Below are 56,115 nucleotides of genomic sequence, written 5' to 3'. Positions count from 1 at the left end.
GTTTYTGATTAAGCTTTAATGCCTAACCTGAACAAGCGCCCACACGCATTACCTGATTAATTTGTTAAAGAGCGGCTTGAGCTGCCCGGTGTGTTGGGCTGTTGTCTCAAGCGAGGTGCGTATTCTACCTAATATCTGACAGGAGTCAACAGAGAATGACGAGATTTTTTAGTTTTAAATACATCAACCTAAGATGACTAAGCATTGAACAGATATTAACCGAGGCGATCTGGACTATCCGGCTTTAACAAGCTACTCAGCTTCGTCTTCAGCAACTGTTTTACTGGTAATAAAGCGCGACATAAACAGACCCAGTTCGAACAGCAACCACATAGGTACGGCCAGTAAACTCTGGGAAATGATGTCTGGTGGTGTGAGCAACATACCAAACACAAAGCAGATAACCACAACATAGGCTCGCTTCGCAGCCAAACTCTTTGCTGTAACGGCCCCAGACTTGATTAACAGCAGGGTTGCAACGGGGATCTCAAAGGTAATCCCGAAAGCAAAGAACAACTTCAGTACAAAATTGAGATAACTGCTGATATCAGTCATGACCGCTACATTTTCAGGACCCACACTGGTAAAGAAGCCAAAGATAAGCGGAAAAACAACAAAGTAAGCAAAGGCGATACCAGCATAAAACAGCATAATGCTTGATACCAACAACGGGATGGCAAATTGTTTTTCATTTGCATACAAACCCGGCGCAATAAATGACCAGATCTGATGCAAAATATACGGCATTGCCAGCACTACTGCCGCAACCAAAGTCAGTTTAAATGGCGCAAAAAAAGGTGACGTTACATCCGTTGCTATCATGCTGGTTCCCTCTGGCAAGAGGGCTGTCAAGGGTGCTGACATAAACAGGTACAGATCATTAGCAAAATAAAACAGACCTAGAAAGATCAGGAACACGGCTAGCACCGCTCTCATTAATCGTTGGCGGAGCTCTACCAGATGGGAAATTAAAGGCTGCTCTTGTTGGTCAGAGGTATCTGTCATGTGCTGCTTTTATCACTGTCCGTTTGAGGGGATTCGGCCTTAGGCTTAAGTGGTTCAGACTCGCTGCCGGGTGTCTTCTGCGCTTCGTTTACTGCATTTTCAACATCTTTGGCAGCCGCTTTGAAAGGCTTACGCATTTCACTGAGCTCTTTTTCCAGCTCTTCTTTACTGATAGCCGTAGTGCGTCGTAATTCTTCCACACGCAGCTCTTCACTGATCTCATGTTGAATAGACGTGATTGAGCGTTTAATGCGACCTATCCACATACCACAGGTTTTAACTGCGACAGGTAGCTTATCCGGCCCCAACACCAGCAACGCGACGACACTAACGATAAGTATTTCGGCAAAACCGATATCAAACATAGGATCAGAGCTTACTTATCTGAGCTAGCTTGAGATTTTTCTTTGTCTTTTTCGGCATCAGGCCCTTCACTCTGTGAAAACTGTGCGTCATCAGCCGTTAACTTTTTCTTTTCCTGCTCTTCCTGAGTTTCTTTTGAGTCATCTTCACTCATGGCTTTTTTAAACCCTTTAACAGCGCCACCTACATCACCACCCAGATTGCGCAATTTTTTTGTACCGAATATAAGTACCACTATTCCCAGTACAATAACTAATTGCCAAATGCTGATTCCACCAAAACCCATAGCTCTTCTCCAATTATATTTATCTGACCGAGTCATCTGACCGAGTCTGTTTTCAGACGCCTAATCTAATCGTTAATTGTTTTGTCGTGAAGCTTTTTCTTCAAGACCCGACATATCAAAACGCCGTGCAAGCTCTTGCAAGACAGCTTCATGCGTTTCTCCCAGGTGAGACAACATCACCAAAGAGTGAAACCACAAGTCGGCTGTCTCATAGACAACATCTGTACAATCACCGCTGACCTCGGCATCTTTAGCGGCAAGAATGGTCTCGGTAGCTTCTTCACCAACTTTTTCCAGGATTTTATTAAGACCTTTGGCATGCAGGCTTGCGACATAAGAGCTATCTTCTGCAGCCGCTTTACGAGCTTCAAGTATTACAGCCAGCTTATCCAGCACATCGCTCATACATCAACCCTTATCTTGATAAATAGATCCGGGCGATTTCAACACCTCATCGGTGATCTGCCACTGCCCTGATCATCCAGCTTTCTGAAAAAGCAGCTTTCTCTTCCTGTATGACAGGCTATTCCACCAATCTGTTCAATGACCAGTAGAACTACATCACCATCACAATCAAGACGCAACTCATGCAGACGCTGAACATGGCCGGATTCCTCTCCTTTACGCCACAGTTTTTGACGTGACCGAGACCAGTAGATGGCCCGTTGCTCCTTGATACTGAGCAATAGTGATTCACGATTCATCCAGGCAAACATCATGACACGGCCCGTTTCCAGATCCTGTGCAATGGCAGGCACCAGCCCGTTTTCATCCCACTTGACTTCATCAAGCCATGATTCATTAATCTTCACAGCGACCTTCCATCATCTAATTCAAAGCCCGTTAGCATAGCTTAACCACCGCCACTGAACCAGTGGCAATCAGGCCCGCCACAAGCTGACCCAGCCAACACCTGCCAGCAACCAGCCATACCAGGGGAGCTGTGACAGAGCTAGCTGCCAATCCGGACGCAGTAACATGACCACGGCCAGCAATGCGGTCGCTCCCATTAACAGGTGGCGTTGCGTACGCTGTCTGGAATCAGACTGCAATTTTTCCAGGCGCTGCTGAGATTCATTGTACTGCTCGGTGCGTAACGCACTTTGTTGCAACGCATCGAATACCAATTGCGGCATCTGAGGTAACTTTTCCAGCCACTCAGGAGCCTGCTTATGAATGTTAGCCATGGCCGCTTTCACACTCATGCGCTCTTTCATCCAGTTTTCCAGGAAAGGCTTGGCAGTTTTCCATAAATCCAGATCTGGATATAGCTGCCTACCCAGACCCTCTATATTCAGTAGCGTCTTCTGCAGCAAAACCAACTGCGGCTGCACTTCCATATTGAAACGACGCGCTGTCTGAAACAAGCCGAGCAACACCAATCCGAATGAAATTTCCTTTAGGGGCTTCTCAAAAATCGGCTCACACACACTGCGTATGGCAGTTTCAAAAGCATGTACATTGGTATCTCTTGGCACCCAGCCAGAGTCGATGTGTAATTGAGCCACTTGACGATAATCACGCTGAAAAAATGCCAATATATTGCGGGCTAGATAACTCTGATCTTCCTCACTGAGCGATCCGATAATGCCAAAATCTACAGCAATATACTGTGGATCATCCGGGTGGTCCCGAGACACAAAAATATTCCCTGGATGCATATCGGCATGAAAAAAGCTGTCCCTGAACACCTGAGTGAAGAAAATCTCCACACCGCGTTCGGCCAGCCTTTCCATATTGGTATGCTGAGCGTGCAACTGCTCCATATCGGCTACGGGAATACCATAGATACGTTCCATGACAAGTACATTACGGCGAGTATAGTCCCAGAAAATTTCCGGGACATAGAGAATCTTCGACCCTTCAAAATTACGTCTTAGCTGAGAACCGTTAGCCGCCTCCTTACGCAAATCCAGTTCATCAAAAATGGTTTGCTCGTACTCTTCCACCACTTCGACAGGGCGTAGTCGACGCCCCTCCGACCAAAGATGACAAACCATCCAGGCCAGCGTATAGAGCAGGGAAATATCCTGTCGGATCACTCTGTCTATACCCGGACGTATGACTTTAACCACTACAGCCCGACCATCTTTAAGTGTTGCACTGTGTACCTGTGCAACCGATGCTGATGCCATAGGTTCAGCGTCAAAGGTCTGAAAAAGTTCAGCTACAGGGTAACCCAGAGAGCTTTCAATAATCATCCGGGCTTGTACGCTGGGAAAGGGGGTACATTATCCTGCAAACGTGCCAACTCTACCGCAATATCATCCGGGAGCAGATCGCGCCGCGTCGAAAGCATCTGCCCGAATTTAATAAACACCGGACCAAGCGCCTCCAGCGCCAGGCGCAACCGTACCGCTCCAGACTCTCGTGCGGGAAAAATATAGCGCCACGGGAGCAGATACAGCATCATCCTCGCCAACCAAGGTAAAGAAGGATGCAAGAAAAATGTATCCAGACGGTAACGGGCGATGACCCAGCCAATTTTAATGGAACGAAACACCGGTCGCACTTAGAGGCATCCTGTATCGAGTAGCGGTTTATTGATGATTGTCAGCCCAACAGGGTTTTGTTACGCCCGGTATCTTTTGCCTGATAGAGCATTTTGTCTGCTCTTGAGAACATCGTTTCAGGAGTGTCACCCGGCTGTACTTCCGTGACGCCGAAAGACATGGTGATGCGCACTGGCTTACTCTGGAAATTAAATGGACTGTCTTGAATAACCTTTCTAACCTTTTCAATTGCTGTAATGGCGGAGGGTCCATCCGTTGAAGGCATAATGATAACAAACTCCTCTCCCCCGAAGCGGGTCACAAGATCAATATTGCGAAGATTTTGCTGCAGTATTCTGGCCATTAACCGCAACACCTTGTCACCAGCCAGATGGCCATACTCATCATTCACTTGCTTAAACAGATCCAGATCGGCCACACACAAGGTAAACACTGTTTGGTAACGCTCCCAGCGTTCCAGCTCGTTGAGTATGTGTCGGTCATAGGCATAACGGTTTGGCAAACCTGTTAAGGGGTCAGTACGCGCCTTTAGCTGCTCTTCTTCGATTCGATGCTTAACATGGTCGGCCTCTTTTTCCATTTGCGCGACTTTCTGCAGCAGGTCCTGATAGCGTGCAGTCAATTTAGCCTCACGCACCTCTTCAGATTTTTTATGTTCATCCATAGCACGGACAATGTTTGACAGCTGACGACTGACAACAGATTTTAGTTCATTTATATCCGTTGACTGTTTAACGGTGCGGTTGATTTGATGCACATCGTGACGTACGGTTTTATCCAACAGATTGTGGCGCTTGCTAGCCTTGACTTCATCATCATGGCTTTCATTAAGAAAGGTTTGTACATAGGCGAGCTGCTGATTCAAACTAAGCAGATAATCTTCAAAATCCTCCCCCATATTCATTCCTGACAAGCGTAATAGCTTGATCAGATTGTCCAGAATATCAGGTAACTTTTCGGAAGCAGGATTGGACTCCAACTCACCAATCAGCTGATGTACTTTCGGCGCATGTTCACAGGGAACCCGCAACAATTGCACCAGATCTAACAAACGCCCAGATATGGCGGTAACGATAAACTCACGGTTATCAGCCAGGTCATTAGTAATTTCAGCGCGTTCTTCAGGGCCTACAGTCAGCAATAGATGCTTCTGGTATTCAAACAGTTTTCGGAGCAGATTCGGGATTTCATACAGATGCTCAGCGCTGGACTCCAACTGATTATTATACTCAGGCAGGAGTTGATCGAACTCACCCTTCACGTCCTGTTTTTCAATCAATCCAGACCACTGCCGAAGGATATCAACCAACTGTCTTACGCTATTGGATCGGGTTGCGTCCAACACCCGAATACGCTTTTCGATCTCACGAGTGAGATTTCGCAGCGTCCGAACCTCTATCGTGTCCAATTTTGATAGCAGCGCCCGTAGTGACTCATCCAGCTCCGAATCCTGGCCTTGCAACCCGAGGCTCAACTGCGACAGGACATTTTTCAGTTGCTCAAGCAGGCGTCCAGAATACTCCTCTGACTGTTCAAGCTCCTTAGCCAGTATTTTATATTTTTTTCGCCAATCTTCTGACTCTGCCATTGCAGCCAGCTCCCGTTACCACAAATCGAATTTTGCTCTACTATAAACCAAAAAGCCGTCATAGTGACCCCTTTAGTAACAGAATCACCACAACGACTTCACGGGTTTACTTATCAGATCTAATTATTCGTTCAATTGCGCACGCTCTTTTTCGATCAGGTAGTTAACCACCTTAAGCATCTCACTATTACTACCCGCCATGCTCCGGTGATATGGTATTTACCATTCACTACCATCGCTGGTACCGCTGTAATCTGGTATGCCCGCAACCTCGCCTGCCCCTGCTTCAGGCGAGTGTCTACTGCGAACGAGTCATACAGTTTATTAAACTCATCTTCCTCTATGCCATAAGCAGTATAAAATTCAGCCAGGTCATCAACGCTACGAAAACGTGTATTTTGAACATGCACTGCATCAAACATAGCCTGGTGCGTCTCTTCCACCTTTCCGGTCAATTCAGCCACATAATAGGCTCTGGCCAGTGGCTCCCAATTGCGGGAAAACACCACTGGCAGATGCTTGTAATCCAAATTATCAGCACTTTGTTGCTGCGACCAACTGGCCAGCATCGGCTCCAGGTTGGCACAGTGCGGACATGAGTAACCGAAAACAGCAACTACCTCTATTTTTTCCGGATCACTGGTTGTAACAGTTGCCGGTAACTCCTGATAATGAACCCCCGCCTGATAATCAGGATTCGTTTCTGCAATAGCGCTGGCAAAGGGGATCAGGGTGAAGGCAGTCGTCAGCAATTAATTTTTTCAGCATAGTTATTCTCAACTCTGATTCAGCTATAGGACAGTGTTAAGACCTTACCTAAGACACAAAGTTCTTGAACAGGTCTAGTTTCGCTTGGGTGAAATAAAAAGGGCAGCCTTAGCCACCCTTTTTAATTTAAACACGAATGATCAGACTAGTCAGTGCAAGCCACGGACATACTGAGCAACCGCACTCATTTCAGCATCAGACATTTTCACAGCAATATCACGCATCATACGACTGGGATCATTGGCACGATCTTCAGTTGCAAACTTCTGCAATTGTAAAGCAGTGTATTCTGGATGCTGCCCACTCAGTGCCGGGAAACGTGCCGGGTTATTACCCTGGCCGCTTGGCATATGACAAGCGGCGCAGGCCGCTACGCCCTTATCAGCAATACCAGCCTGATAAATGCTACGACCCAGCTCTAACTGATCCGCAGCCGTTTGACCAATAGTTATGGTCTGGCTGGAGAAGTAGGCCGCGATATCACGCAGATCACGCTCCGTAAAACCATTCAGCATACCGGTCATTTCCGGTATAACGCGGTCGCCGCTGAGCTGATCCTGCATCTGCTTTAACAGGTAACGGGGATTTTGTCCGGCAAGGCTTGGGAACGCACCCATTGGGCTGTTACCATCGGCGCCGTGACAGGCACCACATACCGCAACTTTTTGTGATCCGGCAGTTGCATCGCCACCTGTGGCGTGTGCCATTCCGGTGATTCCAACACTTATCAGTAAGCTGATTAGTAATTTGTTCATTGACTAGACCCAGACTCTTGCTAAAAATTTGTTTTAGTCCAGCTGCCGCATTGACCGGTGCTGACACCTCAATTGTTGCTACCCCTGACTAGAGGTTCTCTCAGTTCGCAGGTAAAATTGGCTGTATTATAAACTAATATCCTCACAAACTGGAACGCATTTGTTCTGTGTGGCGATCCTATCATAGTGAGATCCCAATGTCTGAAGCACAAACCTTAATCAATTTTCACCAGGCACGCTTTTGTGTCAGTGCTGACAAACTGAATCAATGTCCGGATGACAGCCTGGCTGAAGTGGCCTTTGCTGGTCGATCAAATGCAGGTAAATCCAGCGCAATCAATACATTAACACAGAATGGAAAACTTGCCAGAACATCCAAGACACCAGGTCGTACGCAATTAATCAACTTTTTCGATCTCAATATTCCCGGCATTCGCATCGTCGATCTGCCCGGCTATGGTTATGCTAAAGTACCAGTCGCCGTCAAAGTCCACTGGCAAAAACATCTGGATGCGTATCTACAGCACCGCGAAGCCTTGAAGGGCCTGGTGCTGGTCATGGATATTCGTCATCCGATGAAAGATTTTGATGAAATGCTGATCAGCTGGTGTGAAAACACCGGCATGCCGTTGCATATCTTGCTGACCAAGGCCGATAAGCTGACCCGGGGGCCGGCACAGAGCACGCTGCTAAAACTTCAGGCGCAATTGAGAAAACGTCTGGGTGACAAGGTTACATTGCAAACCTTCTCAGCGCTGAAAAAAGAAGGCGTTCCGGAACTTCGAGCCAGATTGGCTGAATTACTGCTGGATCAGGGAACTGAGAGCGGCGCTTAATGCGCCTCATCCCAATTCAGACCAACATCAGCTTCCACTAACAAAGGCACTTTAAGGCTGACCGCCTGCTCCATCGACTGGGTGACGTGCGTCATAAATCCAGCCACGTCAGCCTCGGCAACTTCAAAGACCAATTCATCGTGCACCTGCATGATCATTTTGGCATCAAACTGGCTCTGTTCCAGCCAGTTATCCACATCAAGCATAGCCTGCTTAATAATGTCCGCCGCCGTACCCTGCATCGGCGCATTGATCGCCGTACGTTCAGCCGCCTGACGACGCATGCCGTTTTTTGAATTAATTTCCGGCAAGTAAAGACGGCGCCCCAGCAGAGTCTCTACGAAGCCTTTTTCATGTGCCAAAGCGCGTGTTTCATCCATGTAACGCTGCACGCCCGGATAGGTAGCGAAGTAGTGATCGATATAGCGCTGCGCATCGTTACGCCCCACACCTAACTGACGCGCCAGACCAAAAGCCGACATGCCATAAATCAGCCCAAAGTTAATCGCTTTGGCACTGCGACGCTGCTCACCGGTAACCTGATCCAGCTCAACGCCAAAAACCTCCGCCGCCGTTGCCCGATGGATATCTTCACCCTTGGCAAAGGCCTGCAACAAGCCTCATCACCCGACAGGTGAGCCATGATACGCAGTTCAATCTGTGAATAATCTGCCGCCACAATCCGATAGCCCTCAGGTGCCACAAACGCCTGACGAATCCGGCGCCCTTCCTGAGTCCGAATCGGAATGTTCTGCAGATTGGGATCCGATGATGACAAGCGCCCGGTGGCGGTGACTGCCTGATGATAGGAGGTATGAATGCGCCCGGTACCCGGATTGATCATCTGTGGCAGCTTATCGGTATAGGTCGATTTCAGCTTACTCAAACCGCGATGCTCAATAATCACTTTGGGCAAGGGATAGTCCAGGGCTAACTCCTGCAACACTTCTTCTGCAGTGGAGGGCGCACCCTTGGGGGTTTTTTTGCGTACCGGGATCCCCTGCTTCTCAAACAGGATCACCTGAAGCTGCTTAGGTGATCCCAGATTGAAAGGTTCACCGGCCAGTTCAAAGGCCTGTTGCTCCAGCTCTTTGAGTCTAATCTCCAACTCCCGACTGTGCCTGGATAGCAGCGTGGCATCCACGCGGGCACCATTGCGCTCGATCTTTGCCAGCACCGGAATCAGTGGCACTTCCAGCGTATTGAGTAACCCGACAAGGCGTTCCTGCTGAGCCAGTTGCTCAGTCATCTTCAGATGCAGACGCAGAGTGATATCGGCATCTTCAGCGGCATAGGGCGCGGCAATATCCAGGTCAACCTGGTTAAAGGTCAGCTGGTTTTTGCCCTTACCGGCAATGTCTTCAAAGCTTGTAGTTTTGAGCCCCAGGTACCGATCAGCCAAGCTATCCATATCATGACGCCCAGCAGTAGAATTCAATACATAGGACTCCAGCATGGTGTCAGCCACCACACCCTGTAACTTGATGCCATAGCGTGCCAGCACATTCATATCATATTTGATGTGTTGGCCGACCTTGGGCCGCTGCGGGTCTTCCAGTAAGGACTTGAAGCGCTCCAGCACCTGATTACGGTCTAACTGGTCTGGCGCCCCTACATAGTCATGCGCCAGTGGCAAGTACGCAGCCTCACCGGGCTGGACTGCAAATGATAAGCCAACCAACTCAGCTTCCATATAATTCAAACTGGTAGTCTCAGTATCCAGTGCAAACAGTTCGGCCGTCTGTAAGCGGGCTAACCAACTGTCCAGTTCATCCCAACTCAGAATCACCTGATAATCCGTTTCCAATGCAGGCGGCTGAGGCTGAGTCTCATCAGCAACGGCTGCAACGCCGTCTCCGGCTTCCAGCTCTTCAATCCAGCTGCGGAATTCAAATTCACGGAAAAGTGCTATAAGGGCAGCCGTATCGGGTTTCGGACAGGGAATATCTTCCAGTTTAATATGCAGCGGCACATCCGTCTTGATGGTCGCCAACAAATAGGATAGCTCCGCTTCCTTACGATGAGCCTCCAACTTCGCGGCCATGCTTTTGGCACCACGAAATGGCAGATCAGCAATCTGCTCCAGATTCTGATATAGCGCCTGGATACCGCCGATACCCTGCAGCAGGGCCAATGCGGTTTTTCCTCCCACGCCCGGCACGCCTGGAATGTTATCCACCTTGTCACCCTGCAGGGCTAACAAATCTATGACTAACTCAGGTGGAATACCAAATTTTTCCTTCACGCCAGCTACATCCATACGCGTATCAGTCATGGTATTGATCAGGGTGACATACTCATTGACCAACTGCGCCATATCCTTATCACCTGTCGAAATGATCACTGGTCGCTGTTTTTCTGTCGCTTCACGCGCCAGCGTACCAATCACATCATCGGCTTCCACGCCATCCTCAACCAGTAGCTCGATCCCCATCGCCCGGACAATCTTGTGTATCGGTTCAACCTGCAGTCGAAGGTCATCCGGCATGGAAGGCCGATGGGCTTTGTATTCAGCAAACAGCTCATCGCGAAAGGTTTTACCCTTGGCATCAAAGATTACCGTGACCGGGCTGTGTGGGTATTGTTTCAGCAAACTACGCAGCATGGAGGTCACTACCCGCACAGCACCCGTCGGAAAGCCATCCCGCGTACTCAGATTTGCCTGCTGCGAAGCAAAAAAGGCACGGTATAAATAGGAGGAGCCGTCGACTAGAATAATAGGATGATGCTGTTCACTCATGAATTTTTCCACTTTGCTGGTTGCCGTGAATAGTGTCAGGGTTCACAATCATAGCAAATTAAATCACTCAACTTATGAGAAAAGCGCCATGCTTAAAAAACTCTTACTTATTGCCCTATTCAGCGGCCTGCCGTTGGGGATGGTCAGTGCACAGGAAGATTTGCTTAATCCTGAGCCGGAAATCATCATCACCCATGATGGTGAAGCCACTTACTATGAATACCGTGTCGGCGGCATGCTCAAGGAGATTAAAGTTGTTCCTATTGTAGGCGAGCCATATTACCTGGTGCCTACAGGTGAATCTGGCGAGCTTATTCGCGCAGGAGAACCCACGGTATTAATCCTAAATGGGTTCTGTTTCGCTGGTAGGAAGCATTTTTGTGGCCGTTTATACTTCGATTACTTCTGCTGAGCTCAGCCAGTTGCTGGCTGACTTTGATTTAGGCACTCTCAGCCATTTTGATGGTATTGAGGGCGGCATAGAGAACACTAACTACTTCGTGACCCTGCTGCTTCGGGGGCAAAAAAAGGAGTATGTGCTGACTATCTTTGAGGAGCTTACCTCTGAGGAAATGCCATTTTTCGTCGAATTGGGGCACTGGCTGGCTGAACGCAACATCCCGGTACCCTATGCTATACGAGATAAAAACGGTATTGCTCTGAAGCAACTCAAAGGTAAACCTGCCTTTCTGCAGCCGCGTTTTTACGGTGCGGATGTGCCGGCAACGCAATTACGCCCGTATCACTGCTTTCAGATAGGTGAAGCACTGGCACGCTTTCATCAGGCTGGCAGCGATTTTTATCTGCAACGACAAGCACATCGTGGGGTTTTCTGGTGGCGCCGTGAAGCACAAGCCATTGCCCACCGCCTGAGTCCTGAAGATGCCAACCTGTTAAACCAGGAGGTGTTGGCCTTTGACAAACTGCGCGATGCCAACTGGGATCTGCCAACCGGCGTCATTCATGGTGATTTGTTTCATGATAATGCCCTGTTTCTGGATGACAAGCTGGAAGCAATTCTCGATATGTACAATGCTGCCACAGCCTACCAGCTCTATGATCTGGCCATTGTTGCCAATGACTGGTGCAGCCGTCCGGATTGCAGCATCGACACAGAGCGCGAAACTGCCCTGTTGGAAGGCTATGCTCAGATTCGTGCTTTCACCGCCGATGAAGCCCGCGCCTGGCCCATTCTGACACGCACCGCTGCCATGCGTTTCTGGCTCTCACGCCTGATTCCCTGGCTGGGCATTGCGCAGGCATCACGCCAGGGTGGCGAAATGAAACTGAAAGATCCGCAGCAGTACAAAAATATACTGTTATCACGCCTGAGCACCCCGGCAAAACTAGGTTAAACCCGCTACTAGCGTAAAGAGAACTGATGGACGTTACCCACATTATTGACTCACTCAACGATGCCCAGCGTAGTGCAGTCACCGCGCCGGTGCAAAACCTGCTGATATTGGCGGGTGCCGGGTCCGGTAAAACACGTGTGCTGGTGCATCGTATTGCCTGGCTGATTGAGACCGAAGGCCTGTCACCCTATTCGATTCTGGCGGTCACCTTCACCAACAAGGCCGCTCGTGAAATGCGTGGTCGTATTGAACAGCTGCTGGGAATCAACACCCAAGGCATGTGGGTGGGTACGTTTCACGGGCTGGCCCATCGACTGTTGCGTGCGCATTGGAAGGATGCGGGCCTGCAGGATAACTTCCAGATCATGGACAGTGATGATCAGCTACGCCTGATTAAGCGGCTGTGCAAAGAACAGAATCTGGATGACAGCCGCTGGCCACCACGGCAGATGCAGTGGTTTATCAATGCACAGAAGGATGAGGGCTTACGCAGTAAACATCTTGAGCGCACTGGCGATCCCTACCAACGCACCATGATTGATCTCTACCAGGCTTATGAAGAAGCCTGTGATCGCGGTGGCATGATCGACTTTGGTGAGCTGTTACTGCGGTCTCTGGAACTGCTACGTGACCGGGCTCCGGCCCTGCTGAAACACTACCGGGAAAGATTTCGTTATGTCCTGGTGGATGAGTTTCAGGACACCAATGCCATCCAATATGCCTGGCTACGGCTGTTGTGCCAGGGCGAACAAAAGCTCATGGCCGTGGGCGACGACGACCAGTCAATTTATGGTTGGCGTGGGGCACGGATTGAAAATATCCAAACCCTGAGTGAGCACTTTCCCGGTACAGACACCATCCGTCTGGAACAAAACTACCGCTCTACCCAGGCCATTTTAAAAACCGCTAATGCGGTCATTCAGAACAATGCTGACCGACTGGGCAAGCAGCTCTGGACTGAAGGCAGCGAGGGTGAGCCGGTTTCCCTGTACAGTGCCTTCAATGAACAGGATGAAGCGCGTTTTATTGTTGATCAGATCAGCAAGTGGATAGAGCATGGCAACCGCCGTGATGAGTGCGCCATTCTGTATCGTTCCAATGCCCAGTCCCGCGTGATGGAGGAAGCCCTGATCCGCAGTGGCGTCCCTTACCGCATCTATGGCGGGCAGCGCTTTTATGACCGTTTGGAAATCAAGAACGCCCTCGCCTATCTGCGCCTGCTCGCCAACCGTGACGATGATACCGCCATGGAACGGGTGATCAATGTGCCTACACGCGGCATCGGCACACGCACGATAGAGCTGGTACGTGAGCGTGCGCGTCAGGAAGGCATCTCCATGTGGCGCGCCGCCAATGAGATTACCGAAATGAAGCAACTCCCTGCCAGAGCAGGGAATGCACTGCAGGGTTTTCTGGATCTCGTTAATCACATCAATACTGAAACCCACACCCTGAGCCTGCATGAACAAACCGATCTGGTGATCAAGGCCGCCGGACTCATCGAGCATCATGAAAAAGAAAAAGGTGAAAAGGGTCAGTCACGCATAGAAAACCTGGATGAGCTGGTCACGGCGACGCGGCAATTTGCCAGCCAATGGGAACGAGACAATCAGGATGAAGATATCACCCTGCTGGCGGCATTTCTGGATCAGGCGGCACTGGATGCTGGCGAAGCCCAGGCCGACAGTCATGCTGACAGCGTACAGCTCATGACCCTGCACTCAGCCAAAGGGCTGGAGTTTCCGCTGGTGTTTCTGACCGGTATGGAAGAAGGCCTGTTCCCGCACAGCATGTCCGCTGAAGAACCAGGACGTATGGAGGAAGAGCGCCGCCTCTGTTATGTCGGTATCACCCGTGCGATGCAAAAGCTCTACCTGACCCTGGCCGAATCCAGACGCCTGCATGGCCAGGAGAAGATCAACCGCCCTTCACGCTTTATTCGTGAGATACCCGATGAGCTGATTGAAGAAGTGCGCCTTAACTCCAGCGTCAGGCGCCCCTACTCCAGCGGTCGACCTGACCACCAGAGCAGCCTGTTCAGCAGTCACGGCAGCTTTTCCGGTAGCGAAATCAGCGGCACACCTCTTAGCCTGGGTCAGCGCGTGCTGCACCCGAAATTTGGCGAAGGTCTGGTGGTTAACTTCGAAGGCTCCGGGCCCAAAGCCCGGGTCCAGGTGAATTTTGACGACGTAGGCAGTAAATGGCTGGTGGTGGGGTTTGCCAAGCTGGAAACTCTCTGATGGAGTGGCTGCTACCAGAGCAGCTTAGTTCGCTGCAAGCCCTACTGCTTATTCTTTCTGCCGGGGCAACCTCAGCCGTTACTGCCAGCATGGGCGTCGGTGGCGGCATATTACTCCTGGCGATCATGGCCGTTATCATGCCAGCCGCTGCGATTATCCCGGTACACGGCATGGTGCAACTGGGTTCCAACCTCAACCGGGTGATCCTGACGATAGCTCATGTTGACTGGCGCTTGCTCGCCGCCTTCGCCCCTGGTTCATTGCTCGGTGCCTGGTTAGCCAGCCTGTTTCTGGTACAACTGCCCACCAGCACGCTGCAGTTAACCATCGCCGGTTTTATCCTGTTTCTTTGTTGGGGTCCTAAAATTCCACCCATGGCTTTAGGGCGTGTCGGCACCTTCATAGCAGCCAGTATCACCAGCTTTATCAGCATGTTTGCCGGAGCATCCGGTCCGCTGGTGGCGGCCTTCGTCAAGCAACAGCATGTCGGTGACCGCTTTCGCACCGTTGCCAATTTTGCCGCCTGCATGAGCCTGCAACACCTGCCAAGGCCGCCGTATTCGGTGCGGCCGGGTTTGTCTTCAAAGACTGGCTTGGGCTAATGCTGTTAATGGTCCTCAGTGGCGCCGTGGGTACCTGGATGGGCCTGCACCTACTCAAACGCATCAGTAACCAACACTTCACCTTGATCTTTAACTGGCTACTCACCCTACTGGCGATTCAGCTAGTCTGGCAAGCGTTAGCCTAATCAAACACAAAACTAAATCATTTGCATTTACATAAAAGCATCGATAAGCTTTGACGTCTTAAGACAACTCACCAGCCAGCCCTTAAGCCAGCCCGTGACGACTTGATCTCTAACGATGAAGGAGTTAAAGGATGCATTTTCAGGGCCAAGCCGCGGCTGTAAGAACCGCTGAACCAATAAAAATACTTACCATTCGTCCAGTCCTGCCGACCCGGTATCATCAGCAGCCTGAGACCCTGGTCGCTGATGTTTCGTCATGCAGCCAACTGCTGCCATCAACCGTGCTTCCCGCTGACTTTGCAGATCAGTGGCTCCCTGCCAGCGAGTTGCTGCAGGCAGTAGTGAACACGGCAGATGCCCAGACGACGCCATGATGCTCAAGGAACCTCAGGCACGCGATGCCTTGGGCCTACTCTACAGCCAGAACCGGCAATGGTTGCTGGGCTGGCTGTGCAAGCGCCTGGCTGCAGTCAAAGGGCTTCTGATCTATTGCAGGACACCTTTGTACGCCTGCTTAAACGTGATGAGTGGATACAGGCTCAGGAACCCAGAGCTTACCTGATGACCGTTGCAAAACGGGTACTGATCGACCACTGGCGACGTGAACGCATTGAACAAGCTTATCTGGAAGCCTTACAACAACTGCCGGAGGTCGAAGCGCCGTCACCTGAAACTCAACATCAATTGCTGGAACTACTGGTAGAAATCGATCGACGCCTGGATGGTCTACCTACCCTGACACGCCAGGCTTTTTTATATGCCCAGCTGGATGGCATGACCTATAGCGAAATAGCCCTGACACTGAACATGTCAGTCAGCAGTGTCAAGCGTCACTTGATTCGCGCCACCAGCCGCTGCTATTTCCCTGATATGACAGGCTGATCATAAGATGAATTCTCCACCACAAACCATACCAGAAAGTGTTGCTCGTGATGCGGTTGAGCTACTGCTGGACTGGCAAATGCAGGTGGAGCCCGACAGTTGGGAGCGCATTCGTCGCTGGCGTGCAGCACATCCCGACCATGAGCGTGCCTGGCAACAGATTGAAAACACTCAGCAGCAGCTGTCTGTGCTGTCGCCCACCACAGCCAAGCTAGCCAGAAATACGCTAAGCTCTGGCCAGCAAAGCCGCCGACGCAGCCTAAAGATTATAGCATTACTCTGCATGGGCACAGGCAGTGGCTGGTTGATCAGTCGTCAACCAGGAATCACCATCGGACAGGATCAACACTACACCGGTACCGGAGAGCAGCTTGAGCTGCAATTGCCCGGTGGCAGCCACATACAGCTCAACAGCCGCACGGCCATTCGCTTAAGCTACAATCATGATAATACCCAGATACATTTGCTGCAGGGCGAAATTTTTATTCAAACGGCCGCAAACCCCGCAGCTCCGCCACGCCCCGTGCTAATCACCACCGCACAGGGTGTTCTGACACCAGTGGGAACCGCTTTTAATGTGCGCCAGTTGCACGACTCTACCCAGGTGGCAGTAATCGCCGGACAAGTACTGCTGATCCAGGGACCGGTTCAGGAGCCTCATCTGATTCCTACTGGCGAAACGCTGCTCTTCTCTAACACGGCATTAGTCTCACAAAATCAGGTAATGCCTGCAGACACAGCTTGGAGACAGGGCATGCTGATTGCAGACAGCATGCCTTTAAGGCAGTTTGTTGAACAACTGGAGCGTTATCATCGCGGGGTCATCCGACTCGATCCTGCACTGGATACCCTCCGTGTATCTGGCAGCTACCCGATTCAGGATACCCACCGAGTATTGGAAAGCCTGAGCCACAGTCTGCCCATCACCCTGGAGCAGCGCTCACGCTACTGGATCTCGCTGCGCCCTGACAGTTAGTGAAAAATTGCGCTTGTACTGTGGGTGCGGAACTTTCTTTCGGTCAGGAGCTTGCGCTCAGAACATTATAAATCTCAGTGGCCAACTCTGGATCTGTGATGTTTATCCGGAATCCAGAAGTCGGATCGATCTCATTGGACAGCAGCGTCGGAGGTAGTATTGTATTTTCTCCATAGCGTATGGAGATATAATAACCTTCATGTGAGAGGATTTTTTCGTACAGCTCCTTTGCACAAGAGTCACTATCTTCAAGATTCAAAATGATAGATGAAATGCCATCTTTGACTTCATCTAGAGCGATGTTACGAACGCATATGGGCTCTAACGTAAACTCCCCATATTTGTCGCTAATAAATCTAATACTTTGTTGATCTGCCTTCGCACCAAAAGGTAACAGAACGACAGCCAGTGTTAAAATTCCGATCAATTTACTATTCATATTTAAGTCCTTTTATTTAGCCTCATACGAATATTAAAAACACAGCCAAAAAATAATCAGCAAGTGCTTAATATGTGTGGTCTGCGATCTGCAATGAAGGCAGCCTCATACCGGCCTTTGATGCTAGCAAGAGGAGCCACAAACGTCAAACTTAATGATAATTATTCGTATCTATACAGTATTGCAAAAAATATGGACTGATTTTCATTCTCAAACGTCAAGGTAGGTATATGACGTTTTATTGAGGATGTGTTCATGTCATTCAACTTGGTTGCTCTACCTTTCAAATCAAAACGCCTGCCGCGCTTAGTCTTGCTTGGCACACTTGGAATGGGGCTAGCCGTTGGCTGGACTCTACCCAGTGTGGCCGCCGTTACGAGTGCTCACACCGAAGCTCATCAGTTGGAAATTGCTGATGGTGACTTGGGCCAAGCACTTAACGCCCTAGGAAATCAGACCGGCATTCTCCTGTCCTATTCACCGGATCTGGTTGATGGCTTGAACAGCCCAGGACTGTCCGGTCAGTATACCGTGCTACAGGGCCTCCACCTGCTTCTGTCCGGCACCGGACTGCTGGTCGAGCAACTCGCCAATGGCGGCTTTCTGATTCGCGACCAAACTCATTCCACCGATGATCTGGCGGCCACATTGCCGCTGATGCAGGTTGAAGGGGCCTATACTGGTTACGGTTACGCCGCCATTGAAAGTGGTGAGATGCGCAACGCTATGCGTGGTGACCTGGCTGAAACCCTCAGCATTATTCCATCTGTCCGAGTGGCTGATAGCAGCAGCTCCAGCCTGCAACAGGGTGATATCAAACCAGCGGAGCTTTCCATTCGCGGAGCCTCTCCCTATCAGAATAAGCTGATGCTGGACGGCGCGTCTATCGATAATCTGATGGACCCGGCACAGCGTGAAAACCCCAGCAACTACACCAATGTCGCCGGACACTCGCAGGGTATTTTTCTCAATACCGACTTTCTCAGCCAGGTTGAAGTCATTGATGTCAACGCCTCGGCCAGTGAAGGGGGATTCAGCGGCGGAGTGATCAAGGCCGAAACCAAATCCTATGACGGTGAAGACTTCTTTAGCATCAGCCAGCGCCGTACCCGTGACAGCTGGACCAACTTTCATATCGATCCGGCACAGCTGGGTGAGTTTAGTGATGGCGCCGCACAGGCGGTTACGGGTGTCCCAGGTGACTTTCAGCCCAACTTTCGCAAGGATCAGCTCAGCCTTCAAGGGGCCACGCGTATCGGAGATATCGGCGTCTTTGCCGGACTGGATGAAAAGACCTCGCGTATCTGGCAAAAACAGGTGGTGGATATAGACTTCGACCATTTTGCCCAGACAGGTCGTATCTTCAAACCCAGTGAAGAGCGCGAGTTGGATACCTACTCCCGCTCAGGCGTGCTCCGTCTGGATTGGTTGGAGCAGGATTATCTGTTGAATGCCTCCTTGGCTTTCAGTGAATATGATGAAGACACCTTCTTTATCAACTACCTGGATTCAGACTTCGATAGTCGGCATCAGGGCCTGAATCTGAGCGTCAATTACGGCGAGCATTTCGGCAATACCCGCCTGGACCTGAATGTCAGTGCGGGCATCAGTTTAGATGAGCGTTATTTTAAACATGCTGTGCTGGATCAGTACAAATACACCACCATTTATCAGGGCGGCATCATCGGTGGCTATGGTGACCTGGAAAGCGAGCAGCGTACGCTGACATCCACCCTGAAGCTCAGTACACTGCTGACGGATGCGCTAACCTTTGACTATGGTGGTGAACTGCGCTGGCTCAACTTCCGTCAGAATCGCCTTAATGACTTCACTTTCAACGAATATAGGCTCGATTTCACTCAACCCCTGCCGCCACAAACAGGGCTGGGATCCTGGTCGCCCGCCGACCAATACCATACACGGGAAGTGATCTATCAGGCGGGTGAAATCAAGTTTAACAACCTCAATGCCGCCGCTTTTGCTGAACTGAATGGCAATCATCAGCGCTTTTTCTGGCGCACCGGCCTGCGTCTGGAACGTGATGACTGGTTGGGCAATACCAACCTGGCGCCGCGTTTAAGTGCTGGTATCTATCTGGATGCTGCCAAACGTTACCGCATTACCGTTGGTGCCAACCGTTATTACGGCAAATCCTTTATGGCCTATCGTCTCAGGGAACTGGAACGCGACCGGATCCTGATACGCTCGCGCACCTCGCCCAGCGCTGACTATCAGTCTGTTGACGCGAATCGCACCTGGTTCTATCAGGATCTTGATACCCCATACGATGATGAACTTAACCTGGGTATCAGTGGACCGATGATGTCGGGTGAGGCGGGACTGATGCTGGTGGAACGAAAAGGCGAGCGCCAGGTACGGACCCGCTATGATGCAACCACCAAGATGAACTGGTTTGACAACTCAGGTTCCAGCCGTACCCATCAGGTCGACCTCTACTGGCGCTCAAATCCGGCTGAATGGCTGGGTGCTTACTGGGCCATCAACACCTCTGCTTCATGGATGGATAAGCAAACGGATACCACCTATGGCAACAGCTCATCCGGCTATCTGTCCAACAGCAACAGCGCCGATGACCAGGTCTGGTTTGAAGGTAAGCGCATTCTCAAACGCGATCTGCCAGCCAATGATTTTGCTACCCCAGTCAGTCTTAATCTGGATCTGATCACCCGCAGTGGCGATGACCGCATTCAATTGCGTAATGCTTTTGCCTTTACCAATGGCTATGCCTCACTACGTAATGTCGGCACAGACCCTGCCTCTGGCTTAAAACAATACGAAGTGCATAAGCAGGGTAGTACCCTGCGCTGGGACATGAGTATCGACTTACGCCTACTGGCATCCAAAAACTCCCCCTACCTGCGCCTGGATGTGTCAATGTCACCGACAACCAGAACACCATCAGTGCTGAATCCAATGTGCAACTATTTGGTGTCGGTCGTCAGTATTGGCTGGAACTTGGCTACAAGTTTTAGGTGATGCCATGCCATCGAAGGTATACATTTACAGTCTGGCAATGGTCCTATTCATGAGTCCATCACACGCTGCCTCTGACCCACTGGTAGAGGCCTACCGGCAACCTCAGTCGCTTTGGCCCGCGGCTGAAACCGATCCGGGGATTGATGCCGTGGCACTCGCACCGCTGCCTGCGCCAGACAGTTTGCCAGTCTGGTCCAGCGCCACACCCGAGCGCATCACACTGGGTAAGCAATTGTTCTTTGAACGCCGCTTATCAGCGTCTGATCAGATCGCCTGTGCCTCCTGCCATGATCCCGACCTGGGCTGGGCGGATGGCCGACGCGTATCGATCGGCCACAACCGGCAACAGGGTGACATGAACGCACCGAGCATCGTCAACAGTATTTTTTTGCATGAGGTATTCTGGGACGGCCGTGCCGCCAACCTGGAAGAACAGGTTATCGCCAGTTGGACCAATCCCATCGAAATGGCGGGTGACCTGGAAGCCTCCACAGAAAAGCTGTCAGCTATCCACGGATATCCCCCCCTGTTTGCAGCCGCGTTTGGCGATCCAGAAGTAACTGTTGAACGCATCGCATCCGCCATTGCAACGTTTATGCGCAGTGTAAATATGCTCGACGCACCCTATGATCGCTTTCTAAAGGGTGATACTCAGGCTCTTAGTGATACTCAGGTGCGTGGTCTGCACCTGTTTCGCACCAAGGCGCGTTGCATGAACTGCCACCAGGGGGCCTTACTGAGTGATCAACAGTACCATCATCTAGGCACTTCATTTGAGCGCGTCGGCAATTTTCAGGGACGCTACCGGATCAGTGGCCCTGAAGAGGTAGGAGCCTTTCGCACAGCACCGCTCAGAGGTCTGAGTGCAACCGCCCCCTACATGCACAATGGTTTTGCCAGTGACCTTGACCTGTTACTGTCACTCTATAACATCGGCTGGTGGCAAAATGCAGCGTTGCAGGATAAAGACCCTGACATTCCCTTGGCACAACTTTCACCCCGGATTAAACCCTTACAACTGTCCCAAGAGGAACTGGCTGACCTCAAAGCGTTCCTATTGTCCTTAACCGGCAACTTACCCTATATGAAACCACCACCTGAGCTGCCTGATTACAGACAGGCTGATACCCATTAATCGGTGTCGCTAACTCTGGATAAAACAAAAAACTGTCGCAGACAGATACAACACCGCTCTGAGTGTCGTTTTCAGAACAGTATTAATTTGAACTGCCAGCCAATGCAACTTATGCTCAAACTCTCAGGAAATTTAAATTAATACAAGTAAACAAACTATCAGCGCGTGTGAAAGGGGGTAATTGAGTGAAACTGGCATTTACTAAAAAAGAATACCTCCAGCGGGTTAAAAAAGTGCGTCGAGAAATGCGCACCCGCAAAGTGGATGTTTTGATCGCCACCGACCCAGGCAATATGAACTGGCTAACCGGTTATGATGGCTGGTCCTTTTATGTGCATCAGGGGGTCATCCTTCACGTCGACCATGAAGAGCCCATCTGGTTTGGGCGACGCATGGATGAAAGTGCGGCGCTTCTGCGCTGCTTTATGAAAAAGGAAAATCTCACCAGCTATCCAGAGGAATATGTACAAAACCTGGAAAAGCATCCAATGACCTGGATTGCCGAGAATATTTTCATTGAAAATGGCTGGAGCGGTGCCACTATTGCCACAGAGATGGACAATTACTACTACACCGCTGATGCCCACCGTTCGCTGCGACTGGCCCTACCGGAAGCACGCTTTGTCGACAGCTATAACCTGGTGAACTGGTGCCGGGCGATTAAGTCCGACAAAGAAATTCAGTTCATGAAAATTGCCGGTAAAATCACCTCTAAAATACACCAGCGCATTCTGGATGTTGCCAGAGTCGGTGTCCCCAAAAGTTTTGTGGTGTCACAGATTTATGAAACCGCGATTGCCGGCGTCGATGGACACAGCGGTGACTACCCCTCCATCGTGCCGCTGCTGCCCTCAGGCAAAGAAGCCTCCGCATCCCACATCACCTGGGATGAACGCCCCTTTCGCGCCAATGAAGGTACGTTTTTTGAAATTTCTGGCTGTTACAAACGCTATCATGCCCCCATGTCACGAACCCTGTACATGGGTAAACCCAGCCAACGCTTTCTGAATGCCGAAAAAGCGCTGTTGGAAGCGATTGATGCCGGACTTGAACAGGCGAAACCGGGTAACCGGGCCTGCGACATCGCCAATGCATTGGACCGGGTCATGGAAAAATATGGCATAGACCGTCAAGGCGCACGTTGTGGCTACCCTATCGGGGTCAGTTATCCACCCGACTGGGGCGAGCGCACATCCAGCCTCAGGGCCTCCGATGAAACCCTGCTACAGCCGGGCATGACCTTTCACTTTATGCCGGGTATCTGGCAGGAAGACTGGGGTATCGAGATCACTGAAAGCATTCTGATTACCGAAACCGGAGTGGAAATGCTGTGTGACTTTCCCAGACAGTTGTTTGTGAAGTAGCATCCGGCCAGTGCTATCGCTATGATTAGACATTAACACCTAATCAATACAGAGCGATAGCATGAACCTGGCACTGCCAAAAGAGGTCAAACAGCAGCTGATTTTCCTGCTGGCCGAGGTCAGAACCCAGTTACAGAATTTAATTCTGTTGCTGGATTCCCCTTCGGCAACGCTGGCGCGCACCATCACCGAACGCAGTGGACACAGCTACAATCTGAAACAACGCACCCATATTCGCTGTATGAAGGCTTTCAGTGACAGTGAACGCTATGACCCTCAATCACTTAAGGCCGCCGGTGACCTGGCCGATGAACTGGAGCGGATTACCAGCCTCTGCCGGGAGGCCGCCAGGGAACTTCAGAACCTCAAGCATCGCCAAATGCTACAGCGGCACAAGTATCGCAAACGTCTGAAGCAAATTGATAAAGCGCTGCATCTGGTTGAACAGATCATGGTATCCAATGACACTCATGCGGCACTGGACATAGGTAAGGTGCAGCAAAAGCTGGTGCGCTTTTACAAAAAAGCCCGTGCCTCACACCTGCAAGCACTGAAAAAACACAAGCAAACTGAAGCACTGATCAGCAGCCTGTTTCTTGCGCGTCATATCATGGATATGGGCTCAGCACTGATCAATATCAGTGAATCCCTGTTAGCAGTTTTGCTAGGCCAGCCCATGAATATGAAGCAGTTTTTGTCACTGCAAGCCATGGTATCCAGCATGGGCCATGATGAATGGAATAATCTCACTCTGGAAACCATCGCCGAAACCCGCTCCGGCAGCGCCATTTCGGCCATATCTCAGGATGATGATCAGTTTATCGGTGTACTCAAGGAAGGCGCACTACGCAAAGTACAGGAAGAGCGCCGCGGGCTGGAACGCTGGAATGAGATTATTCCCGGTATCGCCCCCCAGGTGTTATCCCAGCACCACAAAGGCAGCTCCGGTGCACTAATTATTGAGCACTTGCCTGGTAACACACTGGAGCAACTGGTACTTAAACAAGCCGAGCAGCCCCTGTCTGAAGCGCTGGATTTAATGTGCGATATGCTGCCAAAAATCTGGCAGTCGACCAAGCGTAAACAGAAAGTGGCGCCGCAGTATATCCAGCAACTGAAAAAACGTCTTCCAGCTGTGCTCAGCATCCATCCAGGTTTTAACTCTACTGACACCCAGATAGGTGGCATCAAGCGCCCTGCCCTCAAACAGTTGCTCAGCGAAGCCGCAAGCCTGGATGAAAGACTTCCCGCACCCTTTGCTGTGTATATCCACGGTGACTTCAACCTGGACAATATCCTTTATGAACAGGTTAAGCATCAGTTGCGCTTTATTGACCTGCATCGTTCCGGTTATATGGACTATGTACAGGATGTCTCGGTGTTTATTGTTTCCGGCTTGCGCCTGCCACTGTTTGATAAGCATTCCAGAACCTGCATTGAGCGTATTTCAACACGCCTGTACGAGACGACAGCCAGCTTTGCTCAATCACAAAAAGATACTGGCTTTGATAAGCGTATGGCGCTGGGGCTGGCGCGCAGCTTGATAACGTCTACCCGCTTTATTCTGGATGAAGCCCATGCCCGCTCTCTGTTTGAGCGCGGCGTTTATCTACTCGAACATCTGATTGCACATCAGGATAGCAAAGACTATCCACTGCCCCTTAAGGAAATACTGAATGTCTAAGCCCAGAATTGCCGTTATCGGGAACCCCGGTAAATGGTCAACTGAAGTACTGGCAACTGCATTGCAACAGCGCACCGGTTTTCGTCTGATTGCAGATCTGTCACAAACGGCACTGGACCTGTCATCCGGACGCTTAATGTTTGAGCAACACAATCTTTGTGAACTGGATGGCATCATCATCCGCAAGGTGGGTACCGATTACAGCCCAATCTGCATTGAACGTCTGGAAATGCTACGGGTGGCAGAACATGCTGGAGTACGAGTTTTCAGTTCCGCCAGTAGCCTGATCCGACTACTGGATAGACTTACTTGTACCGTCACTCTGCATAACCACCAGATCCCTATGCCACCTACACTAGTAACAGAATCCGTAGAAACCGCATTACAGCAAGTTCAACATTGGGGTAGCGCCATTCTGAAACCGCTGTTTTCTACCAAAGCCCGGGGCATGCAGATACTCCATGCTGACCAGGGAAGTAAAGCACTCGAAGCCGAACTGATCCGCTACAAAACCCGCCACCCCTTACTCTATTTGCAACAACATATTGATCTACAAGGTGCCGATATGGGGCTGGTGTTTATCAACGGTGAATACCAGGGTGCCTATGCACGTATCGCCGACAAAAAAGCCTGGAATACCACCATTCACAGTGGTGGTCGTTACGCACCCTGTGAGCCGAGTCCTGAGGCCATTGACGTGGCTCATCGCGCACAGGCCGCCTTTGATCTGGACTATGCCACTGTCGATGTTGCCATGAGCCAGGATGGACCGTGGTATTTGAGGTTTCAGCGCTTGGCGGCTTCAAGGGTTCCCATACCGGCAGTAATATCGACCTGGCGGCACGCCTGGCCGATTATGCGATCGACTCTTTGAGATCCTAACACTATGCCAGTATCAACAGTTTCAACCGCTATAGAGCCAGAATATACCGGGCAGGAATGGCTAAGAGCACACTTGCCTACTCGCAAGGTCCAGTGGCTTGATGGAGCTGGAGAAAACTGGCATCAGGCGAAGTCCTCGAATAAAACAGAACTGACACAAGTATTACACTATCTATCCGATCATGATCACTGGCGCTGGCCGGAACACCTGGTGCTGTTTCTTACCGACCTACATGCTGATGCTGAAGCCTTTTCTGCTTCATTGGTCGCCAGCGGTGTATTTGCCCGTAACGGACCAGACCCGTCAGACCTGAGTCTCAAGCTACCGGTGGATCAGTTTGAAATCATTCTGGGAGGCGACTGTCTGGATAAAGGCCCGTCAAATCTGCAGTTGCTCCGCCTGATCCGCCACCTTCTGGATAAGCAGGTGCAATTGACGCTACTCAGTGGCAATCATGACCTGCGCCTGCAATTGGCCATACAGTCGCTTGATAATCCCAATTGCCCACGTAACGGCCATTTTCTGCTGCGTCTGGGCAGTAAAGTGATGCCACTTTGTGTTGAACTGCTCAGCCAATATCCACTCTCTGACGCCGAACTCTCAAAACTACCCGATGAGTCCAGCTGTGAAGCTCTACTATTGCCTACTGCGGACTGGCCTGATCAGTTCCGCAAGGGAGCGGCCGATACCTTAAGTCCGGCACAAATCGAACTGGAACTTGAGCGTCTGACTTCACGTAAGCTGCGCTTTTTTACTGCGGCCAGGCGAGCGGACTTAAGTTTTCAACAGATTTATGCCGCCATGCATCGCTGGAAACAACTATTTTTGCAACCGGATGGCGAGTTTCATTGGTTTATTAAACACCAGCAACTCTTGTGCCGACGCGGTAGTTTTCTGTTTGTCCATGCAGGTTGCGATGATACTATCGCTCGGCAGTTAGTTGAACAAGACTGTGACAGGCTGAATCAAGCCTTTCAGGAAGCCCGCCAGGGTGAAGCCTTTGCATTGTATTTTGGCCCACTCGGCAATATGTTGCGCACTAAATATCGCCAGCAGGACCCACTGTTATCATCCGACTCCAGTCAAGAGCTGATTACATCCGGTATTCATGCGTTAGTGCATGGACATAGGAACCTGCATCATGGTCAACGCATCACTTTTCGGGCTAATATGATACATTTCGAATGTGACTCAACTTTAAACAGCAGCACACGCAAACTGGAAGGGTTATCCGGTGAAGGAGCCGCTGTCACGCTGATTCATCCACAAGGGTATGTAATGGGTATCAGCAGCGACTATCCGTCAATCAAACTATTTCGACCAGACAGCTTGCAGAGTATCACTCACCAACTACTGTAGCTTGATTCAACATACGAGGCGTGACATGAGTAAAAAACGTACCTTTCATCATGAGTCCTTGCAAGAACCTGCGCAGGTAGCCAAAATTCTTCAGGCACTAATCGAGGGTTTGGAGAAAGGTAATATCAAGCTGGATGACGGCAGTGGCAAAATTAAGCTTCAGCCGAAGGGTTGCTGAACCTCGACCTACAGGCAGCCAAGGAAGCCGGCGTCAACAAACTCAATATAAAGGTTACCTGGCGAGATACATGTCAAAAAGATAAAAAAGCTGACAAAGAGTCACTCAAAATCAGCTGATCGCTTTACTTATAGCCGAAAAGGTAAGTGTGCTCTAAGTGTTTCCTTATCTATCGGCTTCACTATGTAGTTAACCGCTCCCAGCATAATACAATCCAGAACCACTTCTTTTTCATGGTGACCACTCACCATAATCACCGGTATGGGTTCCAACGCCGGGTTGTTTTTCAACTGTCGAAGCGTATCAATACCACTCATATCCGGCATAAACACATCCAGCAGAATGATATCCGGATGCACCTGATTCAACTGTTCCAGCGCCTCTACCCACTCTCGGCCACATGCACAATAAACCTTTCATTTTCAAGCAATTTCTTTAACAACATGCACTGAAACTCATCATCATCAACAACCATGGCAACCCAAGGTTTTTGCTGTGCTGTTATCTGCCTTAAGGGAGCGGGTTGATTGAGTTTTTTCAACGCATCTTTAATCAGACTGTTAAGTTCGGATTTCTTGACCTTCTGCTCTCCGAGCATCTGCTCAACCATTTGGGTGACCGTTTTAATACTCTGCTGTTTAGATTCCAGCTCAAATCGTTGCTGCTGGATATCGGCATTGTAACCCAGGTCATCCAGTGCCTGATGGACAGACATAATCAGGCGATGCGGGTCATAACTAAGCGGCCAGAACACCACATAATCATAAAAAAAGTGCTGTTTGCTGAGTTGATAAGCCTTCTCCACACTGGCTTTGTTACAAAGTGTCACCGCATGGAAAGGCGTAGTGCTTTGCTTTTGACCGACCTCTGTTAACGTCTTGCGCAGGTGAATGGCACTGTCCAGCGATTGGTAGGCCAGCAGTATCACCTCAGCCTCACTGCGCAGAAACTCTTGAGCTATTGCAACGGCTTGATAATGTACACAGCGTTGTACTCTTTTGAACTCAATTTCCAGCTGTTCAATAACGGTATCTGCAATAACTTCACTATCGGAAGCCACAAATATAACTGATTGATTATTCATGACGATTATTGCTTTCTGGAAAAATCCAGGCAGTCTGAAGAGAGCGCACCCAATTACTGATCATGCTTAGACTCGCTTATTGCATCCAATAATAATCAGCTTAGCAGTTGGCAGGGATTAATACATTAGAGGCAAAAACAAACCCACCTGCAGGTGGGTTTGTTAATGACAAGCTCAGGGGTCGACTGTAACAGAAGCCCCTGAAAACATCCGTCAGATCAGGCGCCGATCACGCCACCATCGTCACGACTGATCACTATTGTTGCCGAACGTGGGTAGGGCGAGCCATCATGTGGCCAGTGGCTGATCAACTGCCCAGCAGCAAAGTCTTCTGGTGATGTTGATCCACCGGGATGCTGTATGTTAACAAACATGGTTTTCTGATCCGGCGTAGTGATCACACCCGTAATTTCCTGGCCAACAGGACCAACCAGAAAGCGACGAATCACATTAGTCGCTGGATCAGCCGCCAACATCTGGTTGTTACCAAACTGCTCCCAGGCCCCCGTGTTAACAACACTTTCACTCACATCCGTCTGAATCCACAGACGAGCATCAGGATCAAACCACAGGCCATCCGGCTGTTGAAAATACTGCCACCATCCAGTGACTGCCCTGCCAGATCTGAATCAGACTCAGGTCCAGCCAACACAAACAGATTCCACTCAAACTGAATCGCACTGACCTGATCGTTATGCTCGCGCCAGCGTACGATCTGCCCCCAGTTGTTTTCTACACGCGGGTTAACTGCATCCGTTTCGGTACGGCGACTGTTGTTAGTCAGGGTAAAGTAGACTTCACTTGTTTTCGGATCAACCGCCCCCCATTCAGGACGGTCCATTTTGGTCGCGCCCAGCGTATCAGCGGCGAAACGCGTATTCACCAGCACATCAGCCTGGGAGTTGAAACCGTTTTCCGGGGTCAAAGGGCCCATGCCAAATACCAGTGGTAACCAGTCACCCGAACCATCTTCATTAAACCGCGCCACATACAGGGTACCGTTATCCAGCAAATGGCCACCCGCTGTCGCCTTGTAATAAGGCTGTGCGCTTACATATTTGTAAATATACTCAAAGCGAGCATCGTCACCGGCATAGCAGACAATGGGTTGCCCCTCAACAGCCGCTTGGAACACCACACCCTCATGCGCAAAACGACCTAGCTGAGTGCGCTTGACCGGCACAACATCTGGATTGAACGGATCGATTTCGACCATCCAGCCAAAACCATTGGCTTCATTACGATAGTCTTCAGTAGCTGATTCGCCTGTCGGGGTAACATTAAAGCGGATAAACTCATCAGCGCCCGTATCAGCCAGCTCCCAGCCATAGCGACCCGCACCTTCTTTAGCCACGCCATAACGACTTTGTTCGCGCGGTTGCTCAGCATGGTTAATAAAGTAACCAGCCCAATTTTCTTCTGCCGCTATATAGGTGTTCCATGGGGTCACACCGTGAGCACAGTTATTCAGTGTTCCGCGCGTGCGCGTACCTTCCGGGCTGAAACGGGTTTTAACAAAATCAGTGCCCCGTACCGGTCCACTGATCTCCATCTCGGTCAAGCCATGGATGCGTCGATTGCGGGCATCAGCTTCGATACCCCACTGACCATCAGCATGCTTTTTCATGCGTACAATACTGACACCATGACCATGGATTTCCTTGAGAACTTCATCGGCATCACGCTGACCATCCGCCTTTACCGGCACAGCTGAACGGGACAAAGCCTGTCCTTTAGCCGAGGCATGCATAAAGCGTGGCTCAACATATTCATGGTTCATCACCAGCAGTCCATCCTCTGAACTACCCTGATAAGGTCCTGCCCTTCAATCGGGAAGAAATGCATACCGTCATGATGGCTACCCATCTGATGCGCCTGATCGCTACCCGAGTTAGTCATGGGATCAAAGGCTGGCAGATTACCCGAAATAGGCTGTCCCCAAGGCAGTATCACCTGATGCGTATAGCCCTTGGGCAGGCTGACACCATCGGCCGCCGAAACCGAAATCGCTTCAAAACCTATTAATGGCGAGTGACGACTGCTGCTCCCGGCTGAAGCCAGGGCGGAATAACTACTGGTGGAAAAAAAGCCCAGCATGGCGGTGCCAATACTGCCTTTCATCATCGAACGACGGGATAAACGCTTTTCAAATATCTGCTGGAAAGACGGATTATCCGAATGATTGCTTAGCGATTCATCGCCATCATGATTATCTATATGGGTCTGCGGGGGTGCTGGATTGTCATGCAAATTCTCCGTAATTTATTGACAGTCCCACAACTCTAGTCTCCAAGTATTACAGAATATTATCTCTTGGGTGACGTATTCATGACCGTTTTAATAATCAGGGATCTACTCATTTCAGCTGTAATATTGGCCAGCCCTGTGCTTTGGCAACGCTTTCCAGGTGCTCATTCGGATTCACAACAACCGGATGGTCTGCCACTTCCAACAGCGGTATATCGTTGTGAGAATCAGAGTAAAATGCCACCGGCCAGTCACTCAACTCCATCTCGTCAGCATAACGACGACAATGATGTACCTTACCCGCCTGATAGCTCATGGGTAACAATGCACGGCCGGTAAAGCAGTTATCCTGTAGTTCAGGATCTATGCCTATCACGCCATCAAAACCCAGTGCCTGAGCAACAGGCTCCACCAGAAATATTTCACTGGCGGATATCATCAGCAAATGGTGGCCAGCTATGCGCAGTTGACGAATCAGACTCAGACCCTCTTCATACAAGCGCTCCAGTAACTGCTCCCGCACAAAGGTTTCGGCAATTTTGGCAACTTCAACATAGGGTCGCGCTTTCAAGGGTGCCAGATTAAGCGCCAGGTAGGCTTCCATATCCAGGTTACCGGTGGCATAGGTGTCCATCAGCACACGGTGTTTGGCCTGAAAGGTCTCAATATCATCAATCCAGCCCAGGCGCGCCATTTCACCCGCCCAAAGCTCAGAGCTGTCACCGGCCAGCAGTGTGTGATCAAGATCAAAAACAACCAGATGGGGTACGTTCATCAGTATTTCTCAATTCAGTGCAACCAGAACCAGTCCGGTCATCATTAGCGCCAGGGACAGCCAGCGGAAGCCTGACAGGGTTTCTTTCAGCCAGAACACGCCGAGCAACGCACCCAGCGGAATAGATGCCTGGCGCAGAGCAACCAGATAGCTGACATCTTCGGTATAGGCCATGGCTATCAGCACCAGCCCGTAGGTACTGAGAACCATCAGACCGGCAAGCACCCAGATCCTGGCCTGGCCTTGCAACAACAATCGGGCAGCAGCTCTTTCTCGCGGCATCAGTGCCACTGCTGGAAACATCCACAGCACCGCCATCCAGGCTTGTAACACCATGTACTGCAACCCAGCCAGCGTGGCACTCAAGCCGCCAGCACGCATCAGATCGATGGCGGCCTTATCAATCAGTGAGTAGCCCACCGTACCGACCGCCGCCATCAGCATAAATCCCAGTGCAGGCGTCAGATAGAGTGACCAACTGAAAGCACCGGGGCGTACCAGGGGCAACATAAAGCCTGCCAGTGCGATCAACAGCATACCGCCGATATCCCGCAGGCTCAGTGCCAGCTGCTGCCAGATGATAAAGCTGACACAGGCACCAGCAGCACGGGCAACGCACGCGCCAAGGGATAAAGCACACTGATTTCACCGCGTGCATAAGCCCAGGCTAATCCGGCCATATACACCCCTGAAAGCCACCGGATAACAGCAGTAGCCACCAAAAGTCAGCACCCAGTTCAACCCAGTCACGGCCAACCAGCAACAAAGGCGTAAACACCACCGCACCGCCCAGCATCGCCAGCGAAAAAAACGCCAGCGAGGGTACTTGTTTTTTGCCCAGCAAGTTCCAACCCGCATGCATACAGGCGGAGATCAGCACCAAGACTAACGCCAGGTTACTCAAGGTTGTTCGGCACCCGCCAAACGAAAACCTATCTCTTCCAACACCTCGGGAAGCTCGGCAATTGAGTCGATAATATAGTGAGCACCTGAACGGCTCAGGGCCTGGTGAGCCGCCAGACGCTGCTGTTGTTGCTGCTCTTCTGAAAGCGCCAGCCAATCGGCTTGCGACAGGCCGGTCTGATTACCAGATACAGCAACCGCCACCGTCCACATCCCCGCATTTAAGCCTTCTTCAATACCTACAGCGGTGTCATCCACTTTGACACAAGCCTGTACACAACTGACTGACAAGTCTCTGGCGTTTTGCAACGCCATCCAGGGAGCAGGCCGCCCTGCCGGAACGTCGGTGGCACATACGACTGATAGCGGCTTAAACCCCTGCTCGGCCAGCGCTGGTAGCAGCTCGGCAATCATCTCGCGGCTGTAACCGGTATTTACACCGATATCGATACCCTGCTCATCGCAATAGCCAAGCAGGTCGTGCATACCCGCTATCAACCGGTTGTTCTGCGCAATACTGGCCTGTTGGTAAACCACAAAGGCATGATAAAGACGCTCCACTTCGGCCGAGTCGGGCGCTTGATATTTAGCAGCCAACCAGGCTTCAGCAATACGCGGCATAGCCAATAGAGCCTCAATATGCTCACGCTTTTCCTTACCCATGGGTGCGCGGGCCTCTGCCTGGGTAATCGCCACCCCTTCGGCGGTAAATAGGCTCTGGAAAGCCTGTATCGGCGCCAAAGAGCCAAAGTCTACGCAGGTACCGGCCAGATCCATGATCACCGCCTGAACCTGTCCACAATAACGCCGCTGATAACTAAACATATTTTCTCCTTACAGGGACACAGCCCGGGGTGGGTGAAGTGACGTCAGCCCAAGAGCACTGCAACTCTCCGCCACAGCGTCCAGCACAGCATCGATCTGTGGATCAAACAGCTGGCCGATACAACCCAGCCTGAAGCTCTCTACCTGGGTTAACTTACCCGGATAAATCAGGAAACCACGGGCTTTCATCTGCTGATAAAATGGCATAAAGCTGAACGCCGGATCATCTGGTGACAGGAAGGTAATAATAATCGGTGACAGCCAGGTATCTTCAAGCAGCGTCCGGAACCCCAGCGCCCGCATACCTGCAACCAGCCGATCACGGTTGCGGCTGTAACGTTGCAGACGCGCTGGCTGACCACCCTCTTGTTGGTATTCATGCAGCGCCTGATGAAAAGCAGCAACCACGTGGGTCGGCGGGGTAAAGCGCCACTGACCGGTTTTTTGCATATAGCGCCACTGGTCATAGAGATCCAGCGACAAGGAAGCGGACTGCCCTTCACACGACTGCAATGCGCTTTCACGGATCAGTGCGAAGCCAAATCCGGGCACCCCTTCCAAACACTTATTCGCCGAAGATACCAACGCGGTAAAAGGAAGTTCAGTAGCATCCACTGGCAAGGCGCCAAACGCACTCATGGAATCGATAATCAACTCACGCCCATGTGCGGCCACCACAGCAGCGATGGACTCCACTGGATTGAGAATGCCAGAACTGGTTTCACAGTGGATCACAACGACATGAGTAATTTGTGGATCCTGTCGTAACAGATCATCAACTTCCTGTGGCAATGGCGGTAAGTAGTCGCCTTTATCCAGAGTCACATAGGGCTTTCCCATGCGCTGCAATAGGGCGGCGGCACGCTGACCATAAGCACCATTCATCAGCACCAGTGTCTTGCTGTTATTACCTAGCAGCGTGGCAAAAACGGCTTCGACCACATAGGTCCCACTACCTTGCAGTGGGACACATACATGGGTTTGCCGGGCATTGGCCAGCGTCAGCAAGTCTTGGCAAATATCCGCCGTAATTTGATTAAAATCACCATCCCAGGACCCCCAGTCTCGTAGCATGGCTTGTTTTACACTCAGACTGGTCGTCAGTGGACCCGGTGTCAGCAGGTAGGGTTCGTTGTGCATAATGAGTATATATTCCTTCGATGTTCTATATAGAGATCAGCGCTATAGAGATCAGCGCTGCCGCCAGACCTGCGCTTTTTTCAGTAACAGATGAGTCACCAGCGCATGCAGAATTTTCACCCCCATAGAGGTCAGCAGTATCAATACGGCCATCGCTGCTGCACTGGCAAAGTAACCGGCTTCATCCAGGTGCAGCACTGAAACTGCCGCCAGGCGCGTATCCGGCCCATACAGAAACACCACCGCCGATACCGTTGTCATGGCGTTCACAAACAGATACACCGAAATATCCAATACCGCGGGCAGGGATACCGGCAGCGTCACACGGGTATAGGTGCGCCAGAAAGGCACTTTGAGTGATGCTCCGACCGACTCAAACTCCGGATCAAGTTGTTTCAGCGCTGTCATCGACGTCAGATGACACACGGTATAAAAATGAATCAGGGTATTCAGAATCAAAATTGCCATAGTGCCATAAAGCACATTCAGCGGATTGTTGGGGTGATTGAAAAAGAAGATATACGCCAGTCCCAACACCATACCTGGCACCGCCATAGGCAATATGGCAAACAGATGCACCGTTTGTCTCAGCAGTGGAAATTCTTTGCTTTTTTCCACCAGCCAGGCATTGGTGAAAATCACCAGTGTACCGATAACCGCTACGCCTCCGGCCATTTTCAGCGAGTTAAACCAGGACTCCCAGCCGTTCCCCCCAGACCGTCAAAACTATAGTGATTCAGGGTAAAACTCAGGTTATAGGGCCAAAAGTGAATTAACGAGGCATATACCGCAGTACCAATAATCAGCAAAATCACCGCAGCAACCGTGTAGCAAAGGCCGGCAAACAGCCAATCACGCAGTGGTGAGGGTTCGGGTTGATAGGGTACGGCTCTGGATGACAGCTGTGAGGTTTGTTTGCGTTGCACCCAGCGATCAGCAATAAAGGTAAACACCGCAGGTAACAACAGAATAACACTGACCACGGCCCCCATCTGGAAGTTCTGCTGTCCGACAACCTGCTTATAGATGTCTGTCGCCAATAAGCTGAACTGCCCTCCGATAACCTTGGGCACACCAAAATCGGTAATCGCCAGAGTGAACACCACAAACGAACAGGACATTAACCCGTAACGAACGCCCGGCAGAGTCACGGTCATAAAGGTTCGAAACGTCGAGGTCTTCATCGCCCTGGCGGCTTCATACAAACGCGCATCACTATTGGACAGGGCCGTGATCAGAATCATCAGGGCATGCGGAAAAATCCAGAAACACATACCGATCACGATACCCACAGGGCCGTAGATACTGGTGTCTCCCAGCAGTGATTTCATATAACCCTGGGTGCCAAAAATGTACACCAGACTGATGGCTGGCAGCAGTGACGGTGCCAATATTGGCAGCAGTGTCAGGGTGCGAAACAGTTTTTTTCCCGGCATGCAGGTTCGGGTAATACCATAAGCACACAAAAACGCTAACACCACCACCAGCAACGTGGTCAACACCGCTATAAAAAACGAGTTCAGTATCGAATTCACCAGCGCCGGCGTAGAAAAGTAATACTGATAGTTCACCAGACCGATAAACTCACCGCTGCTATTTTGCAGGCTTTTCAGCAGCATGGTGTAAAGTGGCAGCGCCAGACCGATCAGCATCAACGCTAGAGCTGCCAGCAAAAATAATAGTTTAAGCAGTGTTTCCGAATTGATTTTATAGCGCCAGTCAGCAATGCGAGCCATTGAAAGATCAGTGCTCATATCAATGTACCTGTTGCTCAAAAATACGGCAGTAGCACTGCGGGAACTGCAAACCCACTTCACGCCCAACGCCAATATGCATGCGCTCGGCATCGGTATGCTGTAAATCCACTACCACCTGTTGATCCTGCATCAACAGATCACAGGTAACACGCATAAATGAGCCTAAATACTCTATATGCACCACCCGCGCCTCCAGTGATTCACTTGCATCGTCCTGTTCTGTCAGTACAACTTCCTCGGGGCGAATTCCCAGGCAGGCCGAATCACCCTTATTCAACTCGTGCGGAAGACAGGGTAAATGCTGAACACCCAACTGCACACCCGACGCCGATGCGACTTCAACCGGCAGCAGGTTCATACTACCGACAAATCCGGCTACAAAGGCATTGACCGGATGACGGTAAATCTCTTTAGGGGTGCCGATTTGTTCAATAACACCATGATTCATCACCACAATACGATCAGCCATCGTCAGCGCTTCTTCCTGATCATGGGTCACCATCACGGTTGTTACACCCAAAGCCTGCTGCAAAGACTTGATCTGCTGGCGCAGATGCAAGCGTACTCGGGCATCCAGCGCTGACAGTGGCTCATCCAGTAGCAACAATCCGGGTTCAGTCGCCAGCGCACGTGCCAGGGCTACGCGTTGCTGCTGACCACCGGATAACTGTGCCGGATACTTGGCATCCGAGCCTTCCAGGCCAATCAATGCCAGCAGTTCCTGCACCCGCTCACGGATACGTGTTTTGCAATAGCCCTGACTTTTCAAGCCGTAGGCAATGTTGTCAGCGATAGTGAGATTCGGAAACAGGGCATAGGACTGAAACACTATGCCAAAATCACGCTTTTGCGGCGGCAGGGTACTGATCTCTTTATCCATTTGAAAAATCCGCCCACTGCTTTGCATCTCCAGTCCGGCGATAGCGCGTAGCAAGGTGGTCTTACCGCACCCGGATGGACCGAGAAAGCACACAAACTCACCCTCAAAGATCTCCAGGTCTATCGTTTCAAGCGCCGTGAAATCACCAAACTGTTTGCTCAGTGCCTCAATTTTAAGACACACCTGAGGTGAACCATAATGGCGGCTGGCCAGCGTGGACGTTTCCGGCACAAACGCCGTCATGGAAGATTTCTGCAATGCATGCATAGGGATAGCTCCAATTAAAAAAGCAGGTGGAGCATCCCTGCTCACACCTGCAGTGGTCAGTCCTGCTGATAATTAACGCGCTTCGCTCTTACCATCGTAACGACGCTGCCATTCCTGCAGAATACGGTCACGGTTCACGGCCGAGAAGCTGAAATCGTTATTGATCATGCGATCCACTATATCGACAGGATAATTTTCAATTGGCTGAGCAACACCCGGCATGGCTACGACAGCATAGCCTTCGTTATACAACTCATTGGCATCACGACTGATCGCCCAGTCCATGAGTGTTTTCGCAGCTTCCAGATTCTGAGTACCCTTAACAATGGCAGCGGCTTCCATATCCCAGCCTAAGCCTCAGACGGAAATACGACTTCAACCGGTGCCCCCTGGGATTTCAGACGTGCCGCACGAAACGCAAAGGACACACCGACAACCGCTTCACCCGATGCCGCCAGGTTACAAGGTGCTGAGCCTGAGTGGGTGTAACGGCTGATATTGTTGTGCAGACCATCCATAAACTCCCAGGCTTTATCTTCACCCCAGAGCTGGATCCAGCTGGACACATCCAGGTAACCTGTGCCCGACGAGTTAGGGTTTGGCATCACCACATGGCCCTGATATTCCGGACGGGTCAGGTCTTCCCAACTAGTTGGCATAGGCACGCCGAGTTTTTCGCCTTCAACCGTGTTGTAGCAAACCGCCGCGACCCAGGCATCCATACCGACCCAGGCAGGTGGGTTATTAACATCTACAAATTTTGGATCCAGATTTTCAACACCGGCTGGCGCATAAGGCTGCAGCATTTCTTCCTTATCCAGCATCAACAGACTGGTAGCCGCCAGGCCCCAGATCACATCCGCGCGTGGATTGTCTTTTTCGGCCAACAGACGAGCCGTCATAACACCTGTAGAGTCTCTCACCCAGCGAATGCTGATCTCAGGATGTGCCTGATTGAAGCGCTCGGCATATTTCTGCAAGTCATCCGACTCAACAGCGGTATAAACAGTCAACTCGGTTGCTGAAACAGCCTGCACTGCCACGATAGAGCCAAGGGCAAGTGCTACAGCTGTTTTTTTCAGGGAATGCAACGGTGCGTTTTTCATGGTAGCTCCTGAGTATTGATTGGTATAGACCAGATACTAAGGAGCAATTGTTTCAAAGTAATGACAGTTTATTGAATTTTTTCTGGCTAGGAGAAGAACGCTGATAACCATGGCAAACATGGCTCCTAGTAAGGGCAATTAACACATATAGCAAGTCTAATATGAATGATTTGTATTTACATATATGCTTAGTTTTATTACCATAACGCATTCAACGACATACTAGTAAATGCTTTACCCTTTAAACGATTGAAAAACTTATAACTCTGATACCTGCAAGGGGAACTAGATGAAAAAATCAATTTTGGCAGTTGCCGTAGCCGTGTGTGTTGCTGCACCTGCTATTGCCATGGCTGACGCCACACTGTACGGCCACGTTACAGTCGCGGTTGATAAAGTGAAAGATGAAAAGCTCAATATTGGTGGAGAAGCTAACTCCAGCTCTCGTATCGGTGTACGTGGTACCGCTGATACAGGTATTGATGGTGTTACTGCACTTTACCAGTATGAGTTTGCCGTCAACAAAACTAACGGCGAACAGGCACTGAAAACCCGTCAGGCGAACGTAGGTCTGACCGGTAACTTTGGTACTGTTAAGGCCGGTACTCAGTCTACCCCACAGGATTCCTGGATAAACGGCGTTACTGATGTCATGTTATCCGGCATTCAGGATGTCGCCCACTCTACGGGTACAGCGCCTTCACGTATCAGCAATTCTTTGGCTTATGTATCACCAGAGTTCAGCGGCCTTCAGTTTGGTCTGGCAACAGCAGCAAACTCAACTTACGATGACGAGAGCTTTGATCTTTACCATGCCGCAGTAAAATATAGCAATGGTGGTTTCTACGGTGCTCTGGGTTATATCGATTACAACTCTGAAGCCATGAATGGTGACAAGCAGAGCGAAATGGGTCTTGCGCTGGAGTATAACTTTGGTGTCGGTACCATTGCGGGTGTCTACTCACATGTGAAAAATGACATTGCTGATGACTACAAGCCTTGGGACATTGCCGCCACTTACAATGTAAGCGAAAGCACTACATTGAAAGCTGCATACGCTGATTTCAAAGAAGGCGCAAAAGGCTTTGGTGTTGAAGTTCAGCACGACCTGAGCAAAATGGTTAACCTGTTCGCAGGTTATGCTGACGCCAACGAAGACCTTGGCGATGGTGATGTATTCAGCACGGGTATCCGCGTACGTTTCTAATTAACTGAAGTGTAATACCCTGAACAAACGAGGAGGCAGGTGCTCTGCCTCCTCGTTTATCCGCATGTAAACATGCGACGAATTCCAAAATACCCCTAAATATCACATTTCCTTAACCCTCCTGTCACAATTAAGCGTTAGATTCCTCCCTGAGACAGCTGGATGTCCAAACTTCAACGACATACTAGTAACTGCTTTACCATTTTAACGTTTGAAAAACTGAAAATTCTGATATCAGTAAGGGGAACTAGATGAAAAAATCAATTTTGGCAGTTGCCGTAGCCGTGTGTGTTTCTGCACCTGCTATTGCCATGGCTGACGCCACACTGTACGGCCACGTTACAGTCGCGGTTGATAAGGTTAAAGATACAAAGCTCAATATTGGCGGCGATGCAAACTCCACCTCTCGTATTGGCCTGCGCGGTACCGCTGATACAGGTATTGATGGTGTTACTGCACTTTACCAGTATGAGTTTGCCGTCAACAAAACCAACGGTGAACAGGCACTGAAAACCCGCCAGGCGAATGTAGGCCTGACCGGTGGTTTTGGTACAGTGAAAGCTGGTACCCAGTCTACTCCACAGGATTCCTGGGTAAACGGTACAACTGACGTCATGCTGTCCAGCATTTATGAAGTGACTCACTCTACAGGTACGGCACCTTCACGTATCAACAACTCTCTGGCCTATGTATCTCCAGAGTTCAGTGGTTTTCAGTTTGCCCTGGCAACAGCGGCCAATTCTGGCAACGATGACGAGAACCTGGATCTTTACCATGCCGCTGTAAAATACAGCAATGCTGGATTCTACGGTGCCCTGGGTTACATTGACTATAATTCTGAAGCTGCATTTGCTGACAAACAGAGTGAAATGGCCATTGCACTGGAATATGACTTTGGTGTCGGCACCATTGCGGGTGTCTACTCACATGTGAAAAATGACATCGCTGATGACTACAAGCCTTGGGATATTGCCGCTACTTACAATGTAAGCGAAAGCACTACATTGAAAGCTGCATACGCTGATTTCAAAGAAGGCGCAAAAGGCTTTGGTGTTGAAGTTCAACACGACCTGAGCAAAATGGTTAACCTGTTCGCAGGTTATGCTGACGCCAACGAAGACCTTGGCGATGGTGATGTATTCAGCACCGGTATCCGCGTACGTTTCTAATCACTAGAAACTGATTTAATAAAAAAGGCCCTCAGATAACTGAGGGCCTTTTTTATGTAAACCACGAGCGCAGGGATGCGCAGGAGTGGTGCATGTACAGGAGGTACGGACAGGAAAACTCATTTTCAGATTAAATCAGAATCCTGCTGTAGCAAAACCCGTGTGCTTTTTTGGATTGCTTTTTGGCATCGGCGGCAAAGTCGGCTATCTGATCAGCCTTGTAGTTACTGGGAGACTCAATCTGGATGATAGCAAAGGCAATCGATGTTAAAGGAAAATCACGCGGCGACCCGTCACGATCCAGGGCTCTCATAAATCCCTGCTGAACCATGTCCTGAGGGTAAAGGGAGTGGGCTGCTGCTTTGAAAGCGCTTTGTACTTCGCCAGTCAGTTGCTCCACACCCTCTATTTCAGTCATCACCACAAAGTCGTCTCCACCTATGTGCCCGACGAAATCACTGCGGTAATTGAAGTGTTTTAACAGCAGATCCGCTATCCGGGTAATCACCAAATCACCTATCTGGTAGCCAAGTACATCGTTGAGAGGCTTAAAATCATTGATATCGATATAAATAAATGAAAAGGGCAGCTGCCGTTTCAAGCGACGATCCAATTCATTATTAATGGGTACATTACCAGGCAGTTGTGTTAGCGGATTGGCATAACGTGCTTTCTCGATACGTTCCTGAGTGATCTGTTTCAACAGGGTACGTGTTGTGCCAAGCCCAGTATAAATACCCTGATTAACAACAATAAAATGTTGTTTTAGATAATGAAAATCTTCTTCTATTAATTTCCGACTAATTTCATCCAACGTGGAGTTCTGATCTACCACTAATGAATCACGACTGATCACATTTATAACTGGGCGCTTTTCATATAATGACCGGCCAAACTGAGTTCCATAGATTTCCAAAACCCGCCACTTATGCAGCAACCCTAAAGGTCGACCGTCCTGAACAACGGGTAGGGAAAAAACATTGTTCTCTTTTTGTAAAATTTCCCAGGCATCACTCAACAAAATATCCGGTTTGACTGGCTGTATATAAGTACATAAATCACGGGCCAGCTTTCCTGTAGTTTTCTGTATCGTCGGTTGTTTACCCAGCAAACAACTCAAGTCAGCTGTTGGGTAGGGTCTGGGGCGGCCCACCAGAAAACCCTGAATCAGTACAATACCCAGCTCCATAACTACATTCATTTCGGCCTGATTTTCGACACCTTCAGCGATCAGACTGCAGCCCAGGCGATTGGATAAGTCGACCAGCGAACGTACAAATTCCAGCTTGACCAGGTCATCGTGGATATCACGGATAAAGTGGCGGTCAATTTTAACGAAGTCTGGCTTGAGATCAGACCAGAGCTTCAGACCAGAATACCCGGTTCCCAGATCATCAATAGCAATGCTGAAGCCCTGCGATTTAAGCCAGTTTATAGCGTTCTTCAGTTCTTTAAGCTGCAATACCGGATAGCGCTCTGAAATTTCGATCACTATCTGCTGAGGCTTCAGATTATATTGCCGAATCAGATCCATCAGCCGAATACCGCGAAAGCGTGAGGGTAACAACATGGCTGGGCTCATATTGACAAACAGATAGCTATCGAGTGCATGGGCCGACCAGTTCTTAGCCGCTTCGGTCAGACACAACTCTTCCAGATCATCAGACATACCTGATTTTTCTGCCATATCAAACAAAGCCGGTGCGGCATGCAATGGACTGTCGGAGGGTCCACGGCTGAGTGACTCATAGCCAAAGACTTCCTGTTTCTCAATATCAATAATGGGCTGAAATAACGAGGTTATCAGCCCATCGCACAGAATGTGCTTAAGTTCGTCTTGTAGTCTGTCTTTCATAGATGCCTTCTGCTGTGCAAATACTAGCTGGCGAGATCAGTGGAGGCGCACCGCAACAGCGCTAGAGACGGGGGTCTCAGGATATAGATGCCCTTTACATGGAACTGTAACGAGGTTATGTGACAAAAATATTACCGAGGATTTTAGCGGGTTTTATTTAATGGTTTTGCTGCGTGCTCACACTGATGGTCAGCACATCATGCAGCCAGAACTCTTCGTCAAACTCGATGCGGTCGCCGTCAGCAGTTTCACCGATACGGGTAATGTATAGTCCGGGACAGCCTGAGTTCACCCCCAATGCTGCAGCCACACTACCGGTCAAGGCTGTCGGGGTAATGGTAATCTGTTTGCGGGTTAGCTTAATGCCGTACTTATCTGCCAGTAACTTCCACAAGGATTCAAACCGCTGCTGCTCAATGCTTGGCAGAAAACACGGATTCAACCAAATAGTTTCAACGAACACCAGACGTTCATCTGCGAAGCGCCGGCGGCGCAAACGAAATACATCATCTCCGGGTCTAAGGGCCAAGGCGGTTGCTACCGAAATACTCGCCTGCATTTTCTCGATACCCAGCACCTCAGTTCTCGGCACTCGCCCCTGCTCAGCAACATAATGGGTAAAACTAACATCATTGACAGGCTCATAGGTCAGCCGCGATGAGGATATAAACCAGCCACGCCGATTACTGCGATAAATGGTGCCTTCACTTTCCAGTTGAGCCAATGCCTGGCGTAGCGTAACTCGTGTGGTGTTGAAGCTTTCAGCCAGCACACGTTCTGCAGGCAAGCGAGAGCCCGCCGGTAGGTCACCACTACTAATGCGCTGCATTAGCTGATCTCGAAGTTGCAGGTATAAGGGTTGTTCTGCCATGAACCTGTCCGCGTCAAATAAAGCCGCAAGTTTATCCGATTATTAACAGAATGTGGCAGCCGATTGTGTAAATACAGCCAGTCATAAAAACGCCATACGTCTGTCATTACCCGGTCATCTATATCAGTAATGATCTTGTAAACTACTATTCCGGGGATGGGTCATGTTGAATATAGAAGCCTTGGTGTCAGAAAAATACCCAGCGCTGGCGCACAAGCCTGCCGTGCTGAAAACACCTGTAATGCAGCTATTGCGTCACCTCTTCCATGAAGATGAAGTAAATCAGTTTCTAACAACCCATCAGGATCTGGGTGCTTTTGAGTTCATCGATAAGGTACTTGAGCACTTCCGCATCAGCTATTTAGTCTCTGCACGCGAAAAAGAAAACATTCCCTCTGAAGGTCGCGTTGTGATCGTATCCAATCATCCCTCGGCACATTGGATGGGCTGGTTTTACTTAAATTGATTGGTGAAGTCAGGCGCGATATTAAAATCCTGGCCAATGACCTGCTATGGCAGTTTGAACCACTAAGACCACTGCTGCTACCTGTAGATAACCTGACGCAAAGCGGCTATCGCAAAACGGTCAGAGAGGTGACGGACTGCCTGAAAAAAGAACAGGCGGTGATTATTTTTCCGGCCGGAGAAGTCTCCCGTGCTACGGCAACCGGCATCAAAGATGGTCCATGGCAAAGTGGTTTTGTGCATTTTGCACGCAAGACCAATGCACCGATTCTACCGATTCATCTAAACAGTAAAAACTCGGCCATTTTCTACTCACTATCGATGATCTACCGTCCGATTGGCGGACTGATGCTGGTCAACGAGATGTTCAAGAAAAATGCCGAAGATATGCCGGTCAAAATCGGTGAACTCATCCCGCTGGAACGTTTTGATAATAACGAATTACCGTTAAAAACCCGGCTAAAACTGTTACGTAAACACGTATACAGACTACCGAAAAACAAGAAGTCTCTGTTTGTTACCGAAAAGCCTATTGCGCACCCTGAAGAACGTCAACTGCTGCGACGTGAATTACGTAGAGCGGAATGCCTGGGGAAAACCCAGGATGGTATGCAAATCTACCTGTTCGAGTATGCATCTGACTCGCCGGTAATGCGCGAGCTGGGCCGCCTTAGAGAGTTAACCTTCCGACGTGTAGGGGAAGGCACAGGCCAACGCTACGATCTGGACAGCTATGACCGTAACTATCAGCACCTGATCCTCTGGGATGATGAAGCACTGGAGCTGGTCGGTGCATACCGTATTGCCGAGTGTGCCTCAGTGATCCGGGATAACGGCTTACAGGGCCTCTATGCCGCCAGCTTGTTCAGCTATCAGCCGGAACTCGAACCCCTGCTGCAAAATGCCGTCGAATTGGGCCGCAGCTTCGTACAGCCGCGCTACTGGGGACGCCGCAGCCTGGACTACCTTTGGTACGGAATCGGCGCTTATTTGAAAAGCCGACCCCACATTGATCGCATGCTGGGCCCGGTATCCATATCAGCCAAGCTGCCACAAATTGCCCGGGATCTGCTGGTAATCTATTACCGTCACTATTTTGGACGCGAGCAGTTGGCAAAAGCCAATGCACCTTACGGTCCATCTGATGCAGGGCTTAGTGAAGCACAGCGCCTGTTTTGCTTTGAAGATGCACGTGAAGACTTTATTGCACTGAAAGAGCGTCTGGATCTCTACGGTGTCACTGTGCCTACACTGTACAAACAGTACACAGAGCTCTGCGAAGAGCAGGGAGTTCACTTCCTGGACTTCAGTGTCGATGCTGACTTCGGTTATTGTATTGATGGCCTGGTGATGGTGAAGGTCGCACAAATCAAAGCCAAGAAGCGCCAGCGTTATATGGGTGAACTAAACGCCTAGAAGCTGTGGGAGGGTCTTAAGGGAGCCGGGTCAGTCCCACCCACTCAACTTGTGAAAAACTGCCGTGTGGGGTCTCTTCCTGACGGATGCGCGTCAAGCCTGCATAAGGTAGATCAAAGAACATGGCCTTTTCAATCGGCTGTTGCAGTATCTGGCGCAACAAAAAATTACAGGTAAACAGGTGCGCAACGACGAGTAAATGCTGGCCGCGATACGTCTCAGCTAATTCTTTCCAGACACTACGAATGCGGAAATCAAAATCGTGCAGCGTCTCGCCCTGTGGTGGTGGATTAAGCAGAGGATCGGTCCAAAAGGCCGTCACGCCATCCGGTTTGTCAGCCTGTGCAGGAAACGACTGACGCGCTTCAGCATGGGTCAGTCCTTCCCACTGGCCCAGAAACAGCTCTGCCAGATTCTCGTGCGCCTGTACCGGAATTTGATGTTGTGCACCTAACCAGGCAGCAAACTCGCGGCAACGACGCAGTGGCGAGGTGACAATGACATCCCAGGGCGCCTGATCACCCACTGCCTGACGCATCTGTAGCCAGCCTTCACGACTGAGTGGATCATCCGTCGAGCCACGGAATTTCCGCCCACCTTCAGGTTCACCATGACGGATTAAATCAAACCTTGTCACTACAGCATCCATTGATCGCATGGTCCTGTTCTATCCTTAAATAAATGCTTTGCGCACTTTAGCGGAAATGTATTCGGAAACCAGCACCGTGGCAAAAATCATAATGAAGATAATACTGACCTTATCCCAGGCCAGAGTATTGATCGCGGCATTCAACTGCAGGCCGATACCTCCGGCACCCACCAAACCCAGTACCGTCGACTCCCTGATATTAATATCCCAGCGATAAATACTGATCCCGGCAAAGGCTGGCATGACTTGCGGCAACACTGCATAGCTCATCACTTGCAGGCGGCTGGCACCTGTAGCGGTTATGGCTTCTACCGGTGTTGGATGAATCTCTTCTATCGCTTCATAGAGTAATTTGCCCACAAAGCCGATGGAGCGTAACGCAATAGCCAGAATACCGGCCAACAAACCAGGTCCTAAAATAGTCACCAGCAGCATGGCCCAGATCAATGAGTTGATCGACCGGGACGATACGATGATCATCAGCGCTACAGAGCGAATCAAAGGGTGTGGCGTGGTGTTACGTGCCGCCAGGAAGGCACAGGGAAAAGCCATCAGTATGCCAAGCAAAGTCCCCAGGGTGGCGATATTGATGGTGTCCCACAGCGGCTGCCAAAGGTGACTTGCATAGCTCCATTCAGGCGGTATCATCCTGCTTAAAAGGTCAGCCCCCTGACGCGGAGCATCCTCTACAAACACCCACATGGTATTATCAGAAATCTGCTTCCAGCAGAGCAAAAACAGCGATACACCGACCAACCAACCCAGCCAGATCAGCCATTGTTGACGTGTAGTACGCAGCGTCCACTGGGCACGGGTTGTATCTGCATCCGTTTGTATATAATTAACCGGCATTATTGAACCCACCTACGCACATAACCAGACAAGTATTCAGTCAGCATTACGATACCAATAATGATTAATAGCACCGCGGCTGCCGTATCATATTCATAACGGCTCAGAGAGGTGTTCAATGTAGCGCCTATGCCCCCGCACCCACAATACCGATCACCGCCGATTCACGAAAGTTGATGTCCAGCCGGTACATAGACAAACCGATGAGTCGCGGCATCACCTGCGGCTGCACCGCATAATTCATCAGTTGCAACCAACTGCCGCCCGTGGCCCGAATCGCTTCAACCTGACGTTCATCGATATCTTCAATATCTTCAGCCAGCAACTTGGCCATAAAGCCGATGGTGGCAAATGCCAGGGTTATCATTCCCGCCAGCGGTCCAAAGCCAAACATCACCACGAACAAAATGGCGATAATGACTTCCTGAAAAGTGCGTGAGATAGCAATAATCGAACGGCAAAACAAATAAATCGGTACAGGCGCCATATTACGGGCGGCCCCTATACCAACAGGTATTGCCAGCAGAATACCGATCGCTGTTGAAGTGAACGTCATCGTCAGGGATTCAATAATGCCCTGCTGAATATCACCCCAGCGGCTGGTAAAATCTGGTTGAAGAAACGCTGCAAAAAAATTCAATCCGCGCGAAGCACCCTCAGCTACACGCGCCCAGTTCACCTCGATACTGAGACTGCCAAGAATCAGGTAAATCAGACAGGCTGCAATCAAAGCCAAACGGTAGCGCCAATCGGGAATTAGTGGCAGCCTGCGCCATTGCCCCTGTGCCGCCATGGCTTGGCGATCAGTATTCATAGCGCAGCCGTCCGTATCAGGCTGGACATGGACGTAGAGGTTTCGCTGGGTTGCTCTTCTGGTGCATCACTTTCTGCATCAGGCTGGGTGTTCCAATCCTCTTCACCATAGATACGCGTCAGCATCTCTGCATCCAGTTCATCTGGAAGGCCATCAAACACCAGCTCTCCAGCACGCAGACCGATAATCCGGTCAGCAAACAACTGCGCCAGCTGGACATCATGTATATTAATAATTGCGGCGAGTTGGCGTTCGGCACACAGCTCTTTAATCAAGCGCATAATCTGCCGCGAGGTTTTTGGATCAAGGCTGGCTGTAGGCTCATCAACCAACAGAATATCCGGGCTTTGCAGTAAGGCCCGGGCAATACCTACGCGCTGGCGCTGTCCACCGGAAAGCTCATCAGCACGCTTATCGATAAAGTCACTAAGACCCACCCGTTCAAGCAAGCGAAAGGCTTCTTTGATCACATCCGCTGGGTAACGGCGCAAATAACTACGCCAGAAGCCGGTATAGCCCAGATAACCGGAGAGTACGTTTTCCATTACGGTAAGGCGATCAATCAGCGCATATTCCTGAAAAATCATCCCCATACGCCGTCGTGCCTTGCGCAACTGGCGCTGACTCAGACCGGTCAATTCAGTATTACCCAAAAAAACCTGCCCCTGAGTTGGCTCCACCAACCGGTTAACACAGCGGATCAAGGTACTTTTACCTGCGCCAGATGGGCCGATCAAAGCCGTTACCTGACCGGCAGGTATTTCCAGCGTCACATCCGTCAGAGCTTTATCACCCGTGCTATAGCGCTTGGTCAATTGCTTAAGTATCAGCATAGTGCCACCCGTTTTCTGCCTTTACATAAAAAAGCCTCCCATCCGTGAGAGGCAAAGAGCCCTGAACATCGAACTCTAGTATGTTGAACTCTATATACCTAAGTGCGGCTTAATCGCAGTTATAAGTCACATCCATAGCCTTATCGATGGTCCGTACCACTTCCCAGTGCTGCTGATAGGTGATCGGGATAAACTGCGCTTCGCCGGAGTTTTTAAACTCTTCCTGCAGAGCGCTGCCTTCCCAGTCATAAGTGAAAAAGGCTTGTTTAACCTTTTCAGCCAACTCGGGCTTCAGGTTGTATACATAGCCATACCCTGTGGTTGGGAAAGTCTGTGACTTGTATACCGTGGTGTAGCTATCCGACTTAACCACATCACGCAAAATCATGCGATTCAAGACAGAGTTAGCGACGGCAGCCGCATCGTAATCCTTATTGACCACGCCCAGAATAGAGTTGTCATGCCCACCGGAAAAAGAGGGATCAAAATCACGCTCAGCGATCATACCAAATTCAGCTTCCAGCAAAGCAGAAGGCGCTTTAAACCCAGAGTTAGAGGTTGGCGCTGAAAATGCCAGGCTTCGGCCTTTGATATCCGCTACAGTCTCAATGCCCGAATCCGGATAGGTAATAATTTCCATTTCATATCCGAAGGATCCATCTTCACTCGCCATCATGGTGAAAGGCACAAAACCAGCACAGCTGACAGCCAGGGGATTGGAACCTGTATTGAATCCGGCCACATGCAGACGACCCGCACGCATGGCTTCAAGCTGCGCGGCATTGGACTGAACAGGGAAAAACTGCACGCGCTTACCCGTTACACTTTCCATATGTTTGAGAAAGCCATCCCAAACCTGCGCATAGACGGCTGGATCTTCAACCGGCGTATAGGCAAATACCAGCGTAGCCGGATCAACCCAGTCCTTCGGATCAGTCGGGGCATCCGCAACCAGATCACCGTTAGTATCGGTGAAACGTGATGATAGATCATTGGCAACTGCACCAAATGAAGCCGTCACAGCTAAAAGACCCATAACAAGCGGAGTACGTAAAGGTTGTGTCATTTTTGTAAGCATGCGCATCATAAACCTCATCAATGAATTTTAACTTCACGCTACTTTAGTCGTGAAATATGACGAAGGCGTGTCACCCTGATGATGAATTCATGTCAGTTAGATGAATGTAAATTCTGGCTTTGTCAAAACTCTGTCATCTAGTTTGCATAAGATGGACACTCACCGGCCCACTATGGAGAACTCCGATGACCGGCAGTGACTTTCATGCCCGTACCCGCAAAGAATTCCAGTCTTTTCTGACCCATCAGGCACAGCGTTTTCCAGCATCCAATCGTCTGCGCATTGATCTGCATTGCCATGATCACAATAGTGATATACCTGATGAACTCTGGGGGCGCTTGCTGAAATTGCCGGAAACCTGGTTACCCACACACAAGCTGGTAGAGCGGTTACAGCAAGCCGGCACTGACTTGGTAACCATTACCAATCACAACAATGCCCGCTCCTGCTGGGAACTGCTGGAGCAGGGACTGGATGTGTTACCAGCCGCCGAGTTCACCTGCCACTTTCCGGATGGCAGCCTTAGTGTCCATGTGCTGGTTTATGGCTTTAATCCGCAGCAGGAAAGTCGCCTTAACCGGCTGCGGCAGAATATCTATCACTTTGCCGCCTATGCGCTGGAGCAAGATCTGCCCACAGTGTTACCTCATCCGCTATTTTTCTACAGTGCTAAAAACAGCCTGGGCATTGAAGCGCTGGAGAAGCTGGCACTGCTGTTTGAACGTTATGAAGTACTCAATGGCCAGCGTGGCTTCTGGCAAAACCGTATGACGCAGTTATGGGTCGATAGCCTGACCGAAGAAAAGCTGCATCAATTAGCCCTAAAACACAAAATCAACCCTCTGGATTTTTGTGCCCATCCTTTTAACAAATGTGTGACCGGTGGTTCTGACGATCATAATGGCATTTTTGCCGGTGAATGTGGCAGCTTTCTGTTTGTGGATAACCTTGAGGAACGCCGTAAAACAGAGCCATTATCGGCATTAGCGCTGGAAGCACTGCGTGCTGGCTATATTGCCCCTTACGGTGAACCTGGCGAAGAAGAGCGACTGACTACCACCTTCCTGGATTATTTTTCCCAAGTAGCCATCCATATGAAAGATCCGGGGTTACTGCGGCTGATGCTGCATAAGGGTAGCCTGAAGGATAAGCTGCTGTGTCTAGGTGTCAGTAACGCCATGCAGGAATTGCAACGGCACAAGTATACCCTGACTTTTTTGAAAACCTTTCACCAAGCACTGGGAGGTAAGTCTCCTGCCCTGCTGGCCAATCTTGGCGTACCCAAAGAGTTCAAGCCAACACTGAAAATCGTCAAGCAACTGGCAAAGGCACGGCGCAAGCAGCCAGACCAGTTTTCTCTTACCCTGCGGGATAGCATTCCAGAACTTTACCGCGAACTGACCGGCATCTTCTTTCGTCGCCTTGAGCGTGAACTGGAAGGTTTAAAAGGACAGCGTTTTACTAAGGTCAACCTGAACACCCTGATCAGTCAATTTGAAATTCCCACCAGTTTCAGACAGCTTGCCGCCAGCAAAACGGCCACAGTCTCACACATGAGCCATGTACAAGTGTTCAAAGTGATGGATGAACTGACGTTTCCGGCACTCGCCGCGCTGGTGATTGGTGGTGCTTCCTTTACCGCTAGCCAGGTGCTTTTCGCCAACCGACCGCTACTGAATCAGCTAGCCGACAACCTGAATACCGGGCACCACTCCCAACGTATTCTCTGGTTAACCGATAGTTTCTGTGACAGTAATGGCGTGTCATCCTTTCTCAAAAACGTATTAACCGAAATACAAACGCGAGACCTGCCAATAGACCTGCTTACCTGTCATCCAGACCTGGCGACTGAGGACCACCTGCAGGTGTTGCGTCCAGTGAGCCACGGCAGCTTGCCACCGCCGTTTGAACAAACTTTTTATCTGCCCGATATGCTGGAGTTACAGCGCGTATTTGAACAAGGCGGTTACGACCGCGTAATCTGCTCCACTGAGTTGATCATGGGCCCGGTTGCGCTCTACCTCAAGCACGCCTTTTCTGTCCCTGTGTGGTTTTACATGCATACTGATTGGAATGAGTTTTTCCGCCGCAGTGCTGGGCTCAACACACAGCAAAGTGATCGATTACGACGCTTTTTACGCGCCTTTTATGCACAATTTGATGGCCTTCTGGTACTGAATAATGAACATAAAAACTGGCTGGCATCGCCCGCTATGGGGATGAATGCATCCAAACTGCAACTGACAGCTCACTGGGTTGATGCCAACTTCCATCAGATAAGCCATCGGCGCAGTTTACCCGGCTCACGACCCATACTGCTGTATGCCGGACGCATTAGCCGTGAAAAGGGTGTACTGGATCTACCCGAGGTTCTGAGTAAAATCCGTACTCAGTTACCTGATATCCGTATGATCGTTGCGGGTGATGGACCTGCATTAAAGAAATTACGCAAGAAAATGCCTGATGCCGAATATACCGGGTGGATTGCTGCTGAACAGATGGCCGAACTCTATTTGCGGGCTGACGTGCTGTTATTGCCCTCACGCTTTGATACCTTTGGCTGCGTGGTACTGGAAGCCCTGGCGACCGGCCTGCCCGTTATTGCCTATGCCAGCAAAGGGCCTGCGGATATTATTCGTCATAATCAGGAAGGCTTTCTGTGTGACACCGCCGAGCAAATGGCAGATCAGGCGATGCATTATCTGCAGCTACCGACCCTACAGCAAAAAATAATACAAAATGCGGCTATTGCCCGCTATGCTGATTACCGACCCAAACCTATTCTGGATCAGTTAATGCACAATATCGGCCTGTATTCTGAAACCTGCAGCGGCGAAGAGCCTTTATATGAAACACAAGCCAGTTAAACCTGATCAATCCTCATTCATAGTATTCATCACCTTTTTACAACTGGGTTTCACTTCGTTTGGCGGTCCGGTTGCGCACCTGGGATATTTTCAAACCGTATTTGTGCAACAAAAACGCTGGATCAGCGCCGAAGCCTATGCCGAACTGGTGGCGCTGTGTCAGTTTATTCCTGGACCAGCCAGTAGCCAGGTGGGTTTTGGTATAGGACTACAGCGTGCCGGAATAGCCGGGGCAGTAGCCGCCTGGTTGGGTTTTACCCTGCCTTCGGCCCTGCTAATGCTGCTACTCGGTGTCACCCTGGTTAATCTGGAGCTGTCCGCCTATCAGGGCTTGCTTCAAGGCCTGAAAATTACCGCTGTAGCGGTCGTGTGCTGGGCACTCTGGAGTATGGCCAAGAGCCTGACCCCGGACTACCAACGCCGCAGCATCGCACTAGTCGCTGCGGGGATTGCGCTATTGCTTCCGGGTATATTCGGCCAATTGGGTGGATTGCTACTGGGAGCACTCCTGGCACCCTGGCTGGTTAAAACCACCCGTCTTACCAGTGATCAGGCCGGTTTACAGGTGCCGATTTCAACCCGCCTGGCGCTGACAGCTGCCATGCTCTTCAGCACGACTCTGCTGCTCTTGCCGCTGCTGGCAATCTACACCCAGAACAGCTCAGTGCTGATTAGTGATGCCATGTACCGTGCGGGTGCGCTGGTTTTCGGTGGCGGGCATGTGGTGTTACCCCTGCTCCATGCTGAAACCGTCAACACCGGCCTGATCAGTGCCGATGACTTTCTCGCCGGTTACGGCGTCGCCCAGGCCATGCCAGGCCCTCTGTTCAGCTTTGCCGCCTTTATTGGTGCCCATAGTGGTGGTGTTCTAATGGCGCTAGTGGCATTAGTAGCAATCTTCCTGCCTGGATGCCTGTTGTTAATCGCAATCTTGCCAATCTGGCAAAAGCTTCGGCAACATCACTGGCTCCGGCAGGTCCTGGGTGGTATCAATGCCGCGGTAGTCGGCTTACTGGCGGCGGCGCTGTATGATCCGGTGATCACCGCCGGTATCCGCCAGTGGCAGGATGCCCTGCTGGCACTGGTATTGCTCGGCCTGCTGGCCACAGGACGGGTGCCCGTCTGGCTGCTGGTACCCTTAGGTGCACTGGCAGGCTATAGTCTGCTGTGACGCACTCAACCAGACAACAAGAGTTCAATATGCCAACCGCCTCGACCCTGACAGAGACCCGTATTCGGGTTGTCTGCCTTGCACGTGTGCTACTGTTTGCCACCTTTATGACGGTGGCCGCCACCTTACCCTTGTTGATCCGGGACTGGTCGCTCAGTGCCACCGCCGCCGGAGCACTGATCACGGCCTTTACGCTCGGCTATGCCTTGTCACTGTTTCTGTTTGCCTGGGCATCCGACCATCTGGGTGCCAAACGGGTGGTGGCCACCTCGGCACTGGCGGCAGGTATCAGCAGTTTGCTGTTTGCGTTTCTGGCCCGCGACTGGAACAGTGCCTTTTGGCTCTACGGCCTGATCGGTCTGTGTCAGGGTGGGATCTATACGCCGCTCATCGTGTTAATTTCAGACGAAATCGACCCGGATAAGCGCGGTCACGCCATGGGTATGCTGATAGCATCTACCTCCATAGGCTATGCCGCTTCCCTGGCGCTATGTGGTGTAGGCATTGCACTGGGAGGCTGGCAAATGGCCTTTATACTGACCGGCATACTGCCGATCTTCGGTGCCCTGCTGTTGATCTGGACACTCGCCCCACTCGCCAACCGAATCCATCCCCCTCAAGTTGACCTGCGCATCACTGACGAGCTGTTGCGTAACCGGCGTTCACGCTTGCTGAATATCGGCTACATTGCGCATAACTGGGAGCTGCTGGGGATGTGGGCCTGGATACCCGGTTTTTTAGCCGCAGGCTTTGCGCTGAAAGGGCTGGACAGTGCACAAGCCAGTATGGGGGGTGCCTACCTGTCAGGTATTATGCATCTGTTTGGCGCGGTTGCCGCACTGAGTATGGGGCGGTTATCGGATCGGCTGGGGCGTCAAAAACTGCTGTTGCTGCTGGCCGCCAGCAGTATGCTGTTATCCTTCAGTATCGGCTGGCTAATCCATTTACCTTGGTGTTACTGATGCTGCTGGTACTGGCCTATGCCTTTACCTGCCTGGGTGATTCACCCATCCTTACCACCGCCCTGTCCGAAGCTGTGCGGCCTGGCTACCTGGGACGTGTACTGGCGTGGCGATCCTTACTCGGCTTTATTGCAGGCGCACTGGCGCCGCTGGCATTTGGCGGTGTACTCGATCTGCTCCAGCACGCCTCGCCTGCTGTCACCTGGGGAATGGCCTTTGCGACGCTGGGTCTCGGAGGAGTCATTGCCAGTTACTGCGCCATGCGTTTGCAAAGCAAGCCTGGCTAGGCGGTGTTGCTTAGTTATGCCGGAAACACGTGGGTATGGGTTTTTATCCTGCACTATGGATTTTAAAATCTTCGTGAAGCCTGCTCCAATGCGCTCTCAATCCCGCTTTATGCACATCATGCATGGGCAGCTGTTTAAGTGCTTCAGGCCATAACGTCCTTGCTCACGTCTCAGCGTGTCATCCAAATGCGGTTTAATGGCTCGCCATGGAATACCTGATTTATCTGCCCAGGACTGGAAATGCACCATTGATACGGCATACCACTGCTTCGTTTTGCCCAGGTTGAGCGCGAACTGGGTTTCATTGTCGATATAAACGTTTGTTGTCAGGATATCGTAGGCGGGAGAGAGCCGTGGCGTGATCTTATCGGGGTATACAAAGCTCCAATTCTTCAGATGTGCATCGCCATTCGCCAACAGAACATTTACCAGTAGTCGCCTTGCGAACTGCTGAGCGTCGGCCAGACCCTCGCCAGAAAAACCATAAATAACCTTGCCGATATTCTCGTAATTAGCGGAAGTGTATTTTTCGTGGGGATACTTCACCAGGATCTGGGCAAAGTCTTCCATGTGGATACGCTGATCATCTGCGCGGTCAAAGCGCTTGATCGCGAAAGCCAGCTTCTCGTCGGGTAAGTTGATTTGCGGCAGATGATCGAGCTTATCCAGTTCAACCAATTTGATATCTGGAATATCAACACCCGCCAGCCCTGCCAATGACATGGCGGTGAACTCGTTCAGTGGTACAAACTTGTGCCGGGTCGGTGGTGTTTTGATGATCCAGTCACCCAACACACCACCTTTGGATAAATGATAGCGTCCATCCTTGGCCTTCATGGAAAATTTCATCTGCACACCAGCCAAAGAAAACTTGTTTGCCTGAGCGACCTTATCGAACTTAACTGCCTTGACCTTTCCGTCGGTGCTGAGCACCCTATCGAGTAAAAAGTCAGGAACCTGTTCAGGCTCCATGGGCCTGGCTTCAATAGCGCCCGGCAAATCTTCACCAAGATACGAGAAGAGATGAAATTCATTATCAACATGCACTTTCAAGCCTTGCGCAATCAACTCACGTAAAGAGCCCTCTGGCAGCAGGTTTGAAAGCACAGGGTGTAGTCTTTGATTCCTTACCCATGGCTGAGCGATAACTTTATCCGCATTCGGAAATTTGGGGTGTGTCATCAAGCTGAATGCCGGGCGCTCAGGATTATTTTTAAAGCTATCCGCAAGACTCAACACATTGCGGCCATTCCCGAAGCCTGCAAGGTAGCCTATCAGTACACCATGCATACTAAGTTGCGTATTCCAGACCAAGGTTGCCACTGATTCCAGACGAAGCCTGCCATCCATTCCACGCGAAAGCTGCCACTGATTCCACAGCAAAGCTGCCACCCTGGCAGGCTGTCTGAATCACTTCATCCAAGCTGCACGACGCGGGATAACTTAACGGTATTCTGTCCCTTTTCATTCGGAGATGGGTCAGATGCCAGCAAAGAGGTTATCCATGCGTAAAATCAAAGAAGTTCTTCGACTTAAATGGA

The 56,115-nt window shown here is 50.5% G+C and carries 51 protein-coding genes and 6 pseudogenes; 24 read left to right on the top strand and 33 right to left on the bottom strand.

All coding sequences use genetic code 11. The features are described from left to right. Window positions 1-252 precede the first annotated feature (252 nt). From tatC to LH51_RS01540, 9 genes and pseudogenes are all read right to left on the bottom strand, one after another. On the bottom strand, window positions 253-1,005 hold the full coding sequence (tatC, locus tag LH51_RS01580; protein ID WP_036519134.1) for a twin-arginine translocase subunit TatC: 753 nt from the start codon (window positions 1,003-1,005) through the stop codon (window positions 253-255). Further along, window positions 1,002-1,370 (bottom strand): Sec-independent protein translocase protein TatB, encoded by a 369-nt coding sequence (tatB, locus tag LH51_RS01575; RefSeq protein ID WP_036519131.1) that lies wholly within the window; start codon window positions 1,368-1,370, stop codon window positions 1,002-1,004. Before tatB ends, tatC begins: the two co-directional genes overlap by 4 nt. Window positions 1,371-1,381: 11 nt before the next feature. Next, window positions 1,382-1,654 carry a Sec-independent protein translocase subunit TatA gene (tatA, locus tag LH51_RS01570; RefSeq protein ID WP_036519129.1) on the bottom strand — a complete coding sequence of 91 codons (273 nt, stop codon included), beginning with the start codon at window positions 1,652-1,654 and terminating at the stop codon, window positions 1,382-1,384. Between the two features lie 72 nt (window positions 1,655-1,726). Further along, window positions 1,727-2,059 carry a phosphoribosyl-ATP diphosphatase gene (locus LH51_RS01565; protein ID WP_036519127.1) on the bottom strand — a complete coding sequence of 111 codons (333 nt, stop codon included), beginning with the start codon at window positions 2,057-2,059 and terminating at the stop codon, window positions 1,727-1,729. A gap of 38 nt (window positions 2,060-2,097) precedes the next feature. Continuing rightward, window positions 2,098-2,466: a phosphoribosyl-AMP cyclohydrolase gene (hisI, locus tag LH51_RS01560; RefSeq protein WP_442934798.1), complete on the bottom strand. Its 369-nt coding sequence runs from the start codon at window positions 2,464-2,466 to the stop codon at window positions 2,098-2,100. Between the two features lie 69 nt (window positions 2,467-2,535). Next, window positions 2,536-4,166, bottom strand: a pseudogene (gene ubiB / locus LH51_RS01555) (ubiquinone biosynthesis regulatory protein kinase UbiB). 41 nt (window positions 4,167-4,207) lie between these two features. Continuing rightward, entirely contained in the window at window positions 4,208-5,755 is a 1,548-nt protein-coding gene (locus LH51_RS01550) for a GGDEF domain-containing protein (protein ID WP_036519125.1), read from the bottom strand. Window positions 5,756-5,910: 155 nt separating this feature from the next. Continuing rightward, a complete protein-coding gene (locus LH51_RS01545; protein WP_052063344.1) occupies window positions 5,911-6,507 on the bottom strand; it encodes a thiol:disulfide interchange protein DsbA/DsbL in 597 nt (198 codons plus the stop codon). A 165-nt stretch (window positions 6,508-6,672) separates the two neighbouring features. Then, complete coding sequence (locus tag LH51_RS01540) at window positions 6,673-7,230, bottom strand: c-type cytochrome (protein WP_327123954.1); 558 nt, start codon at window positions 7,228-7,230, stop codon at window positions 6,673-6,675. 245 nt (window positions 7,231-7,475) lie between these two features. On the opposite strand from LH51_RS01540, the gene yihA reads away from it, so the two are divergent. After that, window positions 7,476-8,114: a ribosome biogenesis GTP-binding protein YihA/YsxC gene (yihA, locus tag LH51_RS01535; protein WP_036519120.1), complete on the top strand. Its 639-nt coding sequence runs from the start codon at window positions 7,476-7,478 to the stop codon at window positions 8,112-8,114. On the opposite strand, the pseudogene polA reads toward yihA, so the two are convergent. After that, window positions 8,111-10,854, bottom strand: a pseudogene (gene polA, locus LH51_RS01530) (DNA polymerase I). The gene yihA and the pseudogene polA overlap by 4 nt on opposite strands. Between polA and LH51_RS01525 the strand changes: the two are divergent. The 8 genes from LH51_RS01525 to LH51_RS01495 all read left to right on the top strand — a co-directional run bounded on the left by LH51_RS01525 (window position 10,853) and on the right by LH51_RS01495 (window position 17,055). Continuing rightward, window positions 10,853-11,266, top strand: a complete 414-nt coding sequence (locus LH51_RS01525) for a DUF2782 domain-containing protein (RefSeq protein WP_235263409.1) — start codon at window positions 10,853-10,855, stop codon at window positions 11,264-11,266. The pseudogene polA and the gene LH51_RS01525 overlap by 2 nt on opposite strands. Then, complete coding sequence (locus LH51_RS01520; protein ID WP_036519148.1) at window positions 11,235-12,209, top strand: homoserine kinase; 975 nt, start codon at window positions 11,235-11,237, stop codon at window positions 12,207-12,209. Before LH51_RS01525 ends, LH51_RS01520 begins: the two co-directional genes overlap by 32 nt. Window positions 12,210-12,235: 26 nt before the next feature. After that, window positions 12,236-14,449, top strand: coding sequence for a DNA helicase II (uvrD, locus tag LH51_RS01515; RefSeq protein WP_036519118.1), 2,214 nt, complete (start codon window positions 12,236-12,238; stop codon window positions 14,447-14,449). Beyond that, entirely contained in the window at window positions 14,449-15,051 is a 603-nt protein-coding gene (locus LH51_RS01510; protein ID WP_235263408.1) for a sulfite exporter TauE/SafE family protein, read from the top strand. The genes uvrD and LH51_RS01510 overlap by 1 nt, the downstream gene beginning before the upstream one ends. Then, entirely contained in the window at window positions 15,051-15,197 is a 147-nt protein-coding gene (locus tag LH51_RS21925) for a hypothetical protein (RefSeq protein WP_235263407.1), read from the top strand. Before LH51_RS01510 ends, LH51_RS21925 begins: the two co-directional genes overlap by 1 nt. Window positions 15,198-15,328: 131 nt before the next feature. Then, on the top strand, window positions 15,329-15,571 hold the full coding sequence (locus LH51_RS01505) for a hypothetical protein (protein ID WP_036519116.1): 243 nt from the start codon (window positions 15,329-15,331) through the stop codon (window positions 15,569-15,571). Continuing rightward, on the top strand, window positions 15,552-16,079 hold the full coding sequence (locus LH51_RS01500; RefSeq protein WP_235263406.1) for a sigma-70 family RNA polymerase sigma factor: 528 nt from the start codon (window positions 15,552-15,554) through the stop codon (window positions 16,077-16,079). The genes LH51_RS01505 and LH51_RS01500 overlap by 20 nt, the downstream gene beginning before the upstream one ends. Before the next feature lie 7 nt (window positions 16,080-16,086). Then, entirely contained in the window at window positions 16,087-17,055 is a 969-nt protein-coding gene (locus tag LH51_RS01495; RefSeq protein ID WP_036519113.1) for a FecR domain-containing protein, read from the top strand. 43 nt (window positions 17,056-17,098) lie between these two features. On the opposite strand, the gene LH51_RS01490 is transcribed toward LH51_RS01495, so the two are convergent. Beyond that, window positions 17,099-17,494: a hypothetical protein gene (locus tag LH51_RS01490; RefSeq protein ID WP_036519110.1), complete on the bottom strand. Its 396-nt coding sequence runs from the start codon at window positions 17,492-17,494 to the stop codon at window positions 17,099-17,101. Between the two features lie 255 nt (window positions 17,495-17,749). Between LH51_RS01490 and LH51_RS01485 the strand changes: the two genes are divergently transcribed. The 7 genes from LH51_RS01485 (at window position 17,750) to LH51_RS19795 (ending at window position 27,094) form a co-directional block, all read left to right on the top strand. Further along, window positions 17,750-20,491 (top strand): TonB-dependent receptor, encoded by a 2,742-nt coding sequence (locus tag LH51_RS01485; RefSeq protein ID WP_036519107.1) that lies wholly within the window; start codon window positions 17,750-17,752, stop codon window positions 20,489-20,491. A gap of 49 nt (window positions 20,492-20,540) precedes the next feature. Next, window positions 20,541-21,626, top strand: a complete 1,086-nt coding sequence (locus LH51_RS01480; RefSeq protein ID WP_052063343.1) for a cytochrome-c peroxidase — start codon at window positions 20,541-20,543, stop codon at window positions 21,624-21,626. A gap of 185 nt (window positions 21,627-21,811) precedes the next feature. After that, the gene (locus tag LH51_RS01475; protein ID WP_036519102.1) at window positions 21,812-22,990 is read left to right on the top strand and encodes a M24 family metallopeptidase; all 1,179 of its coding nucleotides are present in this window, start codon (window positions 21,812-21,814) and stop codon (window positions 22,988-22,990) included. A gap of 61 nt (window positions 22,991-23,051) precedes the next feature. After that, window positions 23,052-24,674: a phosphotransferase gene (locus LH51_RS01470; RefSeq protein WP_036519099.1), complete on the top strand. Its 1,623-nt coding sequence runs from the start codon at window positions 23,052-23,054 to the stop codon at window positions 24,672-24,674. Beyond that, entirely contained in the window at window positions 24,667-25,548 is an 882-nt protein-coding gene (locus tag LH51_RS01465; protein WP_235263405.1) for a GAK system ATP-grasp enzyme, read from the top strand. The genes LH51_RS01470 and LH51_RS01465 overlap by 8 nt, the downstream gene beginning before the upstream one ends. Before the next feature lie 12 nt (window positions 25,549-25,560). After that, window positions 25,561-26,916, top strand: coding sequence for a metallophosphoesterase (locus LH51_RS01460; protein ID WP_144244133.1), 1,356 nt, complete (start codon window positions 25,561-25,563; stop codon window positions 26,914-26,916). A 25-nt stretch (window positions 26,917-26,941) separates the two neighbouring features. After that, the gene (locus tag LH51_RS19795; protein WP_081960613.1) at window positions 26,942-27,094 is read left to right on the top strand and encodes an amphi-Trp domain-containing protein; all 153 of its coding nucleotides are present in this window, start codon (window positions 26,942-26,944) and stop codon (window positions 27,092-27,094) included. A 128-nt stretch (window positions 27,095-27,222) separates the two neighbouring features. Here the strand turns inward: LH51_RS19795 and LH51_RS01455 are convergent, their stop codons facing one another. From LH51_RS01455 to LH51_RS01415, 14 genes and pseudogenes are all read right to left on the bottom strand, one after another. After that, window positions 27,223-27,453, bottom strand: a complete 231-nt coding sequence (locus LH51_RS01455) for a response regulator (RefSeq protein ID WP_235263411.1) — start codon at window positions 27,451-27,453, stop codon at window positions 27,223-27,225. Window positions 27,454-27,476: 23 nt separating this feature from the next. Then, a complete protein-coding gene (locus LH51_RS18660; RefSeq protein ID WP_052063340.1) occupies window positions 27,477-28,178 on the bottom strand; it encodes a hypothetical protein in 702 nt (233 codons plus the stop codon). Between the two features lie 218 nt (window positions 28,179-28,396). Then, window positions 28,397-29,928 (bottom strand): annotated as a pseudogene (locus tag LH51_RS01450) (PhoX family protein). 29 nt (window positions 29,929-29,957) lie between these two features. After that, complete coding sequence (locus tag LH51_RS23310) at window positions 29,958-30,428, bottom strand: alkaline phosphatase PhoX (RefSeq protein ID WP_268746508.1); 471 nt, start codon at window positions 30,426-30,428, stop codon at window positions 29,958-29,960. Between the two features lie 106 nt (window positions 30,429-30,534). Further along, window positions 30,535-31,200, bottom strand: coding sequence for an HAD family hydrolase (locus tag LH51_RS01445; RefSeq protein ID WP_036519096.1), 666 nt, complete (start codon window positions 31,198-31,200; stop codon window positions 30,535-30,537). 9 nt (window positions 31,201-31,209) lie between these two features. Beyond that, window positions 31,210-31,737 carry a hypothetical protein gene (locus LH51_RS21920; protein ID WP_235263404.1) on the bottom strand — a complete coding sequence of 176 codons (528 nt, stop codon included), beginning with the start codon at window positions 31,735-31,737 and terminating at the stop codon, window positions 31,210-31,212. Window positions 31,738-31,757: 20 nt separating this feature from the next. Next, a complete protein-coding gene (locus LH51_RS23305; RefSeq protein WP_268746507.1) occupies window positions 31,758-31,880 on the bottom strand; it encodes a hypothetical protein in 123 nt (40 codons plus the stop codon). Further along, window positions 31,868-32,104, bottom strand: coding sequence for a hypothetical protein (locus LH51_RS21915; RefSeq protein WP_235263402.1), 237 nt, complete (start codon window positions 32,102-32,104; stop codon window positions 31,868-31,870). The genes LH51_RS23305 and LH51_RS21915 overlap by 13 nt, the downstream gene beginning before the upstream one ends. Next, window positions 32,101-32,928 (bottom strand): phosphonoacetaldehyde hydrolase, encoded by an 828-nt coding sequence (gene phnX, locus LH51_RS01435; protein ID WP_036519094.1) that lies wholly within the window; start codon window positions 32,926-32,928, stop codon window positions 32,101-32,103. The genes LH51_RS21915 and phnX overlap by 4 nt, the downstream gene beginning before the upstream one ends. A gap of 9 nt (window positions 32,929-32,937) precedes the next feature. After that, window positions 32,938-34,068 (bottom strand): 2-aminoethylphosphonate--pyruvate transaminase, encoded by a 1,131-nt coding sequence (locus LH51_RS01430; protein ID WP_036519093.1) that lies wholly within the window; start codon window positions 34,066-34,068, stop codon window positions 32,938-32,940. 51 nt (window positions 34,069-34,119) lie between these two features. Then, the gene (locus tag LH51_RS23845) at window positions 34,120-34,743 is read right to left on the bottom strand and encodes an ABC transporter permease subunit (RefSeq protein ID WP_327123941.1); all 624 of its coding nucleotides are present in this window, start codon (window positions 34,741-34,743) and stop codon (window positions 34,120-34,122) included. 2 nt (window positions 34,744-34,745) lie between these two features. Next, complete coding sequence (locus LH51_RS23840; protein WP_327123939.1) at window positions 34,746-35,822, bottom strand: ABC transporter permease subunit; 1,077 nt, start codon at window positions 35,820-35,822, stop codon at window positions 34,746-34,748. 1 nt (window position 35,823) lies between these two features. Then, on the bottom strand, window positions 35,824-36,972 hold the full coding sequence (locus LH51_RS01420) for a putative 2-aminoethylphosphonate ABC transporter ATP-binding protein (RefSeq protein ID WP_235263401.1): 1,149 nt from the start codon (window positions 36,970-36,972) through the stop codon (window positions 35,824-35,826). Between the two features lie 72 nt (window positions 36,973-37,044). Beyond that, a pseudogene (locus LH51_RS01415) lies at window positions 37,045-38,078 on the bottom strand (putative 2-aminoethylphosphonate ABC transporter substrate-binding protein). Window positions 38,079-38,367: 289 nt separating this feature from the next. Between LH51_RS01415 and LH51_RS01410 the strand changes: the two are divergent. Both LH51_RS01410 and LH51_RS01405 read left to right on the top strand, forming a co-directional pair. Continuing rightward, window positions 38,368-39,285, top strand: a complete 918-nt coding sequence (locus LH51_RS01410; protein WP_036519092.1) for a porin — start codon at window positions 38,368-38,370, stop codon at window positions 39,283-39,285. A 251-nt stretch (window positions 39,286-39,536) separates the two neighbouring features. Further along, entirely contained in the window at window positions 39,537-40,454 is a 918-nt protein-coding gene (locus tag LH51_RS01405) for a porin (protein WP_036519091.1), read from the top strand. 130 nt (window positions 40,455-40,584) lie between these two features. Here LH51_RS01405 and LH51_RS01400 read toward each other — a convergent pair whose 3' ends face one another. Continuing rightward, complete coding sequence (locus LH51_RS01400) at window positions 40,585-42,309, bottom strand: GGDEF domain-containing protein (protein WP_036519090.1); 1,725 nt, start codon at window positions 42,307-42,309, stop codon at window positions 40,585-40,587. Between the two features lie 157 nt (window positions 42,310-42,466). Beyond that, window positions 42,467-43,180 (bottom strand): UTRA domain-containing protein, encoded by a 714-nt coding sequence (locus LH51_RS01395; RefSeq protein ID WP_036519088.1) that lies wholly within the window; start codon window positions 43,178-43,180, stop codon window positions 42,467-42,469. 163 nt (window positions 43,181-43,343) lie between these two features. On the opposite strand from LH51_RS01395, the pseudogene LH51_RS24575 reads away from it, so the two are divergent. Together LH51_RS24575 and LH51_RS24570 are read left to right on the top strand one after the other, a co-directional pair. Further along, window positions 43,344-44,080 (top strand): annotated as a pseudogene (locus LH51_RS24575) (1-acyl-sn-glycerol-3-phosphate acyltransferase); the annotation flags it as partial. 174 nt (window positions 44,081-44,254) lie between these two features. Next, window positions 44,255-45,061, top strand: coding sequence for a GNAT family N-acetyltransferase (locus LH51_RS24570; protein ID WP_442934799.1), 807 nt, complete (start codon window positions 44,255-44,257; stop codon window positions 45,059-45,061). Window positions 45,062-45,077: 16 nt separating this feature from the next. On the opposite strand, the gene LH51_RS01385 is transcribed toward LH51_RS24570, so the two are convergent. The 5 genes and pseudogenes from LH51_RS01385 to phnD all read right to left on the bottom strand — a co-directional run bounded on the left by LH51_RS01385 (window position 45,078) and on the right by phnD (window position 49,245). Next, entirely contained in the window at window positions 45,078-45,719 is a 642-nt protein-coding gene (locus LH51_RS01385) for a histidine phosphatase family protein (protein ID WP_036519086.1), read from the bottom strand. 15 nt (window positions 45,720-45,734) lie between these two features. Further along, window positions 45,735-46,562, bottom strand: a complete 828-nt coding sequence (gene phnE / locus LH51_RS01380; RefSeq protein WP_036519083.1) for a phosphonate ABC transporter, permease protein PhnE — start codon at window positions 46,560-46,562, stop codon at window positions 45,735-45,737. Beyond that, window positions 46,562-47,376: pseudogene (gene phnE / locus LH51_RS01375) on the bottom strand (phosphonate ABC transporter, permease protein PhnE). Before phnE (LH51_RS01375) ends, phnE (LH51_RS01380) begins: the two are co-directional and overlap by 1 nt. Further along, complete coding sequence (phnC, locus tag LH51_RS01370) at window positions 47,373-48,209, bottom strand: phosphonate ABC transporter ATP-binding protein (protein ID WP_036519081.1); 837 nt, start codon at window positions 48,207-48,209, stop codon at window positions 47,373-47,375. The pseudogene phnE (LH51_RS01375) and the gene phnC overlap by 4 nt, the downstream one beginning before the upstream one ends. A 109-nt stretch (window positions 48,210-48,318) precedes the next feature. Further along, window positions 48,319-49,245, bottom strand: a complete 927-nt coding sequence (phnD, locus tag LH51_RS01365; protein ID WP_036519140.1) for a phosphate/phosphite/phosphonate ABC transporter substrate-binding protein — start codon at window positions 49,243-49,245, stop codon at window positions 48,319-48,321. 227 nt (window positions 49,246-49,472) lie between these two features. Here phnD and LH51_RS01360 point away from each other — a divergent pair, with 227 nt between their 5' ends. The 4 genes from LH51_RS01360 to LH51_RS01345 are packed head-to-tail and all read left to right on the top strand — an operon-like array spanning window position 49,473 to window position 54,574. Beyond that, window positions 49,473-52,154 carry a glycosyltransferase gene (locus LH51_RS01360; RefSeq protein WP_052063339.1) on the top strand — a complete coding sequence of 894 codons (2,682 nt, stop codon included), beginning with the start codon at window positions 49,473-49,475 and terminating at the stop codon, window positions 52,152-52,154. Continuing rightward, the gene (gene chrA, locus LH51_RS01355) at window positions 52,135-53,325 is read left to right on the top strand and encodes a chromate efflux transporter (protein ID WP_036519079.1); all 1,191 of its coding nucleotides are present in this window, start codon (window positions 52,135-52,137) and stop codon (window positions 53,323-53,325) included. The genes LH51_RS01360 and chrA overlap by 20 nt, the downstream gene beginning before the upstream one ends. A gap of 29 nt (window positions 53,326-53,354) precedes the next feature. Beyond that, window positions 53,355-54,287, top strand: a complete 933-nt coding sequence (locus LH51_RS01350; RefSeq protein ID WP_144244132.1) for an MFS transporter — start codon at window positions 53,355-53,357, stop codon at window positions 54,285-54,287. Then, complete coding sequence (locus tag LH51_RS01345) at window positions 54,287-54,574, top strand: hypothetical protein (RefSeq protein WP_036519075.1); 288 nt, start codon at window positions 54,287-54,289, stop codon at window positions 54,572-54,574. The genes LH51_RS01350 and LH51_RS01345 overlap by 1 nt, the downstream gene beginning before the upstream one ends. A 96-nt stretch (window positions 54,575-54,670) precedes the next feature. Here the strand turns inward: LH51_RS01345 and LH51_RS01340 are convergent, their stop codons facing one another. Then, a complete protein-coding gene (locus LH51_RS01340) occupies window positions 54,671-55,864 on the bottom strand; it encodes a type II toxin-antitoxin system HipA family toxin (RefSeq protein ID WP_200881831.1) in 1,194 nt (397 codons plus the stop codon). Window positions 55,865-56,115: the final 251 nt, after the last annotated feature.

The organism is Nitrincola sp. A-D6, from assembly GCF_000764495.1.
Classification (GTDB): Bacteria; Pseudomonadota; Gammaproteobacteria; order Pseudomonadales; family Balneatricaceae; genus Nitrincola.
Note: the sequence above shows the minus strand (reverse complement) of the source record. Positions and strands in the feature narration are given on the sequence as shown.

Bases quoted from the DNA above. Each gene is read 5' to 3' on its own strand.
- tatC (WP_036519134.1), bottom strand. From the start codon at position 1,005: ATGACAGATACCTCTGACCAACAAGAGCAGCCTTTAATTTCCCATCTG.
- tatB (WP_036519131.1), bottom strand. From the start codon at position 1,370: ATGTTTGATATCGGTTTTGCCGAAATACTTATCGTTAGTGTCGTCGCG.
- tatA (WP_036519129.1), bottom strand. From the start codon at position 1,654: ATGGGTTTTGGTGGAATCAGCATTTGGCAATTAGTTATTGTACTGGGA.
- LH51_RS01565 (WP_036519127.1), bottom strand. From the start codon at position 2,059: ATGAGCGATGTGCTGGATAAGCTGGCTGTAATACTTGAAGCTCGTAAA.
- LH51_RS01550 (WP_036519125.1), bottom strand. From the start codon at position 5,755: ATGGCAGAGTCAGAAGATTGGCGAAAAAAATATAAAATACTGGCTAAG.
- LH51_RS01540 (WP_327123954.1), bottom strand. From the start codon at position 7,230: ATGGCACACGCCACAGGTGGCGATGCAACTGCCGGATCACAAAAAGTT.
- yihA (WP_036519120.1), top strand. From the start codon at position 7,476: ATGTCTGAAGCACAAACCTTAATCAATTTTCACCAGGCACGCTTTTGT.
- LH51_RS01525 (WP_235263409.1), top strand. From the start codon at position 10,853: ATGAATTTTTCCACTTTGCTGGTTGCCGTGAATAGTGTCAGGGTTCAC.
- uvrD (WP_036519118.1), top strand. From the start codon at position 12,236: ATGGACGTTACCCACATTATTGACTCACTCAACGATGCCCAGCGTAGT.
- LH51_RS01510 (WP_235263408.1), top strand. From the start codon at position 14,449: ATGGAGTGGCTGCTACCAGAGCAGCTTAGTTCGCTGCAAGCCCTACTG.
- LH51_RS21925 (WP_235263407.1), top strand. From the start codon at position 15,051: ATGCTGTTAATGGTCCTCAGTGGCGCCGTGGGTACCTGGATGGGCCTG.
- LH51_RS01505 (WP_036519116.1), top strand. From the start codon at position 15,329: ATGCATTTTCAGGGCCAAGCCGCGGCTGTAAGAACCGCTGAACCAATA.
- LH51_RS01500 (WP_235263406.1), top strand. From the start codon at position 15,552: ATGCCCAGACGACGCCATGATGCTCAAGGAACCTCAGGCACGCGATGC.
- LH51_RS01495 (WP_036519113.1), top strand. From the start codon at position 16,087: ATGAATTCTCCACCACAAACCATACCAGAAAGTGTTGCTCGTGATGCG.
- LH51_RS01490 (WP_036519110.1), bottom strand. From the start codon at position 17,494: ATGAATAGTAAATTGATCGGAATTTTAACACTGGCTGTCGTTCTGTTA.
- LH51_RS01485 (WP_036519107.1), top strand. From the start codon at position 17,750: ATGTCATTCAACTTGGTTGCTCTACCTTTCAAATCAAAACGCCTGCCG.
- LH51_RS01480 (WP_052063343.1), top strand. From the start codon at position 20,541: ATGAGTCCATCACACGCTGCCTCTGACCCACTGGTAGAGGCCTACCGG.
- LH51_RS01470 (WP_036519099.1), top strand. From the start codon at position 23,052: ATGAACCTGGCACTGCCAAAAGAGGTCAAACAGCAGCTGATTTTCCTG.
- LH51_RS01465 (WP_235263405.1), top strand. From the start codon at position 24,667: ATGTCTAAGCCCAGAATTGCCGTTATCGGGAACCCCGGTAAATGGTCA.
- LH51_RS01460 (WP_144244133.1), top strand. From the start codon at position 25,561: ATGCCAGTATCAACAGTTTCAACCGCTATAGAGCCAGAATATACCGGG.
- LH51_RS19795 (WP_081960613.1), top strand. From the start codon at position 26,942: ATGAGTAAAAAACGTACCTTTCATCATGAGTCCTTGCAAGAACCTGCG.
- LH51_RS18660 (WP_052063340.1), bottom strand. From the start codon at position 28,178: ATGAATAATCAATCAGTTATATTTGTGGCTTCCGATAGTGAAGTTATT.
- LH51_RS01445 (WP_036519096.1), bottom strand. From the start codon at position 31,200: ATGAACGTACCCCATCTGGTTGTTTTTGATCTTGATCACACACTGCTG.
- LH51_RS21920 (WP_235263404.1), bottom strand. From the start codon at position 31,737: ATGCTGTTGATCGCACTGGCAGGCTTTATGTTGCCCCTGGTACGCCCC.
- LH51_RS23305 (WP_268746507.1), bottom strand. From the start codon at position 31,880: ATGGCCGGATTAGCCTGGGCTTATGCACGCGGTGAAATCAGTGTGCTT.
- phnX (WP_036519094.1), bottom strand. From the start codon at position 32,928: ATGTTTAGTTATCAGCGGCGTTATTGTGGACAGGTTCAGGCGGTGATC.
- LH51_RS01430 (WP_036519093.1), bottom strand. From the start codon at position 34,068: ATGCACAACGAACCCTACCTGCTGACACCGGGTCCACTGACGACCAGT.
- LH51_RS23845 (WP_327123941.1), bottom strand. From the start codon at position 34,743: ATGGCCGGAGGCGTAGCGGTTATCGGTACACTGGTGATTTTCACCAAT.
- LH51_RS23840 (WP_327123939.1), bottom strand. From the start codon at position 35,822: ATGAGCACTGATCTTTCAATGGCTCGCATTGCTGACTGGCGCTATAAA.
- LH51_RS01420 (WP_235263401.1), bottom strand. From the start codon at position 36,972: ATGCATGCATTGCAGAAATCTTCCATGACGGCGTTTGTGCCGGAAACG.
- LH51_RS01410 (WP_036519092.1), top strand. From the start codon at position 38,368: ATGAAAAAATCAATTTTGGCAGTTGCCGTAGCCGTGTGTGTTGCTGCA.
- LH51_RS01405 (WP_036519091.1), top strand. From the start codon at position 39,537: ATGAAAAAATCAATTTTGGCAGTTGCCGTAGCCGTGTGTGTTTCTGCA.
- LH51_RS01400 (WP_036519090.1), bottom strand. From the start codon at position 42,309: ATGAAAGACAGACTACAAGACGAACTTAAGCACATTCTGTGCGATGGG.
- LH51_RS01395 (WP_036519088.1), bottom strand. From the start codon at position 43,180: ATGGCAGAACAACCCTTATACCTGCAACTTCGAGATCAGCTAATGCAG.
- LH51_RS24570 (WP_442934799.1), top strand. From the start codon at position 44,255: ATGCAAATCTACCTGTTCGAGTATGCATCTGACTCGCCGGTAATGCGC.
- LH51_RS01385 (WP_036519086.1), bottom strand. From the start codon at position 45,719: ATGCGATCAATGGATGCTGTAGTGACAAGGTTTGATTTAATCCGTCAT.
- phnE (WP_036519083.1), bottom strand. From the start codon at position 46,562: ATGCCGGTTAATTATATACAAACGGATGCAGATACAACCCGTGCCCAG.
- phnC (WP_036519081.1), bottom strand. From the start codon at position 48,209: ATGCTGATACTTAAGCAATTGACCAAGCGCTATAGCACGGGTGATAAA.
- phnD (WP_036519140.1), bottom strand. From the start codon at position 49,245: ATGGGTCTTTTAGCTGTGACGGCTTCATTTGGTGCAGTTGCCAATGAT.
- LH51_RS01360 (WP_052063339.1), top strand. From the start codon at position 49,473: ATGACCGGCAGTGACTTTCATGCCCGTACCCGCAAAGAATTCCAGTCT.
- chrA (WP_036519079.1), top strand. From the start codon at position 52,135: ATGAAACACAAGCCAGTTAAACCTGATCAATCCTCATTCATAGTATTC.
- LH51_RS01350 (WP_144244132.1), top strand. From the start codon at position 53,355: ATGCCAACCGCCTCGACCCTGACAGAGACCCGTATTCGGGTTGTCTGC.
- LH51_RS01345 (WP_036519075.1), top strand. From the start codon at position 54,287: ATGCTGCTGGTACTGGCCTATGCCTTTACCTGCCTGGGTGATTCACCC.
- LH51_RS01340 (WP_200881831.1), bottom strand. From the start codon at position 55,864: ATGCATGGTGTACTGATAGGCTACCTTGCAGGCTTCGGGAATGGCCGC.